The sequence below is a fragment of the Bacteroides sp. 4_1_36 genome (assembly GCF_003466325.1).
Lineage (GTDB): Bacteria > Bacteroidota > Bacteroidia > Bacteroidales > Bacteroidaceae > Bacteroides > Bacteroides uniformis.
Genome location: NZ_QSOX01000013.1, coordinates 58,402 through 116,072, shown reverse-complemented (window position 1 = coordinate 116,072; position 57,671 = coordinate 58,402). Strand labels below are relative to the sequence as shown.

General features: G+C 48.3%; 39 protein-coding genes (2 of these 39 only partly in view). 34 read left to right on the top strand and 5 right to left on the bottom strand.

Annotated features, from left to right (window positions below; translation table 11 throughout):
* The 5 genes from DXD65_RS13445 to DXD65_RS13425 all read left to right on the top strand — a co-directional run.
* Window positions 1-1,815, top strand: partial view of an ABC transporter ATP-binding protein gene (locus DXD65_RS13445; RefSeq protein ID WP_009037389.1) — the 3' portion only. The gene continues 24 nt to the left of window position 1, outside the view; 1,815 of the gene's 1,839 nt are visible here — the last part of the coding sequence; its start codon lies beyond the left edge, outside the window; its stop codon occupies window positions 1,813-1,815.
* A 423-nt stretch (window positions 1,816-2,238) separates the two neighbouring features.
* Window positions 2,239-3,318 (top strand): Gfo/Idh/MocA family protein, encoded by a 1,080-nt coding sequence (locus DXD65_RS13440; protein WP_009037388.1) that lies wholly within the window; start codon window positions 2,239-2,241, stop codon window positions 3,316-3,318.
* Window positions 3,319-3,384: 66 nt separating this feature from the next.
* Window positions 3,385-4,872 carry a Gfo/Idh/MocA family protein gene (locus DXD65_RS13435; protein WP_005825899.1) on the top strand — a complete coding sequence of 496 codons (1,488 nt, stop codon included), beginning with the start codon at window positions 3,385-3,387 and terminating at the stop codon, window positions 4,870-4,872.
* 71 nt (window positions 4,873-4,943) lie between these two features.
* Window positions 4,944-5,819 (top strand): DUF1080 domain-containing protein, encoded by an 876-nt coding sequence (locus DXD65_RS13430; RefSeq protein WP_005825897.1) that lies wholly within the window; start codon window positions 4,944-4,946, stop codon window positions 5,817-5,819.
* 22 nt (window positions 5,820-5,841) lie between these two features.
* On the top strand, window positions 5,842-6,744 hold the full coding sequence (locus DXD65_RS13425; protein ID WP_005825894.1) for a sugar phosphate isomerase/epimerase family protein: 903 nt from the start codon (window positions 5,842-5,844) through the stop codon (window positions 6,742-6,744).
* 93 nt (window positions 6,745-6,837) lie between these two features.
* Here the strand turns inward: DXD65_RS13425 and DXD65_RS13420 are convergent, their stop codons facing one another.
* Window positions 6,838-7,473, bottom strand: a complete 636-nt coding sequence (locus tag DXD65_RS13420) for a viroplasmin family protein (protein WP_117887726.1) — start codon at window positions 7,471-7,473, stop codon at window positions 6,838-6,840.
* Window positions 7,474-7,586: 113 nt separating this feature from the next.
* On the opposite strand from DXD65_RS13420, the gene DXD65_RS13415 reads away from it, so the two are divergent.
* From DXD65_RS13415 to DXD65_RS13375, 9 genes are all read left to right on the top strand, one after another.
* Window positions 7,587-8,189: a nitroreductase family protein gene (locus tag DXD65_RS13415; protein WP_025834349.1), complete on the top strand. Its 603-nt coding sequence runs from the start codon at window positions 7,587-7,589 to the stop codon at window positions 8,187-8,189.
* Between the two features lie 62 nt (window positions 8,190-8,251).
* The gene (locus DXD65_RS13410; protein ID WP_005825881.1) at window positions 8,252-8,779 is read left to right on the top strand and encodes a shikimate kinase; all 528 of its coding nucleotides are present in this window, start codon (window positions 8,252-8,254) and stop codon (window positions 8,777-8,779) included.
* A gap of 135 nt (window positions 8,780-8,914) precedes the next feature.
* A complete protein-coding gene (speA, locus tag DXD65_RS13405) occupies window positions 8,915-10,807 on the top strand; it encodes a biosynthetic arginine decarboxylase (RefSeq protein WP_005825878.1) in 1,893 nt (630 codons plus the stop codon).
* A gap of 1 nt (window position 10,808) precedes the next feature.
* On the top strand, window positions 10,809-11,579 hold the full coding sequence (argB, locus tag DXD65_RS13400; RefSeq protein WP_005825877.1) for an acetylglutamate kinase: 771 nt from the start codon (window positions 10,809-10,811) through the stop codon (window positions 11,577-11,579).
* A 60-nt stretch (window positions 11,580-11,639) separates the two neighbouring features.
* On the top strand, window positions 11,640-12,149 hold the full coding sequence (locus tag DXD65_RS13395; protein ID WP_009037385.1) for an RNA polymerase sigma factor: 510 nt from the start codon (window positions 11,640-11,642) through the stop codon (window positions 12,147-12,149).
* On the top strand, window positions 12,139-12,621 hold the full coding sequence (locus DXD65_RS13390; RefSeq protein WP_009037384.1) for a hypothetical protein: 483 nt from the start codon (window positions 12,139-12,141) through the stop codon (window positions 12,619-12,621). The genes DXD65_RS13395 and DXD65_RS13390 overlap by 11 nt, the downstream gene beginning before the upstream one ends.
* Before the next feature lie 288 nt (window positions 12,622-12,909).
* Window positions 12,910-14,580, top strand: coding sequence for a LuxR C-terminal-related transcriptional regulator (locus tag DXD65_RS13385; RefSeq protein ID WP_009037383.1), 1,671 nt, complete (start codon window positions 12,910-12,912; stop codon window positions 14,578-14,580).
* Between the two features lie 154 nt (window positions 14,581-14,734).
* Window positions 14,735-15,139 carry a hypothetical protein gene (locus tag DXD65_RS13380; protein WP_005825870.1) on the top strand — a complete coding sequence of 135 codons (405 nt, stop codon included), beginning with the start codon at window positions 14,735-14,737 and terminating at the stop codon, window positions 15,137-15,139.
* Between the two features lie 12 nt (window positions 15,140-15,151).
* Complete coding sequence (locus DXD65_RS13375; RefSeq protein WP_009037382.1) at window positions 15,152-17,488, top strand: carboxypeptidase-like regulatory domain-containing protein; 2,337 nt, start codon at window positions 15,152-15,154, stop codon at window positions 17,486-17,488.
* Window positions 17,489-17,636: 148 nt separating this feature from the next.
* On the opposite strand, the gene DXD65_RS13370 is transcribed toward DXD65_RS13375, so the two are convergent.
* Window positions 17,637-18,497, bottom strand: coding sequence for a head GIN domain-containing protein (locus DXD65_RS13370; RefSeq protein ID WP_009037381.1), 861 nt, complete (start codon window positions 18,495-18,497; stop codon window positions 17,637-17,639).
* A 287-nt stretch (window positions 18,498-18,784) separates the two neighbouring features.
* On the opposite strand from DXD65_RS13370, the gene DXD65_RS13365 reads away from it, so the two are divergent.
* Complete coding sequence (locus DXD65_RS13365; protein WP_117887721.1) at window positions 18,785-19,495, top strand: SprT family zinc-dependent metalloprotease; 711 nt, start codon at window positions 18,785-18,787, stop codon at window positions 19,493-19,495.
* Window positions 19,496-19,809: 314 nt separating this feature from the next.
* Here DXD65_RS13365 and DXD65_RS13360 read toward each other — a convergent pair whose 3' ends face one another.
* On the bottom strand, window positions 19,810-20,208 hold the full coding sequence (locus DXD65_RS13360; protein WP_005825862.1) for a hypothetical protein: 399 nt from the start codon (window positions 20,206-20,208) through the stop codon (window positions 19,810-19,812).
* A 62-nt stretch (window positions 20,209-20,270) separates the two neighbouring features.
* On the bottom strand, window positions 20,271-24,323 hold the full coding sequence (locus DXD65_RS13355; protein ID WP_005825860.1) for a hybrid sensor histidine kinase/response regulator transcription factor: 4,053 nt from the start codon (window positions 24,321-24,323) through the stop codon (window positions 20,271-20,273).
* 259 nt (window positions 24,324-24,582) lie between these two features.
* Here DXD65_RS13355 and DXD65_RS13350 point away from each other — a divergent pair, with 259 nt between their 5' ends.
* From DXD65_RS13350 to DXD65_RS13265, 18 genes are all read left to right on the top strand, one after another.
* Window positions 24,583-26,238, top strand: coding sequence for a carboxylesterase/lipase family protein (locus tag DXD65_RS13350; RefSeq protein WP_117887720.1), 1,656 nt, complete (start codon window positions 24,583-24,585; stop codon window positions 26,236-26,238).
* A gap of 49 nt (window positions 26,239-26,287) precedes the next feature.
* Window positions 26,288-29,419, top strand: coding sequence for a SusC/RagA family TonB-linked outer membrane protein (locus DXD65_RS13345; protein ID WP_005825858.1), 3,132 nt, complete (start codon window positions 26,288-26,290; stop codon window positions 29,417-29,419).
* Window positions 29,420-29,470: 51 nt separating this feature from the next.
* The gene (locus tag DXD65_RS13340) at window positions 29,471-31,021 is read left to right on the top strand and encodes a RagB/SusD family nutrient uptake outer membrane protein (RefSeq protein ID WP_005825857.1); all 1,551 of its coding nucleotides are present in this window, start codon (window positions 29,471-29,473) and stop codon (window positions 31,019-31,021) included.
* Window positions 31,022-31,174: 153 nt separating this feature from the next.
* Window positions 31,175-33,541 carry a glycoside hydrolase family 3 C-terminal domain-containing protein gene (locus DXD65_RS13335; protein WP_005825856.1) on the top strand — a complete coding sequence of 789 codons (2,367 nt, stop codon included), beginning with the start codon at window positions 31,175-31,177 and terminating at the stop codon, window positions 33,539-33,541.
* Window positions 33,542-33,628: 87 nt separating this feature from the next.
* The gene (locus tag DXD65_RS13330) at window positions 33,629-34,513 is read left to right on the top strand and encodes an alpha/beta hydrolase (RefSeq protein WP_008661995.1); all 885 of its coding nucleotides are present in this window, start codon (window positions 33,629-33,631) and stop codon (window positions 34,511-34,513) included.
* Window positions 34,514-34,544: 31 nt separating this feature from the next.
* Entirely contained in the window at window positions 34,545-35,750 is a 1,206-nt protein-coding gene (locus DXD65_RS13325) for an esterase (RefSeq protein ID WP_008661994.1), read from the top strand.
* Between the two features lie 45 nt (window positions 35,751-35,795).
* The gene (locus tag DXD65_RS13320; protein WP_117887719.1) at window positions 35,796-36,992 is read left to right on the top strand and encodes an esterase; all 1,197 of its coding nucleotides are present in this window, start codon (window positions 35,796-35,798) and stop codon (window positions 36,990-36,992) included.
* A gap of 4 nt (window positions 36,993-36,996) precedes the next feature.
* Complete coding sequence (locus tag DXD65_RS13315) at window positions 36,997-39,321, top strand: glycoside hydrolase family 3 C-terminal domain-containing protein (RefSeq protein ID WP_008661992.1); 2,325 nt, start codon at window positions 36,997-36,999, stop codon at window positions 39,319-39,321.
* 136 nt (window positions 39,322-39,457) lie between these two features.
* Complete coding sequence (locus tag DXD65_RS13310) at window positions 39,458-41,947, top strand: glycoside hydrolase family 3 N-terminal domain-containing protein (RefSeq protein WP_008661991.1); 2,490 nt, start codon at window positions 39,458-39,460, stop codon at window positions 41,945-41,947.
* Window positions 41,948-42,417: 470 nt separating this feature from the next.
* Window positions 42,418-42,885 carry a ribosome assembly cofactor RimP gene (rimP, locus tag DXD65_RS13305; protein ID WP_005824352.1) on the top strand — a complete coding sequence of 156 codons (468 nt, stop codon included), beginning with the start codon at window positions 42,418-42,420 and terminating at the stop codon, window positions 42,883-42,885.
* 4 nt (window positions 42,886-42,889) lie between these two features.
* Window positions 42,890-44,155: a transcription termination factor NusA gene (nusA, locus tag DXD65_RS13300; RefSeq protein WP_005824354.1), complete on the top strand. Its 1,266-nt coding sequence runs from the start codon at window positions 42,890-42,892 to the stop codon at window positions 44,153-44,155.
* Window positions 44,156-44,278: 123 nt separating this feature from the next.
* Window positions 44,279-47,326, top strand: a complete 3,048-nt coding sequence (gene infB / locus DXD65_RS13295; RefSeq protein ID WP_057281899.1) for a translation initiation factor IF-2 — start codon at window positions 44,279-44,281, stop codon at window positions 47,324-47,326.
* Window positions 47,327-47,479: 153 nt separating this feature from the next.
* Window positions 47,480-47,992, top strand: coding sequence for a CvpA family protein (locus DXD65_RS13290; protein WP_055288449.1), 513 nt, complete (start codon window positions 47,480-47,482; stop codon window positions 47,990-47,992).
* Between the two features lie 48 nt (window positions 47,993-48,040).
* Window positions 48,041-49,495, top strand: coding sequence for a Fe-S cluster assembly protein SufB (gene sufB, locus DXD65_RS13285; RefSeq protein ID WP_005824359.1), 1,455 nt, complete (start codon window positions 48,041-48,043; stop codon window positions 49,493-49,495).
* Between the two features lie 44 nt (window positions 49,496-49,539).
* The gene (gene sufC, locus DXD65_RS13280) at window positions 49,540-50,295 is read left to right on the top strand and encodes a Fe-S cluster assembly ATPase SufC (protein ID WP_005824362.1); all 756 of its coding nucleotides are present in this window, start codon (window positions 49,540-49,542) and stop codon (window positions 50,293-50,295) included.
* A gap of 17 nt (window positions 50,296-50,312) precedes the next feature.
* Window positions 50,313-51,656 (top strand): Fe-S cluster assembly protein SufD, encoded by a 1,344-nt coding sequence (sufD, locus tag DXD65_RS13275; RefSeq protein WP_009037370.1) that lies wholly within the window; start codon window positions 50,313-50,315, stop codon window positions 51,654-51,656.
* A gap of 67 nt (window positions 51,657-51,723) precedes the next feature.
* A complete protein-coding gene (locus tag DXD65_RS13270) occupies window positions 51,724-52,944 on the top strand; it encodes a cysteine desulfurase (protein WP_050756854.1) in 1,221 nt (406 codons plus the stop codon).
* 70 nt (window positions 52,945-53,014) lie between these two features.
* Entirely contained in the window at window positions 53,015-53,335 is a 321-nt protein-coding gene (locus DXD65_RS13265) for a heavy metal-binding domain-containing protein (protein ID WP_005824368.1), read from the top strand.
* Between the two features lie 93 nt (window positions 53,336-53,428).
* On the opposite strand, the gene DXD65_RS13260 is transcribed toward DXD65_RS13265, so the two are convergent.
* Window positions 53,429-55,510 carry an LruC domain-containing protein gene (locus DXD65_RS13260; RefSeq protein ID WP_117887718.1) on the bottom strand — a complete coding sequence of 694 codons (2,082 nt, stop codon included), beginning with the start codon at window positions 55,508-55,510 and terminating at the stop codon, window positions 53,429-53,431.
* A gap of 66 nt (window positions 55,511-55,576) precedes the next feature.
* Between DXD65_RS13260 and DXD65_RS13255 the strand changes: the two genes are divergently transcribed.
* On the top strand, window positions 55,577-57,671 hold the 5' portion of the coding sequence (locus tag DXD65_RS13255) for a sodium-translocating pyrophosphatase (protein WP_009037367.1). It continues 110 nt past the right edge of the window; the window shows 2,095 of its 2,205 coding nt (coding positions 1-2,095); the start codon lies at window positions 55,577-55,579; its stop codon lies beyond the right edge, outside the window.

The following is a 57,671-nucleotide window of genomic DNA, read 5'->3' as shown; positions in this document are numbered from 1 at the left end:
CGGCGCTTTGTGTCGCCTTACAAGAGATATATCGGTTGGGCAATCGTGCTCAATGTGCTGTCCGCTATATTCAATGTCTTTTCATTCACACTGCTCATTCCTATTCTCAATATCCTTTTCAAGACGGGGGAGAACACCCAAGTGTATCACTTCATGGAGTGGGGAAGCGGTAGCTTGAAGGAAGTGGCGGTGAACAATTTCTATTATTACGTCACTCAGATGATTGAGACACACGGGCCACAGATGACATTGCTGTTCATGGGGCTTTTCCTTGCTTTCATGACCATGCTGAAGACTTCCTGCTATTTCGGTTCTTCCGCCATTATGATTCCCCTTCGTACGGGAGTGGTACGCGATATCCGCGTGATGGTTTATTCCAAAGTGATGCACTTGCCGCTCGGCTTTTTCTCTGAAGAAAGGAAAGGGGACATCATTGCACGTATGAGTGGTGACGTAGGCGAAATTGAAAACTCCATTACCAGCTCACTGGATATGCTGCTCAAGAATCCTATCCTGATTCTGCTTTATTTTTCCACTCTGATTGTAACCAGCTGGCAGCTGACTCTGTTTACTGTCCTGGTATTGCCGGGTATGGGCTGGCTGATGGGAAAAGTCGGCAAGAAACTGAAGCGTAAGTCGTTGGAAGCCCAAGGGAAATGGAGTGATACCATGTCGCAACTGGAAGAGACGCTTGGCGGACTGCGTATAATCAAGGCTTTTATAGCAGAAGACAAGATGGTGGACCGTTTTAAGCAATGCAGCGACGAGCTGCGTGATGCAACCAACAAGGTAGCCATCCGTCAGTCGTTGGCACATCCGATGAGTGAATTCCTCGGTACGCTGCTCATTGTATTGGTACTGTGGTTCGGTGGTCTGCTTATTCTGGGCGACGGCACTTCCATGGAAGCATCAACGTTCATCTTCTATATGGTGATTCTGTACAGTATCATCAATCCGTTGAAAGACTTTGCAAAGGCAGGATACAACATTCCAAAGGGTCTGGCATCCATGGAACGTGTGGACAAAATACTGAAAGCCGAGAACCCCATTAAGGAACCGGTAAACCCGTTGCCGCTGCACGGGATGAATGACCGGATTGAATTTAAGGACCTCTCCTTCAGTTACGACGGCAAGCGCGAAGTGTTGAAGCACGTCAATCTGATGGTGCCCAAAGGACAAACCATTGCACTTGTCGGCCAGTCCGGCTCCGGCAAATCTACATTGGTGGATTTGCTGCCGCGCTATCACGATGTGCAGTTAGGTGAGATTACAATTGACGGTGTGAATATTAAGAATTTTCGCATCCACGACCTGCGTGCGTTGATAGGAAACGTGAACCAGGAGGCCATCCTGTTCAATGACACCTTCTTCAACAACATTGCCTTCGGTGTGGAAAATGCAACTATGGAGCAGGTGATCGAAGCGGCAAAGATTGCCAATGCCCACGACTTCATCATGGAGACCGAACTCGGTTATCAGACCAACATTGGCGACCGTGGCGGCAAGCTTTCCGGCGGACAGCGCCAGCGTATCAGTATTGCCCGTGCCATCTTGAAGAATCCGCCTATCCTGATACTCGATGAGGCCACTTCAGCACTCGATACCGAAAGCGAACGACTGGTGCAGGAGGCTCTGGAACGGCTAATGAAGACCCGTACCACGATTGCCATCGCCCACCGCCTTTCCACCATCAAGAATGCGGATGAGATTTGTGTACTCTATGAAGGTGAAATCGTGGAACGTGGTAAGCACGAGGAACTTCTCGAGAAGAACGGCTATTATAAGAGACTGAATGATATGCAGTCTCTCTCATAGAAATAAAATTCTGCGTACTTTGCTTCCACCCGCTTGTGCTAGGCTGTTATGACTAAATAGGAAGTTAATTTCCTGCAAACAGCCTATTAATTCTTCTTTCTCTTCTATATTTCTTACGCAGAATCTATGATGCAGGTGGGTGTTGACGGCTGCCGGCAGAGTGTTTCACGGCTGTTAGGCGATGATGAATAAAGGGCGTTCTTTTGTCTTTTACGCTTTTTTAATATCTGCTTGCTTCCATTCTATCACTAATTATCCTATTTTTGCAAAGAACACATACATAAACATTGCAAATATCATGAAAAAATTATATCCAACGTCTACGACGACAGCTACTATGACTATCAGTCCAAGTACTCTTAATCATGTAATTCAATCGACCCCGATAATACTATAACTGTAAATATTTAATATTCGCCTACCATGAAAATAAAAGTTGGTTTGATAGGGTTCGGCAGAATGGGGCAAATGTATTGGGAGGAAATGCAGAAAAGCGGTCGATGGGACATCGCATATATCTGCGATACCGATCCGGCCTCCCGAGAATTGGCAAGAAACCTTTCCCCTTCATCCAGAATCATATCCGATGAACAAGAAATCTTTGATGACCAGAGTGTAGAAGCTGTTGGTCTTTTTGCATTGGCAAATTCCAGAAAAGAACAAATAGAGAAAGCTGTCCGGAGCAATAAGCATATCCTGACGGAGAAACCCATTGCCGATACCATTGATAAGGAATGGGAAATTGTGGACCTGATTGAAAAGTATGATCGCATTGCCGCTGTCAACCTTTATCTGCGGAACTCCTGGTATCACCAGGCTATGAAGCAGTTTATCGATGAAGGCGAGATTGGTGAACTGGCTATCTTGCGCATCTGCCACATGACTCCGGGATTGGCGCCGGGCGAGGGACACGAATATGAGGGTCCCGCCTACCACGACTGCGGCATGCACTACATAGACATCGCCCGCTGGTATGCCGACAGTGAATACAAGACCTGGCATGCCCAAGGCATGCGGATGTGGGACTACAAGGACCCTTGGTGGGTACAGTGCCACGGTACGTTCGAGAACGGCATCGCCTTCGATGTCACACAAGGCTTCGTCTACGGACAACTCTCCAGAAACCAGACTCATAATGCATATACGGACATTATCGGTACAAAAGGTATCGTGCGCATGACGCATGATTTCCGGACTGCCGTAGTGGAACTTCACGGCGTGAACCGTACGCTTCGCCTGGAGAAACCGTTTGGCGGAAAGAACCTGGACAAGCTCTGCAACATTATGGCAGACTCCATCGAGAGCGGGAAACGCGATCCGAGATTGCCGCAGATGCGAGACTCGGCCATTGCTTCCCAATACGGATGGACCTTCCTGGAGGATGCGCGCCGCCACGACCTGCCCGGCATAGGCGACTTGCAGACGCTGGAGGAAATCAAGGAGCGCCGGAGGCATATGAAAGAAGGTTACGGACTGCTCCGTCCGAAGAAAACGGTAGTCTGATGCCTACTGTAATTAAGGATTGTTTTAAAACTCATTATATTAACCGATTTTAAAATCTAAAGAACCATGTCGAAATTTACAAGAAGAGAATTTCTTAAGACCGGAGGTTTAGCTTTGGCGGGTCTTACCATTGCTCCAAGCAGCATTTTGGGTAAGAGCCACGGACACGTGCCTCCCAGTGACCGTTTGAACATTGCTGCCGTAGGTATCGGCGGTATGGGACACACCAACATCAACCATGTGAAGGCTACGGAAAATATCGTGGCGCTTTGTGACGTAGACTGGCGCTACGCGAAAGGTGTGTTCGATGAGCTTCCCAATGCGAAGAAGTATTGGGACTATCGTAAGATGTACGATGAGATGGGTAAGGACATCGATGCCGTTATCATCGCTACTGCCGACCATACACATGCCATCATTACTGCTGATGCCATGACGATGGGCAAACATGTATATTGCCAGAAACCGTTGACGCACTCCGTATATGAGTCCCGTCTGCTTACCCGCCTGGCCGCTTCTACGGGAGTAGTTACCCAGATGGGTAACCAGGGTTCTTCGGACGAGGGTACCGACTTGGTATGCGAGTGGATATGGAACGGCGAAATCGGTGACGTGACGAAGGTGGAATGTGCTACCGACCGTCCCATCTGGCCGCAAGGATTGAATGTTCCCGAAAAGGAAGACCGCATTCCCAAAACCCTGAACTGGGATTTGTTTACCGGTCCTGCCAAGATGAATCCATATAACGAAATCTATCATCCCTGGAACTGGCGCGGATGGTGGGATTATGGTACGGGTGCTTTGGGCGATATGGCTTGCCACATCCTGCACCAGCCGTTCAGAGCTTTGAAGTTGCTGTATCCTACCAAGGTAGAAGGTTCATCTACATTGTTGCTCAATGCCTGCGCTCCGCAAGCACAGCATGTGAAGCTGACTTTCCCCGCACGTGAGAATATGCCGAAGGTGGCTATGCCCGAAGTGGAAGTTCACTGGTATGATGGTGGCATGATGCCCGACCGTCCGAAAGGCTTCCCCGAAGGAAAGCAACTGATGCAGAGCGGTGGCGGTCTGACTATCTTCCACGGAACGAAGGATACGCTGATTTGCGGTTGCTACGGACAGAACCCGTGGTTACTTTCTGGCCGCGTGCCCAATGCACCGAAGGTTTGCCGCCGTGTGCCGAAGGCTATGAATGGCGGTCATGAGATGGATTGGGTACGTGCTTGTAAGGAAAGTCCTTCCAGCCGCGTGATGCCTAAGTCTGATTTCTCCGAAGCGGGACCGATGAACGAAATGGTGGCAATGGGTGTATTGGCCATCCGTCTGCAGGGCCTGAACAAGACACTGGAATGGGACGGAGCCAACATGCGCTTCACCAATATCGGCGACGACGAGACATTGCGTACAGTCATCAAGGACGGCTTCAAGATACACAACGGCCATCCGAGCTTCGACAAGACATGGACAGATCCGGTAAATGCCAAGGCTTTTGCAGAAGAGCTCATCAAGCATAACTACCGTGAAGGCTGGAAGTTGCCCGATATGCCCAGATAAACATTAAAAAGAGTATCGGAACCAGGTTCCGATGCTCATAAACGAATACTAATCATTTAATTTTTCAGATTATGAAGAAAATATATTATTCTTTGGCTTGTTGCCTTATCGGAGGTATGCTCGCCTCTTGCGGTGGCGGTGCAAAGAAATCGAACGCTACGGAGGAAGCTGCAGCTCCTACTACTACTGCGGTGTCTTATTCCAAGTCTCTGAAAGCGCCTGAAACGGACAGCTTGAACCTGCCGATTGATGCGGACGGTTATATCACTATCTTTGATGGAAAGAGCCTGGACGGATGGCGTGGATACGGTAAGGACAAAGTGCCTTCCAGATGGATTATTGAGGATGGTTGCCTCAAATTCTGTGGAACCGGTACCGGCGAAGGACAGACCGGTGAGGGCGGTGACTTGATTTTCGCCCATAAGTTCAAGAACTTTGAGCTGGAACTGGAATGGAAGATTTCCAAAGGTGGTAACTCCGGTATCTTCTATCTGGCTCAGGAAGTTACTTCAAAGGACAAGGACGGCAACGAAGTGTTGGAACCCATCTATATCTCTGCTCCCGAGTTCCAGGTGCTGGATAACGCCAATCATCCGGATGCCAAACTGGGTAAGGACAACAACCGTCAGGCTGCTTCCTTGTACGACATGATACCGGCTGTTCCGCAGAACGCCAAACCTTTCGGCGAATGGAACAAGGCAAAGATTATGGTATACAAAGGTACTGTAGTTCACGGACAGAACGATGAAAACGTACTGGAATATCACTTGTGGACTAAGCAATGGACTGAAATGTTGCAGGCAAGCAAGTTCAGCGAAGAGAAGTGGCCCTTGGCTTTCGAACTGTTGAACAACTGTGGCGGCGAAAACCACGAAGGCTTTATCGGTGTGCAGGATCATGGCGACGATGTTTGGTACCGCAACATCCGTGTAAAGGTTCTCGACTAATTCCTTCTAAAAAGATAGTACTATGAGAATCAAACATATGATGATTTTGTCAGCACTGTGCTTATCCATGATGGCCACAAGCTGCAGCAGCCACAGCACGGAAACGGCGCCGGAAACGACGAAAAAGGAAGTAGCCATCCAGCTCTACTCTGTAAGAGACTTGGTGAAGGACGGCAGTAACCTCGACCAGATTCTGAAGGATTTGGCTGATATGGGCTATACCAGTGTGGAGGCCGCCAACTACAATGACGGTAAGTTCTACGGCAAGACTCCCCAGGAGTTCAAACAGATGGTGGAAAAGAGCGGTATGACCGTGCTTTCTTCGCACACTACCCACGGGTTGTCGGACGAGGAACTGGCTTCGGGCGACTTTACGGAAGCCTTGAAATGGTGGGATCAGTGCATTGCTGCCCATAAGGAGGCCGGTATGGAGTATATCGTGACTCCGTATCTCTCCGTTCCCAAGACATTGAAAGACTTGCAGACCTACTGCGACTATTACAATGAAGTGGGCAAGCGCTGCCAGGCTGCCGGTTTGAAATACGGTTACCACAATCATGCCCATGAATTCCAGAAAGTGGAAGACAAGGAGCTGATGCTGGACTACATGCTGCAACACACCAATCCCGAATATGTATTCTTCCAGATGGACGTTTACTGGGTAGTGCGCGGCCAGAACAGCCCGGTGGATTACTTCAACAAGTATCCCGGACGCTTCACCATGCTCCATATCAAGGATCACCGCGAGATTGGGCAGAGTGGTATGGTAGGTTATGATGCTATCTTCAAGAATACGGATACTGCTGGCGTGCGCCACATCGTAGCTGAGATTGAGAAATACAGCTGCCCCGTAGAAGAGAGTGTGAAGCAGAGTCTTGACTACTTGCTTGATGCTCCTTTCGTGAAGGCATCGTATAGCAAATAAAACATGATGGCGGCTATTCATTCATAAGCTCGGCCGCATCATTTTCTTGACGCGGGCACAACCGGATGAAGAATCCGGGGTGCCCGCGTTTTTTTACTTCCTTCCGAAGTCGGCCGGAATCTCTCCCCATTGTTTTGTCTCCCATTTCAGGATGCGGGTGGTGTAGGTGTTTTCGCGCAACCACTTTTCCGCACGTTCTATCAGGCGGAAAAGCTCTTCGGTCTTGGCGTCACGCGGCAGTTTGGTCTTGCATTTTTTCTGTTTTATCCAGTTGATGGCGTTCACGCTGTCACTGTAGATGGGCATGTCGAAACCTTTCTGTTTCAACAAGGCAAGTCCGTGGACAATGGCAAGGAACTCGCCGATATTGTTGGTTCCGTACATCGGCCCGAAGTGGAAGATTTCCTGACGGCTGGCGACGTGTACTCCCCGGTACTCCATGGCACCGGGGTTTCCGCTGCAAGCCGCGTCTACGGCAAGGCTGTTTTCCGCGACGGCGGTGGGGAGGGGAGCGTCGGTGCCGGGAGTAGTCTTGGCAGGAGAGGGAGCCGACCGTTTGATGTACGCGTACGGCGAAGAGGCAAAGGCTTTTTCCGCTTCCTCGCGTGATTCGAACGACTTGTATTTCGCTCCTTCGTAACCTTTGGTCTGTAGTTGGCAGTCCGTCCAGGAAGTGTAGATACCCGGATTGACTCCTGCCCATACGACGTAGTATTTTTCTTTCTTCATAACTGCGGACAAAGGTAAAAAAGAAAATCCGAACAACTTAACTCTTTCATATGTTTCTTTGTATGGTAACATGGCTTTTTTATAAGCATAACTAAAAAAAGAAAGGACAAAAAATGAAGAGGACATTTGCAGAAGCCATGGCGCATCGCCGTAGCTATTATTCTATCGGCAGCGATTCGCCGGTACTGGATGAAGAGATAGTGCACGTTATTCGTGAAGCTGTAAAGAATGTGCCGTCAGCTTTCAATTCACAGTCTACGAGAATTGTATTGCTGCTGGGCGACGAACATAAGAAATTGTGGAACATCGTGAAGGAAACCCTGAAAGCGCGCATCTCCGCCGAGGCTTTTGCCAAGACGGAAGCCAAGATTGACGGCTGCTTTGCCAGCGGACACGGTACTGTGCTCTACTTTGAGGACACTTCTGTAGTCAAAAAGCTGCAGGAAGCATTCCCTTCCTATAAGGATAATTTCCCCACTTGGTCGCAGCATACCTCCGCCATGCACCAGTTTGCCATCTGGACTATGCTGGAAGATATGGGGTTGGGAGCCTCCCTGCAACATTATAACCCCTTGATTGACGACGAGGTACGTCGCACCTGGAACCTGCCCGACGACTGGATGATGATTGCACAGATGCCCTTCGGTACACCCACCGGTGAACCGGGAGAAAAGGAATTCGAAGATTTAAGCAAGCGTATCAAAATTTTTCTCTGATACAGAGGCGTTTTCAGCTTGGAATTGCTACCTTTGCAGGAAACCTGTAACTCGTAGCAGATATGATACGTATTTTCTTGACCGGCTACATGGGAGCCGGTAAAACTACTTTAGGAAAGGCTTTTGCCCGCGAAATGAATGTGCCGTTCATTGATTTGGACTGGTACATCGAAGAACGTTTTCACAAATCAATCCGTGAATTGTTCACCGAGCGGGGAGAAGCCTCTTTTCGTGAATTGGAGCGAAACATGCTGCATGAAGTAGGGGAATTTGAGGATGTCGTGGTCTCTACCGGTGGCGGTACTCCTTGTTTTTTTGACAATATGGAGTATATGAACGGTTGCGGGCAGACGGTGTTTCTGGATGTACACCCCGATATTCTGTTCCGCCGGCTCCGGGTGGCGAAGCAGCAACGCCCCATCCTGCAAGGCAAGACGGACGAAGATTTGCGCACCTTCATTGTGGAGGCGCTGGATAAGCGTGAGCCTTTCTACTCGCAGGCCCGTTATCGCTTTGATGCCGGTTATCTGGAAAGCCGCAGCCAGATTAGCGAATCCGTGCAACGGTTACGCCAACTTTTAGGACTTTAATCCCTTGTAAATGTGTATTTTTCAGTCCGAGGAGCTGGATATATTAGATTTATGTGTATTTTTGTCGCCCCCTTTATAAGACACACTATAGTGGGAAAATAGTAAATTGTAAATAGTCTAATAGTAAATGTACTGATGAGAAAATGGCGTATTGAAGATTCAGAAGAGCTGTACAACGTAACTGGTTGGGGCACTTCGTACTTTGGTATCAATGACAAAGGTCATGTTGTGGTGACACCGCGTAAGGATGGGGTTGCCGTCGATTTAAAAGAGTTGGTGGACGAGTTGCAGTTGCGCGATGTAGCGGCTCCGGTATTGGTGCGTTTTCCCGATATTCTGGACAACCGCATCGAGAAGGTGTCCTGCTGCTTCAGACAGGCAGCCGACGAGTACGGGTATAAAGGAGAGAACTTTATTATCTATCCCATTAAAGTGAATCAGATGCGTCCCGTGGTAGAAGAGATGATTAACCATGGGAAGAAGTTCAATCTGGGGCTGGAAGCGGGTTCAAAGCCGGAGTTGCATGCTGTGATAGGGGTCAATACAGACCCGGGTTCCCTCGTGGTTTGTAACGGATATAAGGACGAGAGCTTCATTGAACTGGCACTGTTGGCACAGAAAATGGGCAAACGCATTTTTCTTGTTGTAGAGAAACTTAATGAGTTGAATCTTATTGCCAAGATGGCGAAGCAATTGAAGGTGAAACCTAATATCGGCATTCGCATTAAATTGGCTTCCAGTGGAAGTGGCAAATGGGAAGAAAGTGGAGGAGATGCCAGCAAGTTCGGACTGACATCCAGTGAACTGCTCGAAGCGCTGGACTTCTTGGAGAAAAAAGATATGAAGGACTGTCTGAAGCTGATACATTTCCATATCGGCAGTCAGATAACCAAGATACGCCGCATCAAGAATGCTTTGCGTGAAGCTTCGCAATTCTTTGTGCAGCTGAACAAGATGGGCTTCAACATCGAATTCGTGGATACTGGTGGCGGTATGGGAGTTGATTATGACGGTACACGCTCTTCAAGTAGCGAAAGCTCCGTCAACTATTCCATCCAGGAATATGTCAACGATGTGGTGTCGACTTTCGTTGATGTTGCCGACAAACACGGGTTCCCTCATCCCAATATCATTACCGAGACGGGACGCAGCCTGACTGCCCATCACTCCGTGCTTATCTTCGAAGTGCTGGAAACGGCTTCCCTGCCCGAAATGGACGACGACTGGGAACCGGGAGAGGATGCTCACGAACTGGTGAAGGAACTGTATGACATCTGGGATAATCTGAGCCAGCGCAGTATGCTGGAACCTTGGCACGATGCGCAGCAGATACGCGAAGAGGCACTCGACCTTTTCAGCCATGGCATCGTCGACCTGAATACGCGTGCACAAATAGAGAAACTCTACTGGAGTATCTGCCGCGAAATCAACTCCATTGCCAGCGGCATGAAGCACTGCCCCGAGGAATTCCGCAAGTTGAGCAAGCTGCTTGCCGACAAGTATTTCTGTAACTTCTCGCTGTTCCAGTCATTGCCCGATTCCTGGGCTATCGACCAGATGTTCCCCATCATGCCCATACAACGGCTGGATGAAAGACCCGACCGCGAGGCTACCTTGCAGGATATGACTTGCGACTCGGACGGCAAAATTGCCAATTTCGTCAGCTCGCGTGCCGATACGACCACCCTGCCGCTGCACTCGTTGCGCGACAAGGAACACTACTATCTGGCGGTTTTTCTGGTCGGAGCTTATCAAGAGATTCTGGGAGATATGCACAATCTGTTTGGTGATACGAATGCCGTGCATGTGTCTGTCAATTCCAAAGGCTACACCATCGACCAACTGATTGACGGCGAGACGGTGGCTGAGGTGTTGGACTACGTGCAATATAATCCTAAAAAACTGGTACGTACGCTGGAAACTTGGGTGACGCAGTCCGTCAAGGAAGGGCGTATCTCTGTGGAAGAAGGGAAGGAATTCTTGTCTAATTACCGTTCCGGACTGTACGGATATACTTATTTGGAATAAAATGGAGAAACTGACTGTAATAAAGGTGGGTGGCAAGATTGTAGAAGAGGAAGCCACCCTCTATAAGTTATTGGATGACTTTGCAGCCATCGAAGGCTACAAGGTCTTGGTACACGGAGGCGGACGCTCGGCCACGAAGCTCGCTGCCCAACTGGGTATTGAAAGTAAAATGGTGAATGGCCGCCGCATCACTGATACCGAAACGCTGAAGGTGGTGACCATGGTGTATGGCGGACTGGTGAATAAGAATATCGTTGCCGGCTTGCAGGCGCGTGGTGTCAATGCACTGGGCTTGACGGGAGCCGATATGGATGTAATCCGTTCGGTAAAGCGTCCCGTGAAGGAGGTGGATTATGGGTTTGTGGGCGATGTGAAGCAGGTGAATGATGCTTTCTTGGCAGACCTCATTCATAAGGGTGTGGTTCCCGTGATGGCTCCGTTGACACACGATGGAGACGGGCACATGCTGAATACGAATGCCGACACCATTGCCGGAGAGACCGCCAAGGCTTTGGCGGGCTTGTTCGATGTTACTTTGGTATTCTGCTTTGAGAAGAAAGGGGTGCTGCGTGACGAGAACGACGATGATAGCGTGATTCCACAGATAACGCCGGAGGAATTCAAGCAATATGTGGCAGATGGTGTGATTCAAGGTGGCATGATTCCAAAATTGGAGAACTCTTTCGAGGCGTTGAATGCGGGTGTGTCCGAAGTCGTAATCACTTTAGCATCAGCCATCAACGGGAACAGTGGAACCCGTATCCGAAAATAATTCAAAAAAAACGGCAATAGGCTGTAACTTTCTGAATACTTAACCGTCAATTTATTAGAGATGCAAGAACTCAGCTTTCGCAATGACATTCTCCCGCTGAAGGATAAGCTTTTTCGGTTAGCCTTGAGAATTACGTTTGATAGGGCAGAGGCAGAGGATGTCGTGCAGGAAACGCTGATAAGGGTTTGGAACAAGCGTGACGAGTGGTCGCAGTTTGGTTCTATTGAGGCCTATTGCCTGACAGTGGCAAGAAATCTGGCGATAGACCGTAGCGAGCGAAAAGACTCCCGTACCGTGGAGCTGACCCCCGAAATGGAGCAGGCCTCCGATGCATCGGGCCCTTACGAGAAGCTGGTGAACAAGGAACGGATGGCGTTGATACACCGGCTGATGAACAGACTTCCCGAAAAGCAGCGGCTGATTATGCAGCTTAGGGATGTGGAAGGTAAAAGCTATAAAGAAATAGCAGCAGTCCTGAACTTGACCGAGGAGCAGGTAAAAGTGAACCTCTTCAGGGCGCGGCAAAAAGTGAAACAAACGTTTATTGATATAGAAGGTTATGGACTCTAAATATATAGAACAACTCCTGGAGCGCTACTGGCAGTGCGAAACTTCTTTGGAAGATGAGGCTGAATTGCGTGCTTTCTTTAGCGGAAGCGATGTGCCCAAGCACTTGCTTCGCTACAAGGATTTGTTCGTATATCAGCAGCTTCAGCAGGAAGTGCATCTGGGTGAGGATTTTGATGCCCGGGTGCTTGCCGAAGTGGAAGTTCCGGTGGTCAAGGCAAAGCGCCTGACACTGGCCGCACGCTTCATGCCGCTGTTCAAAGCCGCCGCAGTAGTGGCAGTGGTTCTTTCGCTGGGAAATGTGATGCAGCATTCATTCTTTTCGGATGTAGAGGAAGTAGCCGCAACCGATACTATCGGTAAACAGATTTCCGCACCGTCGGTAGCTCTTTCGGGAGATGTGCCCGTGTCTCATGAGAAGCAGGTGATGGACAGCCTGCGCCGGGTGAACAAGGAGCTGGAAATCAAGGAATAGATATTTTCATTTGCTTTTAAAATAACATTTTCATTTGCTTTAAACATAATAATAGTTAGTGTGCTTTATTAAAACAACTTGAGGCTGTGAAGTTTCAATTCTCTCAAAATCTTATAAAAACTAACTAAAATAGAAGGGACGCCGCGTGATGCAGCGTCCCTTTGTTGTTCTTGCCTGTGGGTTACAAGGCTTTTTATTTAAGGGAGTTATTATTTACAGTATATATAGTTTGGAGTCTGCCGTTTTTTTTCTCAACTTTACTCACTGCAAATATATACAATGGAGAAGATGAGAAACATACTATACATCTGTATTATGCTTTTAGGCATTATGTGCTTTGTAGGCTGTAATGACTGTCATGGCAACAAAAAACTTTTGGCGCAGACCGACTCTTTGTTGCAGAGCCGTCCGGACAGTGCGCTGAAGTTGCTTAATTCCATAGAAAAGGATGTCGGGTTTTCAGAAGCGGAGTGGATGCAGTTCGTTTGGAACTGTGCGCAGGCCCGCTACCGTATGGGTATGTCATTGGCGGAAGATTCGCTGCTTCCTGAAGCGATACACTACTATCGTGAGCGGAAAGACTCTTCCCGTATGCTTGATGGCTACCTGCTTGAAGCCTCCTATTATAAATGGATGAAGCAGGAGGAACGCATGGATGAAGCGATTGAGAATGGCTTGGACTATGCCATAGCCCGGAAAGACACCTTCTGGCTTCTTCTTTTTTATCGGGGAAAGGCAGAGATAGCTTATCTGAGAAATGACCACTCCCAGGCGATAGAGTTGATGGAAAAGATATTGCAATATGCTGATAAGCTATCTGTCCGGGAACATTGCTCCATACTCTATGACCTGGGACTCAATATGGCGCTTGCCAACCACCCTTCTTCTTCGGATTACCTGGAACAGAGTATTGACATGGCATTGGCGGCAGCCGATACAGCTTCGGCCTGTCACTATCTGAGGAATTATGCCGCTTTTCTTGCCAACAGCCATGAATATACCAAGTCCAATGAACTGCTTCACCGGGTTAGACGGCTGATGCCTATGACCGACAACTATCCCATTCTGCAGGTAATCTTTGCTGAAAACTTCCTGAACCTTCATCAGTTGGATTCTGCCCGTTACTATTGGGAGCAGGCGTGGAACAATGAATTGAAGCAGGAAGAAAAGAGAGCCGAGGGCTTTTCTGTACGCAGTGCGCTGGCACAGTTGAAAACAATTCTGGACTATACTTCCGGGGCACCTTTGGACATTGTCACTTTCGGTAGGTTTGCTGATTCTGTCAGGAATGAGATGAGGGACCAGAATAGCGTGATAGAGCAACAGCTGGTGACCAGGAACAAGCTTCAACAGTTGAACTATGAGTTGATAATCAAACGGCAGAAGACACGGATGTATTCGATGCTGGTTGTTGTTGTGTTTGTCGGGGTACTTGTTTCCCTTACCTTTTATATCCGTAACAGACGGAAGCGCCTTGCCGAAGCCGAGGAACGTATTGATGCACTGACCCGCCTGCTGGAAGATGCCCAGAAGGTATCGGACAATCAGGAAGAGAATAGCGGTGCTTTCTTCAAGAAGCTGCTTCTTCAGCAGCTGGGTATCATACGGCTTGTTGCCAATACGCCTACCTCACAGAACCAGGCGTTGCTGAAACTTATTTCGGGCATCGGCAATAAGGAGATTCCGGTGGAAGGACTTCTTGCCTGGGCAGACCTTTATCCGGTAATTGATAAACTATACGATGGCTTTTATTCCCGCATGATGGAAAAGTTCGGACAGGTATTGTCTGATAAGGAAGTGCAGATATGCTGTCTGCTCTGTGCCGGTTTCTCCACGAAAGAAATCGGTGTGGTCACCCAACAGACAAGTGCAACCATCTACGTGCGTAAGACTTCCATCCGAAAGAAGATAAATGCAGGCGAAAAACAGGATATTGTGGAGTGCATAAGAGGCATTTAGACCGGAAGAGGCCGGATTAAGACTTTTATAATATGTCATTGTTGATAATCAGTGCTTTATGTGCTAAGTATTAAGACTTTTAATAGTGCGATTTAGTAGGAGTTAAGAGACTTCTTGCCTTAACTTTGCATCAAATCAAAAAACAGAAAGTCTTATGAAAAGTACATTCAGAACAATGGCAATCGCAGCGTGTTTCGCACTTGTATCTCTTACTTCATGTTACTTCCCCGGAAGCGACCAGTATAAAATAAAGTCGGCAACTAAGGAATATGTTAAGTCGCAGTTAGGCGAAGGTGAGAAATTCCGTTACGGATACCTGGAGCGTAAATGTGGTCGTAACGTAGACGGCAAATTTTGCAAGTATGCCGAAGTGCACTATGAGGTAATAAGCGCGTCGGGCGAAACTTCAGAGAAAATGCTCTTTCTGCTGATGTCGGAACATTGCGATTCCGTATTGGATATCTCGGAGGAGAGAGACAAGGAGTGGACCAATAAAGAAACTCTTTCGTCAGAAGAGATAAAGGCAATCATCGAGTCAGCTTTAAAAGACAAACTCTAAACACCGGCATTTATGAAAAAGATTCTTGTTATAGCTATCGTATGCCTGTTGGGTAGCTTTGCCGCAGCGGCACAAACAGTGAAAGTAAACGGTACAATTGTAGATGAACAGAACCGTCCGGTGGAATTTGTCAATGTAGCCCTGATTTCCTTGCCCGACTCTTCATTCGTTACGGAAAGCACCACTGATGGCAAAGGTAAATTTGCTTTGAGAGCCACTGCCGGTTCGGATTTCCTGTTAAGACTCTCTTATATCGGTTACGTCGGCGAACAGATTGTCATCAGGACTCCCCAAGGCACTGTGCAGATGGGAGACATTATCTTGAAAGAACAGTCGGTAGCACTGGACGAGGTGGTAATATCGGGCAGCAATATCACGCAGAAGGTAGACCGCATGGTTGTAGTACCCACCGCTACTGCCATGAAGAATTCCTATAATCCCTACGACCTGATGCTGAACCTTGCCATTCCGCACTTGAAGGTGGATGCTCTTGGTAAAGGCCTGGAAGCCAATGGCGGCAGCGTACAGACACGTATCAACGGTATTGTGGCTACCTCCACCGAAGTGGCAGCCCTCCTGCCCAAGGAGATTGTAAGAATAGAATTCATCGAAAATCCGGGAGAGCGCTATGGCGACAGCAGCCTGGGCGCTGTGGTGGACATCATTGTCCGCCGCCGCGAAACGGGTGGACTGGTCAATATACAAGCCACTAATGCTCCCCACATGTTGTTTAGCGAGGACAATGTGGTGGCAAAGTTCAATCATAACAAGTCACAATGGGGATTGTTCTATAACTTGTCTGCCCGTAACTTCAAAAAAACATATACGGATATAGACGAGACATATGTGTTGGAAAATAAGACGATACATCGTGTGCAGGAGGGGCTTCACGACCAAAACAAGCACTTTACCCACAATATCGACCTCTCTTACAATCTGACGGAGCAGGATAAGTACGTATTCAACGTCGTGTTCCGCAACAGTGTCTATGATGCCCCTTGCCTGAACCAGTCGAACAAGTTGTATGATGCTGCGGATGCCGATAACTATATCTTCTCCAGACTGAAGAACAAGCAGTCCAGCTACACTCCTTCGCTCGACCTTTATTACCAGCGTACATTACCGAAGAATCAGATGCTTACGATGAGCGTGACCGGTACGCTGATGCACACCGACAATAATAGGCTCTACCACGAATATACGCCTCAAGCCGAAGACCTGGCGATGATTGAAACAGATGTGACGGGGAATAAGCGTTCCATTATCGGTGAAGCCATCTACGACAAGCGTTTCAAGTTCCTCGTATTCAGCGCCGGATTGCGCCACTACCAGATGTATGCCAGGAACGAGTATGCAGGCTCTTCACCCGTCGTATCGGAAATGAACCAGGCAAAGACAGCGGCGTTTGCCGAGGTGCAGGGTAATATCAGGAAAGTGAGCTATGGTGTGAGTGCCGGACTGACCCGCTCTTATTTCAAGGAAGGAGGGGAGGAACATACCTACTATACCTTTACTCCCACTGTCCGTCTGAACTTCTCTCCGCACAAGAACGGCAACATCAACTATCGGTTCAATGTCGAACCCAAGATTCCTTCGCTCAGTGCATTGACCAATGTGGAGCAGGCGATAGATACCATCCAGATAGTACGCGGTAACCCGGCATTGGAGACTTACAGCGTTTTCAACAATACGTTGAACTATTCCTATATGAAGAAGAAGTTCGTCTTCATGCTGAATGTGACACATGGCTATCACAAGAATATCATCATGGAGAGTGTGTTTGCCGAGGGAGACAAGTTGGTTTCGATGAACGAGAACCAGCGTTCTGCACAGTTTCTGCGCTTTGGCCCTTCTTTCACATTCCGCGGACTGAACATTGGTAGTCTGAAGAATTTCCTGACGCTGAGTATAGATGGTGGATTTACACGTTACTGGTCTAACGGCAATACCTATACCCATACGTATAATGATTTCTATTACAACCTGGGTGCCGTGTTCAATTATAAGCAGTTCTCTCTGTTGGGACAATTCAGTAAAAGGGCGAACGAGCTGATGGGCGAAACGATTTATAAGGGTGAAAACCAGGCTGCTGTTTTAGCCACTTATACCCACAAGCGGCTGCAATTAGGAGCAGGGATGATGTTCCCGTTCACCAACAACTACAAGACGGGCAAGGAACGGGTGAGCAAAGTGGCGCCCTATACCTCGTGGAGTCATGCGAAAGAAATAGGACAGATGGCGGTTATCAAGCTGAGTTATAACTTCGAGTTTGGTAAGCGTTACAAATCATCCGGCAGACGCATCAATAACAGCGACAATGAATCGGGCATTCTGAATATAGATAAATGACAACTGTTCCCGTGCTTCGGAGGTGTGGGGTGATAAAAGAACGAAGGGCTTCCTCGCGGGAGTCCTTCGTTCTTTTTGCAGGTAATTATTTGAGAGAGAATTTAGTTTAGGTTTATAGTCATCAATCTGAGAATCTATGTTTTCTATGTTAGAGTTTATACAGTCCTTTCTTGGGATAGTCCAGTTCCGGATTACCCTTGTAGCCTACACTGCCGCTTCCGCTGGTGCGTACTTTCAGGAAATCTGTGGCATGGCACTTGATGTCGCCTGAACCGGCAACACTGGCAGATGCTTTCTTGGCAACGAAATCGGAAGCAAGCAAATCACCCGAACCTGCCACGCTGTATTCAGCTTCTTGGGTACTGCCGCTCAGGATGGCGGTACCCGAACCGGCAACGGATGCTCTGGTGAAGTTGGCGGTTACGTTATTCAGCTTCATGTCACCTGAACCTGCAACGGATACTTGGAGGTCATTGCAAGTGATGTTGCTGCTATTGATGTCTCCCGAGCCTGCGATGGAAATATCGAGGTCTGTGCAGGAGATGTTGTTTCCACTGATGTCACCCGAACCAGCCACAGAGATTTTGATGTCATCCGTCTTCAGTCCGTTTTTCAGTTCCACGTCTCCCGAACCTGCCACGGCAATGCCGTTCAGCTTTTCTGCGGACACACGTACTTCCAGTTTATTATAGGATACGCTGACGTTCTTCTTGAAGCCGATGTAGAGGGTATTGTCCTTGACACGGATATCCAGTAAGTCTACAATGTTGTCCGAGGTGTATACTTCCACTGTCGGTTTGCCGGACTTCTGCGTGTAGGTCACGTCGGGGCTGCCGGCTACACTCAGCTTGGTGAAGTTGTCCACTTTTATGTCTTTGGTTACATAATTCTTGCTTGCCTTGACCGTCTTGCTGCCGAAGCCTCCGGAACGGTATGTGTGTTGTTGTGAACAAGCGGTTGTACTGAATGCCAATAAGGCGATTGCGATAAATGTTGTTAGAGCTTTCATATTCTTTTGTTTTTTGTGATTCAGTATTTATTAGTTAGACGTGATCTGCCTTGAAAAAGTTGCATATAAAAATGCTTTTTTCAAAGGACGCTCGGTCATCATACTTTAATCAATTATTGTGCCATAAGTGTAAAATGTTGATTATTAAAGGATAGTCGCTTTTGTGTAGTGTTCATTATCGGACACTCCGTCCGCTTTTGTCAGGTATTTGCTTGCGTTTTTGGACGATTCTTTGTTCATTTGCAAAGCCTCTTCCCGCCCCTTTCCTATGGGAGAGGCTTTGATTTATGACAGTAAACCGCATTATAGAAGATAAAGAGCTTGGTCCTTTGTTTGTCCGGGTCAATGCCCGGGCACGGCGCCTCACTTTCCGTACAAAGGAGGACGGAATTTACGTGACTGTGCCTCCCCGGACTTCCCTTGCCGAGATAGAGAATGCCATCGAGCAGCTTCGTCCGCGTCTGAAGGCTGCCATACAGAAGCAGGTCAGAAAGCTGATTGATTTGGATTACCGCATTGATACGGAGTTCTTTAAACTGACATTGGTCAGCGGACAACGGGAACGGTTCTTGTCCCGTTCGGAATTGGGGGAAATGCAGATAATCTGTCCTCCTGATGCCGATTTCTCGGATGAGAAGCTGCAGGCTTGGCTGCGCAATGTAATTGAGGAAGCTTTACGGCGAAATGCGAAAATTGTTCTTCCGCCCCGTCTGTATATGCTTTCCATGCAGCACAACCTTCCTTACAAGAGTGTGAAGATAAATTCCAGCAGCGGGCGTTGGGGAAGCTGTTCGGCACAAGGCAATATCAACCTTTCCTATTATCTGGTACTTCTTCCCAAGCATCTGATAGACTACGTGCTACTGCACGAACTGGCACATACCCGCGAGATGAATCACGGGGAGTGTTTCTGGGATTTGCTCGACCGGATGACTGATGGAAAGGCACAAGCATTGAGAGCGGAGCTTCGGAAATATCAAACGAAAATAAATGGTTAGAGATTAGTATGGACGGTAAGTAGTTCCTTGTTTTACAGACAGTGATACTGCAAAACTACTGCATACCTCTTGCACTGTCACTGCACTCCTTTTGCAGTGCTGCTGCAATACCTTTGCAGTGACACTGCAACTGTTTTGCAGTAACGCTGCAAAAGGTATGCAGTATCGCTGCAGTGTCACTGCAGGAGTTGTGTAATGTCTTTGCAGTAGCACTGCAAAAGTTATGTGATGTCTTTGTAGTGGCTGTTGGTAAGCCAGGAAAAAGCTTGTTGACTCCGAAATATGAGAGCAAAATGCTTCACAACTTTTTATCCCTAATTTTTTGCCAGCTGCTTCACCTCTTCCCCTTCCTTCTCGAACCGGTATTCGCCCCCTTTTTCGCTTAGCTCAAATAAGGAAAGCTTTTCAGTTGCATTGTTTACAATCATGAGTGCGTTTTGCTCGGCAAAGCGTTTCACTTCGATGGTGAAAGGTTCTTCTGCAATGGTGCGGTTCACCAGCAGGCTGTCGTTGATGAATATGGAAGTGGAATCTCCGGCAAATCCTTTCGTCAGTGTGATGGTGTATGTCTCGATGAAGTTGCGTTCTCCTTCTTTCCGTTGTTGCAGCCTCATGCTCATGTAGACAAAGATGACAACTACAAAAATCACGGCGAAAGCAAGGATGCCGTTGCCTATCATAAACTGCTTGTTGGTATTCAGTCGGTGTGCCATGGATAAAAAGTTTTTTTAAGAATGGTACAAATGTAATGAATAAATTTGAACCGACTGGTTTTTTACTTGCTGTATTCGCTCGGCGTCGCCCCGAATTGTTTCTTGAAGCTGGTCGAGAAATGGGACAGTGTACTGAATCCCGTCATGTCCGCTATCTCTGAGATGGTATATTTCCCTTCCTTTATCAATTTGGCGGCACGGTTCAGCTTGTAGGTCTTGAAGAATACGCTGGGGTTCTCACCCGTCAGCCCCTTTACCTTGTAATAGAATTTGGTGCGGGAGATTTTCAGCAGCTCGGTCATGCGCGCCACGTCCAGTTCCGGATTGGAGAGTTCGTTTTCCATCAGGTGGTAAAGTTCGGTCATGAAGGTGTTGTCTTGCGGGGAGAGCACGTTCTCCTCAATCTCATCCGTTTGGGTGGAACGGCTCAGGAGACTGCGCACTTTCTCACGGTTCTTCAGCTGGGATTTGATAAGCGCCAGCAGGTAGTTGGGCTCGAAAGGTTTCGTTACGTAGGCATCTGCACCGGTATTCAGACCTTCCACCTGGTTCTCTACAGTAGCTTTGGCTGTTACCAGTATCACGGGGATGTGGCATAGTTGCAAGTCTTCCTTTATCTGTCGGCAGAGGTCGTAACCGTTTCTTCCGGGCATCACTACATCGCTCAGTACGAGGTCGGGAGCTTCTTCGCTCATGGCTTTGAAGGCGCTGTCGGCATCGAAGCGGCAGACAACGTTGTAGACGGGAGAAAGCAGGGCCTTCAGGTAGTGGGCCACTTCCGTATCATCGTCTACCACCAGCAGGGTTTGCTTTTGTTGCCGGATGCTCTCTGTGTTTTCCAGTTGATACTGTTCTTCCGTTTGTATCGGAAACGCCTTGTTCTGTTCTTCTTCGGGGAGGGTACATTCTTCGGGGGTATAGGAGAGGTCATTCACCGGCAGCAGCAGGGTGAAGACGGCTCCGCTTCCTTCGGTACGGTTACCGGCTTTCAGGTAGCCGTGATGCAGCAGCGCCAGGCTGCGGGCGTAGTACAAGCCGATGCCGGTTCCCCAGTTATAGGTGCCTTTGGATTGATTGTCCAGTTGGTAGTAGCGTTCGAATACCTTCTCCAACTGTTCCTCGGGGATTCCGTTCCCGCTGTCGGCCACGGCAACTTTGACGTATTGCGTGTCGATGTCTTTGTCGGTCAGCGTAAAGAGACGCGCAGCCTCTTCGCGGGTAATGACGTCGAAGCACAGTTCCACTTTCCCACCGTTCGGAGTGAACTTCAAGGCGTTTGAAAGCAGGTTTCCTACAATCTTGTCCAGCTTGTCCACGTCCAGCCACATGAGGAAAGTATCCTCCAGGCCATAAGTGTTCAGTGCGATGCCTTTCTCGTTGGCGTTGATGCGGAAAATATCTACAAAGCGTTGCAGTTGCGAGATGATGTCAGTCCGTTTCACTCGCAGCTTCAGGGTGTCATTCTCCAGTTTGTTGAAGTCCATCAGCTGGTTCACCAGACGGAGCATGCGCCCCACACTGCGTTGTACGATGTAAAGCAGTTGTTTGTTTTCTCCCTCTATCTTGGGACTTTCGCAAAGTTGTGTCACCGGGCCCGAAATCATGGTGAGCGGGGTGCGGAACTCGTGCGAGATGTTGGCAAAGAAACTCATGTTCATGCGGTTCACCCGTTGTTCCTGCTCCTTCTCAAGTTTGGCACGCCGGGTGGTTTCTTTTTCCTGCTTGATACGTAGCCAGGCACGGATGAAGATACCGATGATGGCGGCGGCAATAAGCAGATAGATACACCATGCCCACCACGTTTGCCAAGGGGCGGGCTTTACGATGACGCGTATGGAATTCTCCCTTTCTACAATGCTCTTGTCGTTATTGGTTATTTTAACTTTGAAGGTGTAGGTACCGGCAGGCAGATTGGCATAGTAGGCCTCGCGGTTGTTGCGGGCATCAATCCAATATTTGTCGAAACCGTCCATCTTGTAATAATAATGTACGCGTTCATATTCGCAGTAGTCCAGTGCGGCAAAGGAGATGCTGAAACCATTCTGATTGTGGTCCAGGCAGATGTCCGGTCGGTAGGAGAGGTGCTTGTCTATACTTTCGCTGTCTTGTGGGCGTGCCAACCGGTTGTGTATCTTCAAATCCTCGAAGAGCAGTGGAATTTCCCGTTTGGTACTTACGTCCATAGGGTTGAAGAAAGTCAGCCCGTGCGTACCGCCAAAAACAAGTGTCCCGTCGGGCAGGCGGCATGAAGAACGGTCGTAAAACTGATTGCCGCCTATGCCGTCGGCGGCATAGTAGTTGGTAAATTTCCCTACGGTGCGGTCATATTTGCCCAGCCCGTATTGTGTGCCTGCCCATATATTGCCTTGTGCATCTTCCTCAATGCAAGAGATGTCCCGGCAGGGTGTACCCTCTATGGTCTCGATTTTTCCGGTGGCGGCAGAATAGTGCAGCAGTCCGTTGCTGACGGTCCCAATCCATACATCTCCACGACTGTCTTCGAAGATGTCGGTAGGGATGAATACTGAACGTTGGATACAAGCTTGCCAGTCGGTGTTCTCGAATGGTACTTCAGCGCTTTCCCAATTGTCGGGATTGATTTGCATGACTGGGTTCATGAAGGCAGTGGTCCACATCTTTCCGTTGTTGCGTGGAAGGAGTCCGGGTATGAAGGTTCCCGTCCAGGAAAATACTTTTGTTTGGACAAATTCTTTTTCTTTACGCTTTTTGGCATAAAGTTTAGGGCTGTATGTACCCACCCAAATTGTTCCACAACGATCTTGTGCAAACGACAGTGGTAGGAAGATGTCATGAATAGACTCTGTCTTCAGTATGCCGTTTTTATAGCTGCATTTCATCACCTTGCTCGCATAGAGGGCCGCCAGCCAGATGTAGCCCTCATCATCTACGAATACGCGTGTGATGTCCGGTTTGTCGGTAGCGCTTTTTCCCGGAAGTCCAGCCGAGTCCACTTCTTTCACTTCGTGGCTGTCCATGTTGTAAACGTACAGCCCGTCTATCATGGTGGCCATCCAGAGATTTCGCTCCTTGTCCACTGCCACGGACAGCACTGACTTTCGGTTCAGGTATGAGCTGAGATGATTATTGGTGTTGAAACGTTCTTTATAGTTGTAACGCACGACATAGCCTTGGTCTACAGAGCCTATCCACAGGTTTTTCTGTGAGTCGGTAAACATGGTGCTTATCTTGAAGTGAGGCACTTCGAAGGGAAAACCGTTTTCGCTCTGATGTATCACGTATCCTTCCACGTAGTTGTAGAGAAACATTCCTTGTTGGTCGGTATTCAGCAGCAGGCTGTTGCTGCCGTAAGGGTGGATGTAGTTGACGTTGGCATGCAGCAGCAACGGATGGCTCCGAAGGGCTTGGGGTGTTTCCTTGAATTTGTGCGTATGTGTGTCGAACAATGTTATCTGGCGGTTTCCCGCCAGCCATAGGATTCCGTTGGTGTGCATGAAGAAGTGGGTGGGAAAAATGCCTTGCATTGGAATGGAGTCTTCCAGCGCTAGTGTGGAGGAGTTGTAGCGGCGCAGAGACAGTGGGGTCACTGCCCACAGTTTGTTGCTCTGGTCTATGAAGCAGCGGTTGTTGAAGGTATAGTTTGGGTCAAATATCTTGATGGGTACGTCAAATTTGTGTGTTTGTGGATTATATACGGCAAGGTTGTGCATCATGTTCAGAAAAATCTTTCCGTCTTTGTTCTCGAGTATTTGGATGCCGTTTTTATTGGGGAAGTCCAGTGGGATATTTTGGAAATTATCTTTGTCTGTGTATAGGCTGGTTCCATTTACGGTGACTACCCACAACCGGCCTTGTGAATCACGGAAGAGGTCGTTGATTTGATTATCGGGTATATCCAGCGAGTCATCCGTACAGTAATACTGATGATATTCGTGTACATTATATTTGTTTACCCCTCGTGAAGTTCCTATCCAAATGTGTCCTTGTGCATCTTCGGCAAAGGCGGTGACCTTCTGATTGGAGAGGTCATTGGTGATGACGGGGCTTTCGATGCTGCCTTCCGGTGTGGGCTTTGTGTCCGACGGATTGCACGCGGTGATTAAACACAATAGAAGTAAGTATTTAATGTATTTCATAATATATAGTGTAGACTAAAAGCATTGGCATGTCATCCATTTGTTTTGTTCAACGAATCTCTGCATTACGATGCGAAAATACTCATAAAAATTGAGAGAGAGACTGCCGGAGAGCATGTTTTGAACAAATCTGCAAACATTTGAACATTGGAGAAAGCTGTTTTGAACATCGGGGAAAGCCGTTTGGATAACGTAGAAAATCCTTCTGGGGAGAATGTGCTAATATTGCAATCATAAAAACATAAAACTAATACATAATATGAAAAAGCAATTCTTGTCAGTGTTAGCATTCACCGCCATCCTACTTTCCTCGTGCGGAGGGACAGCTAAAATAGAGAAAGCATCTGCTTGTGGGCAGGAGGGGGAGATTACGGCTTCTTCGGCAACCGCCATTGCCGAGACCGAATCAGGAAAAGTAGCCGGATATGTGGAAAATGGTATCTATATATATAAAGGTATCCCATATGCCAAAGCCGAACGTTTTATGCCGCCCGTGGCCGCTGATAAATGGGAAGGCGTCCGCAGCAGCCGTGCCTATGGCCCTACTTGTCCGCAAGGCAAGCGCATGGGATGGTACAGCGACGAGCAGGCGTTTGCCTTCAACTGGGATGACGGTTATCCTGACGAGAATTGTCTGCGGGTGAATATCTGGACACCGGGACTGAAAGACGGGAAGAAACGCCCCGTCATGGTGTGGCTGCATGGTGGAGGTTATTCCGCCGGCAGTGGTCAGGAGCTTCCCTCGTATGACGGAACAAATCTGGCAAAGAAAGGGGATGCAGTGGTTGTGACGCTGAATCATCGTCTCAACGTCCTGGGTTTTCTCGACCTTTCCGCCTATGGCGATAAATATGCAAAATCGGGCAATGCCGGACTGCTTGATCTGGTGGCGGCACTGCAATGGGTGAATAAGAATATAGAATCCTTCGGTGGAGATGCTCGGAATGTTACCATTTTCGGTCAATCCGGTGGAGGAGGCAAGGTCTCTACGCTACTTGCCACGCCATCGGCGAGAGGCTTGTTCCATAAAGCCATTGTACAAAGCGGATCTATGCTTCGCACGATGGAGCAAAAGTATTCTCGTCGCATTGGCAGTGCCGTGATGGAAGAACTTGGTCTGAAGGCTTCGCAGATAGACGAACTCTGCAAGATGCCGTATGACAAGGTGCTTGCCGCCGGTGACAAGGCGATAGCCAAAGTGCGTGCAGAGGCAGAGAAGGAGGGGGTGTCTTCCTTCATTTTTGGCTGGGCGCCTACGGTGGACGGCGATGTACTGCCCGTACAGCCTTTCGACCCTCAAGCTCCAGCACAAAGCAAGGGCATTCCGGTAATGATTGGCACTACTCTGCACGAATTTACCATGAGTACTTATGTCCCCGCTTTTCGTACCATTACCAAAGAAAAAGCGGTGGAATTCCTGCAAAAGAAATACGGCGAACGTACGGACGAGTTCCTTACCGCTTTCGAGAAAGCCTACCCCGGCTATCAGCCTAAAGATTTGGTGGATGTGGACTTCGTGTTCCGTCCCGGTGCTGTGGAGCAGGCTAAACTGAAAGCTGCGCAGCAGGGTGCTCCGGTCTATATGTACATGTTCGCGTGGGAATCGCCCGTACTTGACGGCATGTTTCGCAGCACGCACTGCATGGACATTCCCTTTGCCTTCAACAATGTAGTGCGCCACGCTTCCATGACCGGGGGTGGCGCTGAAGCACAAGCTTTGGGCGAAAAGATGAGCAGCGCGTGGTTGAACTTTGCCCGTACGGGCAATCCCAATGCCGAAGGGTTACCCGAGTGGGAACCTTATACCGCAGAAAAGGGAGCAACGATGATTTTCAATAACGATTGCCAAGTGAAGTATAACCATGACAAGGAACTGCTGGAGGTAGTGATGGCATTTCCTACACGTGGGTTCTGACACTTTCTTAAGAAACCTTTTATTATTAACATAAATCTAATTTAATCAAATGAAACAAAATCTGAAGCAAACAGCTCGGAAGAGACTTGCAGCTATGGCACTCTTCCTATTGATCTGTCTTCCTTTCAGTCTGGCACAAGCCCAGACTATAAAGGTGAACGGTAGGGTTACTGACGACCTGAATGAACCGATGATTGGCGTGAGTATCTTTGAGAAAGGCACTACCAACGGTGTCATTACGGATATGGACGGCAACTACTCTTTGTCTGTGAAAGAAGGAGCGACGATTGTCTATTCCTACATCGGCTACCTGACACAAGAAAAGAAAGCAGTGGCAGGAGTAATGAATGTGATATTGAAAGAAGACACTAAAACGCTGGATGAAGTGGTGGTGGTAGGTTATGGCGTGCAGAAGAAAAGTTCACTGACCGGTGCCGTATCTTCGGTAAAATCAGAAGATATGGAAGCACGTACCATTACCCGTGCTGAGCAGGCATTGCAGGGTAAAACTGCTGGTGTGCAAGTGCTCAGTGCATCTGCTAAACCGGGTGCTTCTCCACAGGTGCGTATCCGTGGAATAAGTTCTAACGGCTCTTGCGATCCGCTGTATGTAGTGGATGGACGTATTGCCAGCGATATTGGTGGTATTGACCCTAATGACATTGAGTCTATGGAAGTTTTGAAGGATGGTGCTTCTGCAGCTATCTATGGCGCTGCTGCCGGTAACGGTGTAGTATTGATTACTACAAAGAAAGGAAAAGGAAACGGTAAAATCACATACGATTTTCAATATACTTCACAGAGTTTGGGTAAAGTACCCGAAGTAATGAATGCTGCGCAGTATAAGGAATTCTTCTTGGAAAACAAGAAGCTTACCCAGAGTGCTTTTGATACCTATTGGGATGGAAAAACCGATACGGATTGGGTCGATGAGGCTTTTGAAAACAGTTCGATGGTACGTCATAATGTGACTTTCCAAGGTGGTAGCGACAGAGGTTCTTTCTATCTGTCATTGTCCCACCTTGATAACGACGGTATGATTGTCGGCAATGCCGATACTTATGAACGACTCACGGGAATGGTAAATGCCAGCTGGAAAATCAAACCTTGGCTGGAGGTAGGTACCAATAATCAGATTGAGCACTACAAAACTCAGTCCGTAGCCGAGGGCAATGAGTATGGTAGCATGATGCTTTCTGTATTACAATTAGACCCTCTGACCAAGCCTCTTTATCCTATTGATGACTTGCCGTTGAATATGGCTACCATCTATAAGGATCATAAGAATATGTTGGGCGATGGAAACGGCAACCTTTATGGTGTATCAGCTTTCACTGGCAATGCCGAAGCTATCAATCCTTTTGCCATGCGTGACAACTCTTATACCAAGAACAGAGGCTTTAATATCAATGGTTCTACTTATTTGAATTTTATGCCTATCAAGGGGCTTACCGTTACTTCTCGTCTTTCTTATCGTTTGGCTTCAACTTCCTCTTATGGCGTGGGGCAATCTTATTACTATACTGACAAGGCTAAACGTGATTGGGTGGAGGTTTCGGCTTCGGATTATAGCCCAACCTATTATCAGTGGGAGAACTTTTTGAACTACACCCGTTCTTTTGGCAAACACAACGCAACATTGATGTTGGGAACTTCTTATAGTCAGAGCCGTTCTTATGGCGTTAGCGGAAGTAAGAAGGGATATAATGAAGATACTACAGATATGTGGGGAAATGTGATTAACAGAGTTTCGCATTTGGGTTTCTTGCAGAATGATCCTAATTTCTTCTACTTTGCCTATGCTACATCTGATGCTGTAAAGGATGTAAGTGGTGGTGAGCCTACCTATACTCGTAAATTATCTTACTTCGGACGTTTGAATTATGACTATGCCGGAAAGTACATGGCTCAGTTCTCACTGCGTGCCGATGCTGCTGACCTCTCTGTGTTGCCAAAGAACAAACGTTGGGGCTATTTCCCGGCAGTTTCTTTGGGTTGGGTTCTTTCGGAGGAAAATTTTATGAAAGGAACTGAAGACTGGCTGTCACAATTAAAGCTCCGTGCCAGTTGGGGACAGAATGGTTCTACTGCATCATTGGGCGGTTATAAATGGAATGTATCAATTGGTGCTACCGGGCATTTGGCTGTAGGTGATAATAATAATTTCTCTTACATCAATGGTTATGCTCCCTCTGCTACCGGTAATGACGGACTTAAATGGGAAACTTCTGAACAAACCAATATAGGTATTGATGCCCGTTTCTTGAATAGCCGTTTGACTGTTACAGCCGATTATTTCCATAAAAAGACAAAAGACCTGATTGTTTCGGGCATTAAGGCTTCAACTGTAGTAGGTAACAGTTTCTCGCCAGTTAATGCCGGTAATATTACGAACAAGGGGTTTGAATTGGAACTGGGATGGCAAGATCGTATTGGTGACTTTGCTTATGGTGTCCGTGCCAACGTTGCTACATTGAAGAATAAAGTGACCAAGATGCATGAGTCTTTATCAAGTATTGATGGGGCTACTTATGTGACTTATGGAGCCATTACTCGTTTTGAGGTAGGTAAGCCCGCGTGGTATTTTTATGGTTATGATTTCATGGGTGTGGATTCAAAAACCGGTGAGCCAATCTTTAGAGATATTGATGGTGTAGAAGGTATTACGGATAATGATAAGACAGAAATTGGTAAGGGAATTGCCGACTATACTTATGGTATTACCTTGAATGCAGCTTGGAAGGGATTTGATTTTATCTTGTTTGGTACGGGTTCTCAAGGTAACGATGTGTTCTGTGGCTTGAACCGTGTGGATTACAATTTGAATCAGCTGACTTATTTTACAAAAAACCGCTGGACAGAAAGCAATCGCAATGGGAAGACTCCTGCATCAGGCGCTACAGATTATACCAAGTATCTGACTTCTTCCGGTTGTGTATTTGACGGTTCTTATTTTAAAATTAAACAGATTCAGTTAGGTTATTCTTTCCCGAAGCAACTGATTAAGAAGGTAGCAATTGAAAATCTACGTATATATGGCTCACTTGAGGACTTCTTTACTTTTACAGACTATCCTGGTTTTGACCCTGAAGTTACCGGTGTCGGAAATTCATTAGGTGTGGATAAAGGTAGTTATCCTAATTCAAAGAAGGTTGTTCTTGGTTTGAGTGTGACATTCTGATTTTTATGAACTTATTAAAATGAAAAACATATGAAATTAAGATATTCTTTAATGCTCGGAGCGCTCCTTATATTGGCTGGCACTTCGTGTGAAGACAAATTGGATATACCTCAAAAAGGTGTATTGGACTTTTCCACTTATTATAAAACTGACGAACAAGCTCAAGCAGCGGCTGATGCGCTTTATATACAACTCAAGGGTACATACTATAACTATACGATGATGAAGAATGCCCTTTCGGACGATGTTTGGGCAGGTGGTGGTGGTCGTAATGACAATGCAGAGCTGGAAGGCTGTAATGAATATTCATTTGGCTCAGACCAAAGTTTTATCGGAGGCGTATGGGAAAGCTACTATCAGCTTATTTATAAGGCGAATGTGATTCTGGGACGTGTTGAGCCTGATACTGATTTGAAGAAGAAGGCTTGTGCTGAAGCCAAGTTCTTCCGTGCTTTTGCTTATTTTGATTTAGTTTCTATGTGGGGTGATGTACCATTGGTAGACCATGAACTTGATAAATCCGAATATCAGTTGGCTCGTTCGCCTAAGGCTGATATTTGGGCGTTGATAGAGCGGGACCTGACTGAAGCTATCAATTCAGGACTCTTGGAGGAAAAGAAGAGTGTAGATGATAAAACGACATGGCGTGTTACCAAGCAGTTGGCACAAGCTATATTGGGTAAAGCTTATTTATGGCAAGAAAAATTCCATGAAGCTGCTGTTGTCTTGAATGAGGTTAGAGCTAGCGGTAAGTATAAACTTTATGATGGAAATTATGAGGATATCTTGACCTACAAGGCTGAGTATAATTGTGAAAGTATGCTCGAAAGTAACCGTATTTTTGATGCAAGTAATTCCATGGATGAGTTCAGTTTCTTTGAGGTGATGAATCATTGGCGCACTGATAAGTTGGATATGTCTGGCTCTAACAATCAGTTTAATGGTACCGGATGGGGATTTATGGTTCCTCAGAAAAAGTTGTATGATGCATTTGTTCAGGAAGAGGGTGTAGATGGTTATCGGTTGAATCAGACAATGAAAACCTATGACCAAATTACTCAATTGGGTGTCAAGGTTGCCAAAGGGCAGAGTTTGATTAATGAAGGTTATTTCATGTGGAAACGTCGCTTCTCGAATGTAGAATCTCCTGCTGGGTTCTGGTGTTCATATAATAACTATCGTTGGATGCGTTATGCTGAAGTCTTGTTACTGGCAGCTGAAGCAAACCTGAAGGATGGCAATCAATCCGAAGCTGATGCTTGCTTGAATGAGGTGCGTCAGCGTGCAAGATTGGATGCTAAGACAGCTACCCTGGATGCCATTAAATTGGAAAAGAGACTGGAACTCTGTTCTGAATATACCCGTTATCAGGATATTATCCGTTGGAAAGATGCGGAGGCTTTGCTTAAGGATCAGGGTGAAAGAACACCTATCTTGTCAAATAAGGCAGGAAAAGATGAGCCGGATAATGTAGCGGTAGAATACATTCAGTATAACAAGGATAAAACGCGTTATGGTTTCAAGGAAAGACATTATTTGTTGCCTATTCCGGCAAAGGAGATCCGCTTGAATCCGAATATGGAACAAAATGCAGGTTGGTAAAGCGTATAAAGAATCAAAATCTAACTTCGTCGTCTGATGCAGATAAACAAAATTAGATTTTTCTAACTGATTAATTGTTTGTAGAAGAAGTCCCCCGTGGGAATCAGCTAATTGTACGGGGGCTTCTTTTGTGGCTTTTTAAATATAATATATATGAGAAGATTGTCAATTACTTTATTTTCACTCTGTCTGGCATCTGCCTTGACTGCACAGACGACCGGTTCGAATCAGTCAGTCAGACTGCGTGCCGACAATATCGACGAAGTGGTCAGTGCTATGACCCTCGAAGAGAAGGTACACCTCGTCATCGGTTGTGGGATGTCGATGGGAAGTGATACCAAGTTTCCCGGAACAGCGGGACGTACTTACGACATTCCCCGACTGGGTATCCCTTCCGCCTATCTTGCCGACGGACCGCACCGGTTGGCGATGGCTGCCAAGCGGGAATTCGACAGCCGTACTTATCATGCTACGGAATTCCCTTCCAGCACCACGGTGGCAGCTACTTTCAATCCGGATGCAGCCCATAAGGTGGGACGTACTTTGGGTATGGAAGTGAAGGATTATGGTTTGGATGTGTTGCTGGCACCGGGTGTCAACCTGATGCGAAATGTGCTTTGCGGACGTAACCATGAATATTATTCGGAAGATCCGGTGTTGGCTGGTAAAATGGCTGCTGCCTATATCAATGGAGTCCAGAGCCGGGGGACAGGTACCTGCCTGAAACACTTTGCCGTGAACAACCAGGAGACCAACCGCAATAACAACGACTCTCGCCTGACACAGCGCCCCTTGCGCGAGCTGTATTTGAAGTGCTTCGAGATTGCTGTCAAAGAGTCTCAGCCCTGGAGCGTGATGACCGCCTACAATAAGGTGAACGGCAAATATACCTGCGAGGACCGCGAACTGACAGAAGACATCCTCCGCGACGAATGGGGATTCAAGGGACTGGTGATGTCCGACTGGAATGCCGGAAAAGATGCCGTGACCTCCATCGTAGCAGGAAACGACATGCTTCAACCGGGGCAAGACCGCCAGTATAAAGCTATTTTGGAAGCCGTAGAGAACGGTACACTGGATTTGGCACTCCTCGACCGCAGCGTGAAGCGTGTGCTGGAGTTTGTGGTCAAGAGCCATACCTTTGCCGGCTACGAGTATCCCAATAAAACCGATTTGGAGGCTCATGCGCAAGTAGACCGTGAGATAGGTGCGGAAGGTATCGTGCTGCTGGATAACAAGCAGGCGCTACCCATGGCTGCCGGCATCAAAAAAGTGGCCCTTTATGGAACTACTTCCTATGACATGGTTCCTGCCGGCATGGGCTTTGGCAGTACGGGCATCGGCTATTACACGGTTTCTATGGTAGAAGGTTTGCGCAATGCGGGCTACATCGTGGACAAAGAATTGCTGAACTGCTACAAGAAGCATATGGCCGACGAGCAGAAACGGCTCTTTCCTCACGGAAAACCGCCTTTCGCCTTTACTCCGCTGCCCCGTGCCGAGGAGTTCCTGCCCACTGCCGAGGAACTGGCTGCACAAGTGAAGGCCAACGACATTGCCGTGCTTACGCTGGGGCGTGTCAGTGGCGAGGGCTGTGACCGCCGTGTGGAAGATTTCCTCCTGAAGGAGAACGAATTGGCTCTGATTAAGCAAGTGTCTGCCGCTTATCGTGCTGCAGGCAAGAAACTGGTGGTGGTTCTCAACATCTGCAGCCCGGTGGAGACTGCTTCTTGGAAGGGACTGGCAGATGCAGTGGTTTGTGCCTTCCAGCCGGGACAAGAGGTGGGTAATTGTATCACGGACATCCTGACCGGAAAGGTGAATCCTTCGGGCAAGTTACCCATGACGTTTGCCGTGAAATATGGCGATGCGCCGTCGGATGCTAACTTCCCTTTTGATTACGAGTTCAAGATGCCGTCGTTTGCTATGGGTACCGGCATGAACTTCAAGTCCGAAAAGAAAGAGGAGAAACCGAAGGAACCGGAGAAAAATGTGGATTTCACCAACTATGAAGAGGGAATCTATGTGGGTTATCGCTATTTCGACACTTTCGGTAAAGAGGTTTCCTATCCGTTCGGTCATGGTTTGAGCTATACTGCTTTTGACTATGCGGTAGAGAACGCCAAAATGGATGCCGACCGCTGTGAGTTGAAAGTGAGCGTGAAGAACATCGGCAAGGTGGCAGGGCGTGAAGCTGTACAACTCTATGTGAAAGCTCCGAATGGGGGACTTGACAAGCCTGCCAAGGAGTTGAAGGCCTTCGGCAAAACTGCCTTGCTCCAGCCGGGCGAGAGCCAGACACTGATTCTGACTTGGAACGTGATGGACATGGCTTCCTTTAATGAGAAAAACAGCTCTTGGGAGTTGGCTAAGGGTGAATATCAGTGGATGGTTGCCGCATCTTCGGCCGATGTGCGTTGCACAGCGGTACAGAGGGTGACAAAGGCACGCAAGCAGAAAGTGCATGATGCCATGCGGGCGCAAGTGCCTGTGGCTGTGTATCCGATGGTGAAGAGATGAGGGGGATATGCGTGAAAAAACTGATATATATCAATTAGTTTTAGAGTGGAAAACGCTTATTTTGTAGTACATTTTTAAATCGATACCATGAAAAGATTGATACTCTCTCTTTTAGCCGTCTGCTTGCTGTGGATGGCAAATGCACAAAATCCTGCATGGGGACCGCAAAGCAAGGTAGTGACCGACAGCATCTACAGCCAGGTATTGAAAGCACACCGTGCCTACACCATCTATCTGCCGCAAAGCTATAGCAATGAAACGGATAGGAAATATCCTATCCTCTATTTGCTGCACGGCATGTCGGGGGTGAATACCAGTTGGTTTACAGACCAACGTGTGAAGGACGTGATGGACCAGTTGGTGGCATCGGGCGAGGCTTGCGAGATGATTATCGTCAGCCCTAATGCCGGAGGCAATCCGGCTACTTGCTGGAACGGCTACTTCAACATGCCGGGCTGGGCTTACGAAGATTTCTTCTATAAGGAGTTCCTTCCTTATATAGAGAAGACTTACCGGGTGAAAGGTGATAAGCGGCATCGTGCCATTGCCGGACTTTCTATGGGCGGAGGTGGAACGGCAAGCTATGCACAGCGCTATCCGGATATGTATTGTGCTGCTTATGCTATGAGTGCTTTGATGAACATCCCCGTTAGTGGTGAGGAGGTGGGAAGAGACCCCGACCCCACAAACAAGATGGCTGTACTGACGCGTTCTGTGCAGGAGCATAGTTGCATCAGGTATGTGGCTGAGGCAGATGTTGCGCGTAAGGCACAGCTTCGTACTGTACAGTGGTTTGTGGATTGCGGAGACGATGACTTTCTGCTGGACCGTAATATAGAGTTTTTCCAGGCGATGCGTAATGCCGGTATCCCTTGCCAGTTCCGTGTGCGGGATGGCGGACATACCAGCGAATATTGGCATTCGGCACTTTATATGTGCCTGCCTTTTGTAAGTCGCTGCTTTGCTAAATAACAAGAAGCTAATTCATTTAATATAAGAAATTATGAAAAGATTATTAAGTTTGGCAGCGATGCTGCTGGTCTGCTGTGTCACCCTTTTTGCACAGCAAGCTCTTTGGGGAGGTGCGGCAGTTGTCTCTCCTGATATTCATGACGACAACACGGTTACTTTTCGCTTGAAAGCTCCTAAGGCTGTAAGGGTGCAGATTACCGGTGATTTTCTGCCTCCACAAACTATTAAGACTCCTCGTGGCGATTATGATGCACCGGGCATTGCCGATTTGACAGAGGGGAAGGATGGCGTTTGGGAATTTACTACTCCCGAACCATTGAAGCCGGAACTTTATGGATACTCCTTTATTGTGGACGGATTGAGAATGATGGACCCGAGCAATGTTTACATGATTCGGGATGTGGCTACCGTGACCAATGTATTTATCATCGGTGGTGACCGTGCCGATTTGTATAAAGTGAATAAGGTACCCCATGGAACGGTAAGTCGCATGTGGTACAATAGTCCTTCGCTGGGAATGGACCGCCGTCTGACGATTTACACTCCGGCTGGTTATGAAACCAGCGGCAAGCGTTATCCGGTATTTTATCTGCTTCATGGTGCAGGTGGTGATGAGGAAGCTTGGATTGCTCTTGGCCGTACTTCGCAGATATTGGATAATCTCATTGCACAAGGCAAGGCTAAACCTATGATTGTGGTGATGACTAACGGCAATGCTTGGCAAGATGCTGCTGCAGGTGAATCTCCCAAGGGTTTTGTTGCCCCCTCCATGCGTCCCGACGAAAGAGCGAAGGTGGCGGAAGGTGCTTTTGAACTCTCGTTCCCCGAAATCGTGAAGTTCGTGGAGAAGAATTTCCGCACTCTTGCCAATAAGAAGAACCGTGCCATTGCCGGGCTTTCTATGGGTAGTTTCCACTCTTGCAATATTTCCAAGTATTACCCGGACATGTTCGACTATGTAGGTCTTTTCTCCGGTGCAAGTACCGGAAACGATAAATCGACTTGTCCGGTCTATACCGACTTCGAAGGTAAGCTGAAGACTCAGTTTGCCAAGAAACCGGCTCTTTACTTCATCGCATGCGGCAAGACGGACTTTGTTTATAAAGGTGTGGCCGATTTTCGCAAGTTGCTTGACGACAATGGTTATAAGTACGAGTATCTTGAAACGGGCGAGGGACATATCTGGAGGAACTGGCGAATCTATCTGACGGAGTTCGCGCCGAAGTTGTTCAAATAAGAGGATTTGGTATAACTAATTTAATAACAAAATAACATACGTATCATGAAAAGAATTTCTATTTTGTCAGCTCTGTTGCTGATGTGTGCGATGACTTTCGCGCAACAAGCTCTCTGGGGAGGCGCTCCCGTGGTCTCACCTGAGATACACGACAACAATACAGTAACTTTCCGCTTGAAGGCGCCGAAAGCCGTAAAGGTGCAAGTAACTGGCGACTTCCTGCCTACGCAGAAAATCAAGACTCCTTTTGGTGAGTTTGATGGTCCGGGTGTGGCAGATTTGAAAGAGAACAAGGACGGTGTGTGGGAATTCACTACTCCCGAACCGCTGAAACCAGAACTCTACAGCTACACTTTCCTGGTAGACGGACTGAAGATTAACGACCCTGCCAACGTCTATATGATTCGAGACGTGGCAAGCGTGACGAATGTATTCATCATCGGTGGTGACGAGCGCATCGATCTCTACAAAGTGAATAAGGTTCCTCATGGAACGGTATCTAAGGTATGGTACAACAGCCCTACGCTGGGTATGGACCGCCGCCTGACTGTCTATACGCCTGCCGGATATGAGACAAGCGGCAAGCGCTACCCCGTCTTCTACCTGCTACACGGCATGGGTGGCGACGAGAACGCATGGAGCGAACTGGGACGTACGGCACAGATTCTGGATAACCTCATCGCCCAAGGCAAGGCCAAGCCGATGATTGTAGTAATGACCAACGGTAACGCTGCGTTGGAGGCTGCTCCGGGTGAATCGTCACTGGGTTTTGCCGCTCCCAGCATGAATCTGCCCAAGACGATGGAAGGCTCTTTCGAGACTGCTTTCCCCGACGTGGTGAAGTTCATTGATAAGACTTACCGTACGCAGGCCAACAAGCAGGGTCGTGCCATTGCCGGATTGTCTATGGGCGGTTACCACTCCATGCACATCTCCAAGCAATATCCGGATATGTTCGACTATGTAGGTCTGTTCTCGGCAGCCATCATGCCCAACAAAGATGTGAAGTCTCCGATTTATGACAACCTTGAAGTCAAACTGAAAACCCAGTTTGCCAAGAAACCGGCACTCTATTACATCGCTATCGGTAATAAAGACTTCTTGTTCCAGGCCAATAACGACTACCGCAAGATGTTGGACGAGAAGGGTTACAAATATGAATATTATGAAACCGGAGAAGGTCATATCTGGAAGAACTGGCGTATTTACCTGACAGAATTCGCACCGAAGATATTTAAATAAGATTATGAAGAAGAATATCATATCCATGGCAGCAGCAATGGCTGTTTTGTCAGCTTGCGGACCGGGTGTGCCGCAGCTTGGAAAGTCCTCTCTGGATGAGGTGATTGGCGCCATGACCTTGGAGGAAAAGGCGCATCTGGTAGTGGGTACCGGTATGGCAGGTTTCTCGGGTGACAGTGCCGTAATCGGTGCAACGAGAAAGCTGGTGCCGGGTGCGGCAGGAACCACATACCCGATTGAACGCCTCGGCATTCCCGCTGTGGTGCTGGCTGATGGTCCCGCCGGACTGCGTATCGACCCCAAGCGTGAGGGGGATTCGGCTACGTACTATTGTACTCATTTCCCTATCGGAACTTTGCTCGCCTCTACCTGGGACCAGGAACTGGTGGAAAGTGTAGGTCAGTCCATCGGTAACGAAGTGCTGGAATACGGTGCGGACGTGCTGTTGGCTCCGGCGCTGAACATTCACCGTAACCCGCTTTGCGGACGTAACTTCGAGTATTATTCCGAAGACCCGTTGGTGTCGGGTAAGATTGCCGCCGCCTACGTACGTGGTGTGCAGAGCAACGGTGTGGGTACCAGTATCAAGCACTTTGCTGTGAACAACCAGGAAACCAACCGTATGGCTACGGATGCGCATGTATCTCCACGCGCCTTGCGCGAAATCTACTTGAAAGGGTTCGAGATTGCCGTGAAGGAATCCGCTCCTTGGACCGTGATGTCCTCATACAACTACCTGAACGGTGTCTATACTTCGGAAAACAAGGAGTTGCAGACAACGATGCTGCGTGACGAATGGGGCTTCAAGGGTATGGTGATGACCGACTGGTTCGGTGGTAAAGATGCTGTGGCACAGATGGTGGCGGGCAACGACATGTTGCAGCCCGGTCTGCCCAAGCAGTACGAAGCCATCGTGAAGGGTGTGCAGGACGGAGCGTTAGATGAAGCCATCCTCAATCAGAATGTGAAGCGTATTCTGGAGATGATTCTCCAGACTCCCCACTTCAAGGGATATAAATACTCCAACAAGCCTGATTTGAAGGCGCATGCTGCCGTTACTCGCCAGTCGGCAACGGAAGGTATGGTATTGCTGAAGAACGATAACGGTGCTCTGCCGCTGGCTGCCGACGTGAAGAACGTGGCACTCTTCGGTTGCACTTCCTACGATTTCATTGCAGGCGGTACAGGTTCGGGCAACGTGAACCGCGCTTATACCGTTTCGCTATTGGACGGCTTGAAGAATGCCGGCTATGTGGTGGATGAAGCGCTGAAGAATAGCTATGAAGCTTACCTGAAAACCGAGAAAGAACGTCTGTCCAAAGATAAGAAAGAGTGGTTCATGCCCGATACCCGTCCGGCTGAGATGGCTGTTTCCGCACAAGTCATCCGCGAGCAGGCTGCCAAGGCCGATGTGGCACTGGTGACGCTGGGACGTACCTCCGGTGAGTTCCTTGACCGTATGGTAGCCGACTTCAACCTCACCAAAGAGGAACAGAACATGTTGAAAGCTGTGTCCGATGCTTTCCACGCTGCCGGAAAGAAGGTAGTGGTAGTGCTCAATATCGGTGGTGTGATTGAAACTGCTTCTTGGAAATCTGCTCCCGATGCCATTCTTTGTGCATGGCAGGCAGGCCAGGAGGGAGGAAACAGTGTGGCTGACGTGCTGAGTGGCAAGGCTTCTCCTTCGGGCAAGCTGACAATGACTTTCCCGGTGAAGTTTGAAGATGCCGCTTCTTCCGACAACTTCCCGATAGACATGCGTGTGAGCACCGACCTCATGAACAAAGGCGGGAAGAAGAACGACGTGAAGAACGTGGACTATACCAATTACGAAGAGGACATTTACGTGGGTTACCGTTACTTCGACACCTTTGGCAAGCAGGTTTCCTATCCTTTCGGTTACGGTCTTTCCTATACCACTTTTGCTTACGACAAGGCTGCTGTCAAGGCAGACAACGGTGTCTATACCGTGTCTGTAGAAGTGAAGAACACCGGTAAGGTAGCAGGCAAGGAAGTGGTTCAGCTTTATGTATCCGCTCCCGATGTTGCTGCCAACAAGCCCGAAAAGGAACTGAAGGCTTTTGCCAAGACCAAGGAGCTGAAACCGGGCGAAGCGGTTGTGGTGACGCTGAAAGTGAATGCTGATGACCTGGCTTCCTACGATGAGGCTGCATCGGCATGGGTGGTAACTCCCGGAAACTACAAGTTCCTCGTCGGGGCTTCCTCACGCGACATCAAGGCTACGCTGGAGGCTGAAGTAGCTGCCGCAACGCAGAAGACGAACAACATCCTGAAACTTCAGGAACCGATGAGCCTCTTGAAGAGATGAGAGTTGGATTGTCTGAAAAAATAACAAATCATACCCTAAAAAACATCCTGTTGTACCCTTTGGTATGGCAGGATGTTCTTATCTTTGTGCCTCGTATAAACAGATAGTGCAACTATTATAAACCAATATCACAACCATGAGTAAAAAGTTAATCTTATCTTTAGCCCTATCAGGGTTAGTACTTACTTCTACGGCGCAGACCACTGTTGCGCCTGCCATTCCAAGAGACGAGAAAATAGAACAGCAGATTGAGACTTTGCTGAAGAAGATGACGCTTGACGAGAAAGTCGGTCAGATGTGCGAACTCACCATAGACCTCCTGCAGAAACGCGCCAATCCTTTTGCCGGTCTCAATCCGAAAGATATAACTGTAGATGATTTGAAGAAAATCGTCAAGAGGTATAAGTTAGAGAAAGAGTTCAAGCTGGGTAAGGAGATGCCTTCGCAAGAAGTGATGATGCAGCTCTATATGCGTATCCAGGGTATTGAGAATGCCAAGGGCTTCCAGTTGGACGAGGCGATGCTCGACTCTGTCATCGGAAAATACAAAGTAGGCTCCATCTTGAACGTGCCTAACGGTGTGGCACAAAGCGTGGAGAAGTGGCAGGAAATCATCAAACGCATTCAGGAGAAATCCATGGAGGTGATGGGTATTCCTTGTGTGTACGGTGTAGACCAGATACACGGAACTACCTATACGCTGGGTGGTACTTTCTTCCCGCAAGGCGTCAATATGGGAGCTACCTTCAACCGTGAACTGACACGTGAAGGTGCACGCATCTCCGCTTATGAAACAAAGGCGGGAAGCATTCCCTGGACGTATGCCCCGGTGACCGACCTCGGACGTGACCCGCGCTGGCCTCGTATGTGGGAAAATTATGGTGAAGACGCCTACGTCAATGCCGAAATGGGACGTGAAGCAGTTATCGGTTTCCAGGGCGAGAACCCCAACCTGATTGGCGAGAACAACGTTGCCGCTTGTATGAAGCACTATATGGGTTATGGTGTTCCCGTTTCCGGTAAGGACCGTACGCCGTCTTCCATCACCGAGCAGGATATGCGTGAGAAGCATTTCGCTCCTTATCTGGAAATGGTGAAAGCAGGTGCCCTCTCCGTGATGGTGAACTCCGCCATGAACAACGGTCTGCCTTTCCATGCCAACTATGAGCTGCTGACCAAGTGGCTGAAAGAAGACCTCAACTGGGACGGTATGATTGTGACTGACTGGGCGGACATCAACAACCTTTATAGCCGCGACCACATAGCCAAGGATAAGAAGGAAGCCATCAAGCTCGCCATCAATGCCGGCATCGACATGTCGATGGACCCGTACGACTGGAAGTTCTGCACACTCCTGAAGGAGCTGGTGGAAGAAGGCGAAGTCCCCATGAGCCGCATTGACGATGCGGTGCGCCGCGTATTGCGCCTGAAGTACCGCCTCAATCTGTTTGAGAAACCCTATTATGATTTGAAAGACTTCCCGCTGTTCGGCAGTGCGGAACATGCCGCCGCCGCACTCCAGGCTGCCGAAGAGTCTTTGGTACTCCTGAAGAACACAGACGGCATACTGCCGCTGGCAAAAGGCAAGAAACTGCTGGTTACCGGTCCGAATGCCAACTCCATGCGTTGCCTCAACGGCGGCTGGTCCTACTCTTGGCAGGGTGACAAGGCAGACGAGCATGCAGGCCAATATAATACCATCCTCGAGGCTTTCACCAATAAATTCGGTGCGGACAACATCATCTACGAAGCCGGTGTCACTTATAAGCAAGGTGGCAACTGGTGGGAAGAGAATGCTCCTGAGATAGAGAAAGCCGTAGCTGCCGCTGCCGGTGCCGACTACATCGTTGCCTGCATCGGTGAGAACTCTTACTGCGAGACTCCGGGTAACCTGACGAACCTCTTCCTCTCACAGAACCAGCTCGACCTGGTGAAGGCTCTTGCCAAGACCGGCAAGCCCGTCATTCTGGTGCTGAACGAGGGCCGTCCACGCCTGATAGCCGACATCGAGCCTTTGGCAAAGGCTGTGGTCAACACCATGCTTCCGGGCAACTACGGCGGCGATGCGTTGGCAAACCTCATTGCCGGCGACGCCAACTTCAGCGGAAAGATGCCTTTCACTTATCCGAAGGAAATCAACTCGCTGATTACGTACGACTACAAACCGTGCGAACACATCGGCAAGCAGATGGAAGGCGCTTATAACTACGACGCGCAGGTGTCCGTACAGTGGGCGTTCGGCTACGGTTTGAGCTATACCACCTTTGCGTACAGCAACCTCAAGGTGGATAAGTCGGACTTTACCGCTGATGATGTGCTTACTTTCACCGTTGATGTGAAGAATACCGGTGACCGTGTCGGCAAGGAGAGCGTGTTGCTCTTCAGCAGTGACCTCGTTGCCTCCCTTACTCCCGATACCCGCCGTCTTCGCGCTTTCGAGAAAGTGGAACTGAAACCGGGCGAGACAAAGACCGTGACTCTGAAACTGAAAGGCTCCGACCTTGCTTTCGTAGGCTATGATGGCAAGTGGATTCTGGAGAAAGGTGACTTCCGCATCCAGACGGGTGACCAGACTGTGAACGTGGTTTGTACGGATACCAAGAAGTGGGAGACTCCGAATAAGTGATACGATAAGGTCTTTTAGACCTTTAGAACCATAGTAAAAGGGCCGATAGCATGAAACAAGCTATCGGCCTTTTATTTTTCCGCGTTGTCTTTCAACAGTATCTTTTTTCCGCTTGTACCTCCTTACTTCTTTTCCTGAAACAATAGAGATTGTACGCATGAGATGTATATCTCATGTTGTTCGAGATGTGCATCTCGTTGTGCTTGACATGTGCATCTCATGCAGTATGGAACGTGATAATTCATTTCATAAAGTATAAGCTTCTGTCTCATAAGATTATATGTTTTACACTTTATCTTGAAGTGTTGAAAGGGCGTGTCTGTAATATAATTCTCGTTTGAACCGTTAAATCAATCTTTTTTTCTCTAATATTTTGTAGTCGAACAGATTATTTATATCTTTGCAAGCGAAAACGGATGAAAGGTGGAGGGGCGATTAAGCTCCTCTTTTTTGTTCCTAATGGTTAATCTATGATAGAAAAGAAAACTGTTTGTCAGATTGTTGACGAGTGGCTGGCAGGAAAGGACTACTTCCTTGTGGAGGTGACAATCAGCCCGGATGACAAGATTTTGGTGGAAATAGACCACAAAGAAGGTGTTTGGATTGAGGACTGTGTAGAGCTGAGCCGCTACATCGAGTCCAAGTTGAACCGTGAGGATGAGGATTATGAGTTGGAAGTCGGTTCGGCCGGCATCGGACAGCCCTTCAAGGTACTGCAGCAGTACATTAACCACATCGGCAAGGAAGTGGAAGTGCTGGCAAAGGACGGCCGCAAGCTCAGCGGCGTGTTGAAGGAAGCCGACGAACAGCATTTCGTCGTGACCATTCAGAAGAAAGTGAAAGAGGAAGGTGCCAAGCGTCCCAAGCTGGTGGATGAGGACTTGACCTTTACGTATGAAGAGATAAAATACACTAAATACTTAATCAGTTTTAAATAAGACTATGGCCAAAAAAGTAGAAACTGTCAGCTTGATAGATACATTTTCGGAATTTAAGGAACTGAAGAATATCGACAGAACCACGATGGTAAGCGTACTCGAGGAGTCGTTCCGTAGTGTGATTGCGAAAATGTTCGGTACCGATGAGAATTACGACGTAATTGTAAACCCGGACAAGGGTGACTTCGAAATATGGCGTAACCGTGAGGTAGTGGCAGACGAGGATTTGGAAAACCCGAACCTGCAGATCGCATTGTCCGAAGCACAAAAGATTGATGCTTCTTATGAAGTGGGCGAGGAAGTGACGGATGAAGTTATCTTCGCGAACTTCGGTCGCCGTGCCATCTTGAACTTGCGCCAGACGCTGGCCTCCAAGATATTGGAACTGGAGAAAGATAGTATTTACAACAAATACATTGATAAAGTGGGTACCATCATCAATGCGGAAGTCTACCAGATTTGGAAGAAAGAGATGCTGCTGCTCGATGATGAAGGCAACGAATTGTTGCTGCCCAAGACCGAACAGATACCGAGTGACTTCTACCGCAAGGGCGAGACCGCCCGCGCCGTAGTTGCACGTGTGGACAACAAGAATAATAATCCGAAGATTATCCTGAGCCGTACGTCGCCCGTCTTCCTGCAACGTCTGTTCGAAATGGAAGTACCCGAAATCAATGACGGACTGATTACCATCAAGAAGATTGCCCGCATCCCCGGCGAGCGTGCCAAGATTGCCGTTGAGAGCTACGATGACCGTATCGACCCGGTAGGTGCCTGCGTGGGTGTGAAGGGTAGCCGTATTCATGGTATTGTCCGCGAGCTTCGCAACGAGAATATCGACGTTATCAACTATACGTCCAATATCCAGTTGTTTATACAGCGTGCCTTGAGCCCTGCCAAAATTTCTTCCATCCGCTTGAACGAGGAAGAACGCAAGGCTGAAGTGTTCTTGAAACCCGAAGAGGTGTCGCTGGCTATCGGTAAAGGCGGTTTGAATATCAAGCTTGCCAGTATGTTGACTGAGTACACCATCGACGTGTTCCGTGAGTTGGATGAGGCCATAGAGGATGAAGACATCTACTTGGACGAATTCCGTGATGAAATAGACGGTTGGGTTATCGATGCCATCAAGGCTATCGGTATCGATACGGCTAAGGCTGTGTTGAACGCTCCCCGTGAGATGTTGATTGAGAAGACGGACCTCGAAGAAGAGACGGTGGACGAGGTATTGCGCATTTTGAAACAGGAGTTTGAAGAGGAGGAGCAGTAATGTGGTAATGTGGGTAATATGCTAATGTGCCAATGCAGATAGCATATCGGATGAAGTGCACACTCCTTTTTTCTCAGCCAATTAGCACATTAGCATATTGGCACATTAATTCATTAAATTAGTATGACGATAAGGTTAAACAAAGTAACAAGAGATTTAAATGTAGGGATTACGACGGCTGTCGAGTTCCTGCAAAAGAAGGGATTTACCGTTGAGGCAAATCCGAACACAAAAATTACGGATGAACAGTTCGAACTGCTCAAAAAGGAGTTTAGTACAGATAAGGACCTTAAGATAAAGTCGGAGCGTTTCAGCCAGGAACGTCAGAGCAAGGACCGCAACAAGGCGTCCGTGTCTATTGACGGCTATAGGGAAACGCAGGAGAAAGCGAAGCCCGAGGAGATTAAGACGGTTGTTCCGGAAGACGCACGTCCGAAGTTCAAGCCGGTAGGCAAGATTGATTTGGACAAACTGAACCGTAGACCTGCTCCTGCTCAGGAAAAAGAGAAAGAAGCGGAAAAAGCGGTAGAGGAGAAGAAGGTGGAGGAACCGGCAGTTGTAGAAACGCCGAAACCGGAACCTGCTCCTGCTCCCCAACCGGAACCACAGTCGCAACCGGAGGTACAGCCGGCATCTGAGCCCGAGCCGCAGCCCGTTTCGGAACCGCAGCCACAACCCGTTGTCAAGGAAGAGCCTGCTCCGGTTGTAGAGGCTCAACAAGAATCTAAAAAGGAAGAAATGATAGAAGCGCCTGCTCCCGCACCGGCAGCTGAAGAAGCACCGGTTGAAAAAGAGGGGAAAGAAGAAGGAGAAGAAATCTTCAAGATACATCAGCCTGAGTTTGTTTCGAAGATTAATGTCATCGGACAGATAGACTTGGCGGCCCTGAACCAATCCACACGCCCAAAGAAGAAATCGAAAGAGGAGAAACGCAAGGAGCGTGAAGAGAAGGAAAAGATTCGCCAGGATCAGAAGAAGCAGATGAAGGAAGCTATCATCAAGGAAATCCGCCGTGATGACAGCAAGTTGAAGGATACCGCTGCCGGCGATGCCAACGGCAAGAAGAAACGTGTCCGTATCAATAAGGAGAAAGTGGACATCAACAATGCTTCCAACTTCCAGCGTGGTGGCAACGACCGTGGACACGCTGGTGCCCAGCAAGGTCAGGGTGCCCGCCCGCAAGGTGGAAACCAGCCTGGTGGAAACAATGCCAATAATAACCGCAACCGCAATAAGGACCGCTTCAAGAAGCCGGTCATCAAGCAGGAGGTTAGCGAGGAAGATGTAGCAAAGCAGGTAAAGGAAACTTTGGCACGCCTCACTTCCAAAGGAAAGAACAAAGGTGCCAAGTATCGTAAGGAAAAACGTGACATGGCTTCCAGCCGTATGCAGGAATTGGAAGACATGGAAATGGCAGAAAGCAAGGTACTGAAGATTACGGAATTCGTGACGGCCAACGAGTTGGCAAGCATGATGGATGTTTCTGTTACTCAGGTCATCGCCACTTGTATGAGCATTGGTATGATGGTATCCATCAACCAGCGTCTGGATGCCGAGACCATCAACTTGGTGGCTGAGGAATTCGGCTTCAAGACAGAATATGTAAGCGCAGAAGTGGCGCAGGCCATCGTAGAGGAAGAGGATGATGAGGAAGATTTGGAACCTCGCGCTCCGATTGTAACGGTGATGGGTCACGTAGACCACGGTAAGACTTCATTGCTCGACTATATCCGTAAGGCGAATGTGATTGCCGGTGAAGCGGGTGGTATCACACAGCACATCGGTGCCTACCACGTGTCGCTGGACGACGGACGTAAGATTACATTCCTCGATACTCCGGGCCACGAGGCGTTTACCGCCATGCGTGCCCGTGGTGCCAAAGCTACGGATATTGCCATCATCATTGTGGCTGCTGACGACAACGTGATGCCGCAGACAAAGGAAGCCATCAACCATGCCATGGCTGCGGGTGTTCCTATTGTATTTGCAATCAATAAGATTGATAAACCGACTGCCAACCCCGACAAGATTAAGGAAGAGCTGGCTGCCATGAACTTCTTGGTGGAAGAGTGGGGCGGTAAGTATCAGTCGCAAGATATCTCTGCCAAAAAGGGTATCGGTGTACCCGAGTTGATGGAGAAAGTGCTGCTCGAAGCAGAAATGCTGGAGCTGAAAGCAAACCCGAACCGCCGTGCTACCGGTTCCATTATCGAGTCCTCATTGGATAAGGGTCGTGGCTATGTGGCTACGGTACTCGTTTCCAACGGTACCTTGAAAATGGGCGACATCGTGCTGGCGGGTACCAGCTACGGTAAGGTGAAGGCTATGTTCAATGAGCGTAACCAACGCATGCAGGAGGCTGGTCCTTCTACACCTGCCCTGATATTGGGCTTGAACGGTGCACCTGCTGCTGGCGACACGTTCCACGTAATTGAAACGGAGCAGGAAGCACGCGAGATTGCCAACAAACGCGAACAGTTGCAGCGTGAACAAGGTTTGCGTACGCAGAAGATGCTGACGCTCGACGAAGTGGGCCGCCGTTTGGCGCTGGGTGACTTCCATGAGCTGAACGTGATTGTGAAGGGTGACGTGGACGGTTCTGTGGAAGCGTTGAGCGACTCTTTAATCAAGCTGTCTACGGAGCAGGTGCAGGTAAACGTAATCCACAAGGGTGTCGGTCAGATTTCCGAATCGGATGTCTCGCTGGCTGCCGCTTCGGATGCGATTATCGTCGGTTTCCAGGTACGTCCTTCGGGTGCTGCCGCCAAGATGGCAGAGCAGGAGGGTGTGGATATCCGCAAGTACTCCGTCATCTACGATGCCATCGAAGAGGTGAAGGCTGCCATGGAAGGTATGCTGGCACCGACATTGAAGGAGCAGATAACGGCAACCATCGAGGTGCGCGAAGTGTTCAACATCACGAAGGTGGGACTGGTGGCAGGTGCCATGGTCAAGACCGGAAAGGTGAAACGCAGCGACAAGGCCCGTTTGATACGCGACGGTATCGTAATCTTTACGGGTGCCATCAATGCCCTGAAGCGCTTCAAGGACGACGTGAAGGAGGTAGGTACCAATTTCGAGTGCGGTATCAGCCTGACAAACTGCAACGACATCAAGGTGGGCGATATTATCGAATCTTACGAAGAAATAGAAGTGAAGCAAACATTATAATTGAATAATGTGCAAATATGCTAATGTGCCAATTGGCTGCGCGTACAGAAAATGCCGCAGGGCAATTGGCACATTTTGCATATTAGTTATTTGCTCATTGACCCATTAGCATATTGGCACATTAGCATATTGTCACATTGGTACATTAATTTTATGGCAATTATAGATATCATCATATTGGCTGCTTTCGGCTTGGGCGCAATCATCGGCTTCATGAAAGGTTTCGTGAAGCAATTGGCCTCTCTGCTGGGGCTGATTGTCGGTCTGCTGGCGGCAAGGGCTTTGTATGCCTCGTTGGCAGTGAAGCTGTGCCCCACGTTGACAGACTCTATGACAGTGGCGCAAGTACTGGCATTTGTCCTCATCTGGCTGGCTGTTCCTTTGCTCTTCTCCCTGGTGGCTTCTCTGCTGACCCGGGCAATGGAGGCCGTCTCGCTGGGCTGGCTCAATCATTGGTTGGGGGCTGGTCTAGGGGCTTTGAAGTACCTCCTGCTGACGAGCCTGCTGATTGGTGTCATCGAATTTATAGACGGAGACAATACGCTGATTAGCAAAACAAAAAAGAAAGAATCAGTGTTATATTATCCTATGGAAGAGTTTGCCGGGATATTCTTTCCCGCGGCAAAGGCGGTTACGGAGCAGATTGTAAACGGAGACTTTGACTGATACCGTGAACCGTGATTTTGTAATTCATAATTTGTAATTATAGAAGTGATGCAACAAGAAGAACCCAATAAATATGTAAAGGAACTCACTCAGGAGAAGTATAAGTACGGTTTCACGACCGACGTGCATACAGACATCATTGAGCGCGGGCTGAATGAAGATGTAGTGCGGCTTATCTCTGAGAAGAAGGGAGAACCGGAATGGTTGCTGGAGTTCCGCCTGAAGGCATATCGCCACTGGCTGACATTGGAGATGCCTACATGGGCACATCTCCGCATTCCCGAAATAGATTATCAGGCCATATCCTACTATGCCGACCCTACGAAGAAGAAGGAAGGACCGAAAAGCATGGATGAGGTAGACCCTGAGTTGATAAAGACTTTCAATAAGCTGGGCATTCCGCTGGAAGAACAGATGGCGTTAAGCGGTATGGCTGTGGATGCCGTTATGGACTCGGTGTCTGTAAAGACTACCTTCAAGGAGACACTGATGGAGAAAGGAATCATCTTCTGCTCATTCAGCGAGGCTGTACGCGAGCATCCCGACTTGGTACAGAAATATCTCGGTTCGGTGGTGCCTTATCGTGACAACTTCTTTGCGGCACTGAACTCGGCGGTGTTCTCCGACGGTTCTTTTGTCTATATCCCGAAGGGGGTACGCTGTCCGATGGAGTTGTCCACCTATTTCCGCATCAATGCCCGCAATACGGGGCAGTTCGAAAGAACCTTGATTGTGGCGGATGATGATTCGTACGTTTCTTATCTGGAAGGGTGTACGGCTCCGATGCGTGACGAGAACCAGTTGCACGCGGCCATTGTGGAAATTGTGGTGCACGACCGTGCAGAAGTGAAATACAGCACCGTGCAGAACTGGTATCCCGGTGATGCCGAGGGCCGGGGTGGTGTCTATAACTTTGTGACGAAGCGTGGCCATTGTAAAGGGGTGGACAGTAAACTGTCTTGGACACAAGTGGAAACAGGTTCGGCCATTACCTGGAAGTATCCGTCTTGCATCCTTTCCGGCGACAATTCGACAGCGGAGTTCTATAGTGTGGCAGTAACCAATAACCATCAGCAGGCAGACACGGGAACAAAGATGATTCATCTGGGCAAGAATACCCGGAGCACCATTGTGAGCAAAGGCATTTCTGCCGGAAAGAGCGAAAACTCTTACCGCGGCTTGGTGCGCGTGGCACAGAAAGCGGACAATGCTCGTAATTACAGCCAGTGCGACTCCTTGCTACTTGGTGACAAATGCGGCGCGCATACTTTCCCCTACATGGATATTCACAATGAAACGGCCATCGTGGAGCATGAGGCCACTACCAGCAAAATCAGTGAGGACCAGATATTCTACTGCAATCAGCGCGGTATTTCTACGGAAGATGCCGTGGGGCTGATTGTGAACGGTTATGCCAAAGAAGTTTTGAATAAACTTCCGATGGAGTTTGCCGTAGAAGCGCAGAAATTGCTTGCCATTTCGCTGGAAGGAAGCGTGGGGTGATTTATAAATAGTAAATTGTAAATAGTCAAATAGTAAATATAAAGATGTTAGAGATAAAAGACCTGCATGCCAGCATCAATGGCAAAGAAATATTGAAAGGCATCAACTTGACCATACGTGATGGAGAAGTACATGCACTGATGGGACAGAACGGTGCTGGTAAAAGTACGTTGAGTAATGTGTTGGTTGGCCATCCTGCTTACGAAGTGACGCGCGGCTCAATTACCTTTAATGGCAAGGACTTGCTTGCCATGAGTCCTGAGGACCGTGCACATGAAGGAATCTTTCTTTCTTTCCAGGCTCCGGTAGAGATTCCGGGCGTGTCGATGGTGAACTTCATGCGTGCGGCTGTGAATGAGCAACGCAAGTACCGCCATCTGCCTGCTTTGTCGGCCAGTGAGTTCCTGAAGCTGATGCGCGAGAAGCGTGCCATTGTGGAGTTGGACAACAAGCTGGCCAACCGTAGCGTGAACGAAGGTTTCAGCGGCGGTGAAAAGAAGCGTAACGAGATATTCCAGATGGCGATGTTGGAACCGACTTTTGCTATTTTGGACGAGACGGATTCCGGATTGGATGTGGATGCTTTGCGTATTGTGGCCGACGGTTTCAACAAACTCAAGACTGCGGAAACCAGTGCTATGGTCATTACCCACTACCAGCGGTTGTTGGACTATATCAAACCCGATACGGTACATGTACTGCTGGGTGGACGTATCGTAAAGACCGGTGGACCGGAATTGGCGAAGGAGATTGAAACACGTGGCTTCGATTGGATAAGGAAAGAAGCAGGTGAATTATAAACTCATAATCTGAAAACATGAGTGTAGAGCAACAATACATAGACCTTTTCTCCCAAACGGAGGCGATGATATGCCGGCATAGTGCCGAGGTGCTGAATGCGCCGCGTGCCGTTGCTTTTGCTGACTTTGAGCGCTTGGGCTTTCCCACCCGTAAGGAGGAGAAATACAAATATACGGATATCAGCAAGTTCTTTGAGCCGGATTATGGCTTGAACTTGAACCGGTTGGAAATTCCGGTGAACCCTTATGAAGTGTTCAAGTGCGATGTTCCCAATATGAGCACTGCTCTTTATTTTGTGGTGAACGATGCTTTTTATGGCAGGGCTTTGCCCAAGTCCCATCTGCCTGAAGGGGTTATCTTCGGCAGCCTGAAGGAGGTGGCCGGGAAACATCCCGATTTGGTGAAGAAATATTATGGCAAGTTGGCTGATACGGCAGAGGATGGGGTGACGGCGTTCAACACCGCTTTTGCACAAGACGGCGTTCTGTTTTATGTTCCTAAGAACGTGGTGGTAGAGAAACCTATTCAGCTGGTGAATATCCTGCGTGGTGACGTCAATTTTATGGTGAACCGCCGTGTGCTGATTATTCTGGAGGAGGGTGCACAAGCCCGCTTGTTGGTGTGTGATCATGCGATGGACGGCGTGAACTTCCTGGCAACGCAGGTGATAGAAATCTTTGCCGGTGAGAATGCCATTTTCGATTTTTATGAACTCGAAGAGACACACACCAGTACGGTACGTATCAGCAATATGTATGTAAAGCAGGAAGCCAATAGTAATGTATTGCTGAATGGTATGACCTTGCACAACGGAACTACACGGAATACAACCCGTGTGACGCTTGTCGGTGAACATGCGGAGCTGAATCTGTGCGGTATGGCCATTGCAGACAAGAATCAGCATGTGGACAATCATACGACAATCGACCATGCCGTGCCCAACTGTACCAGCAATGAGCTTTATAAGTATGTCCTTGACGAGCAGGCTGTAGGTGCCTTTGCCGGTCTGGTTTTAGTGCGCCCTGACGCACAGCACACCAGTTCGCAACAGACCAACCGCAATCTTTGTGCCACCCGAGATGCACATATGTACACCCAGCCTCAGCTGGAGATTTATGCAGATGACGTGAAGTGCAGTCACGGCGCTACGGTGGGGCAGCTCGATGAAAGCGCTCTCTTCTATATGCGGCAGCGTGGTATCCCGGTGCGCGAGGCGCGCCTGTTGCTGATGTTCGCTTTTGTCAACGAAGTTATCGACACCATCCGTTTGGATGCTTTGAAAGACCGTCTGCATCTGCTGGTAGAGAAGCGTTTCCGGGGGGAACTGAACAAATGCCAGGGGTGCGCCATCTGCAAGTGATAGCTTATAATTTCGATTCATTATGAACAACGATATAAATAAGAGTAGTATCTTGGCTCCCCTCCCTATGGGAGAGGGGCTGGGGGAGAGGCTTCGAGCTGATTTCCCTATCCTTTCCCGTGAGGTATATGGCAAGCCGTTGGTCTATCTGGACAACGGCGCGACTACGCAGAAACCTCGCCAGGTAGTAAATGCCATTACGGACGAATATTATTCGGTGAATGCCAATGTGCATCGCGGAGTGCACTTCCTGTCGCAGCAGGCTACAGAGCTGCACGAGGCCTCGCGTGAGACGGTGAGACGTTTCATCAATGCTCGCAGCACGAATGAGATTGTCTTCACCCGTGGTACGACGGAGAGTATCAACCTGCTTGTCTCCAGCTTTGGTGAGGAATTTATGCAGGAGGGGGATGAGGTGATTCTTTCTGTGATGGAACACCATAGCAACATTGTTCCCTGGCAGCTGCTTGCCGCCAAGCGTGGAATTACCATCAAGGTGATTCCGATGAATGACAAGGGCGAACTCTTATTGGACGAATATAGGCAGTTGTTCTCCGAACGTACCAGGATTGTCAGTGTGGCGCATGTTTCCAATGTGCTGGGTACGGTCAATCCCGTCAAGGAGATGATTGCTTTTGCCCATGAGCAGGGTGTTCCGGTGCTTGTGGACGGTGCCCAGTCCATTCCCCACATGCCGGTAGATGTGCAGGATCTGGATGCCGATTTCTTCGTTTTCTCTGCGCACAAGGTGTATGGTCCTACGGGGGTAGGGGTGCTTTATGGTAAAGAGGAGTGGCTGGATAGAATACCTCCCTATCAGGGCGGTGGAGAGATGATTCAGCATGTATCTTTTGAAAAGACTACCTTCAATGAATTGCCCTTCAAGTTTGAAGCCGGTACGCCGGATTATATCGGTACTACCGGACTTGCCAAAGCTTTGGACTACGTTTCGCTGGTTGGGATGGACAAGATTGCCGCCTATGAACACGAATTGACCCAGTATGCCATGCAACGGCTGAAAGAGATTCCCGGTATGCGTATCTTCGGCGAGGCAGAAGACAAGGGTAGTGTCATATCGTTTCTGGTAGGTGATATCCATCATTTTGATATGGGTACATTGCTCGACCGTCTTGGCATTGCCGTACGCACGGGACATCACTGTGCCCAACCATTGATGCAGCGTCTTGGCATCGAAGGAACAGTGCGTGCATCTTTCGGGCTTTACAATACCCGGGAGGAGATAGATGTGCTGGTGGCAGGTATAGTTCGTGTCAGCCGGATGTTCTGACCAAAGCAAAGCTTTGCAACCTTTCTTTCATTCCTTGCGTCTAATATGTCAACAACTAAAAAAATGAATTATGTTAGTAACAACAACCCCGACTATTGAGGGTGGACGTATCACCCGCTATTATGGCATCGTTTCCGGTGAAACGATTATCGGTGCCAATGTATTCCGCGATTTCTTTGCCAGCATCCGCGACGTGGTGGGTGGGCGAAGTGGCTCTTATGAAGAAGTGCTGCGCGAAGCTAAAGATATAGCCTTGCGCGAGATGCAAGAACATGCCCGTGCTATGGGTGCCAATGCCGTGATTGGTGTAGACTTGGACTATGAAACGGTAGGAGGCAGTGGCAGCATGTTGATGGTTACGGCATGCGGTACGGCTGTAACGGTGGAATAAGTTCGCTCTACTATATTACAACATAGGAAGATATAAGAAATGGCAACCCTGTGAATGGTTGCCATTTTCTTTATAAGGAGTATCTTTTATCGGTTATTTGTACCAATCCTTATAATCTGTTCCATTGGAATTGACCCAATCCATAAAATGTTCAAAGCTCTTGTCTATCGGGTGGGTTTCAGGAGTATTGAAGTTTGTGGCTCCACTTAGATGAATGGCAAAAGGATAGTTGCCATTGGCTACATAATAGCTTGTCGGTACAGAGGACAAATCCTCTTCGGTATGGAATAGAGCCATGTCTGCCTTTTCAGTAGGAGGATAGTTGACCAAATGCACTTCGATGCGTGATTCTTTCAATTCGTCATGTACCATGATGAATGGATTATAAGGGGGAATTCCAAGCGTTTCGTGTGATAGTGGAGTCTTGAAGGTGTTCTTTATCTTATATGTAGCGGTTTTTGTATTTCTCTCTGTTACATCGAGCGCACTTAGAAATACATTGACGGTAGCTTTGGAAAGGTCTGTATCCAGTCCTTGTCCGTTGAAAGTTGTGGGGGCTTCCAATATTTCAGTTGACATATTGCTGCGTTCTGTATTCAGTTGGTAAGCGAAACCATTTTTGAAAGTGGCACCGGACCAAAGCAACTCATAGGTGTCTTCTGTAGAAAGGACCTGATTGGCATCATTGAAGTTCAATACGGACTGGTATTTTACAATAACATCATTCAAGTCATAGTCACCCTTTCTGGGCCAATTATCTTCGAAAGCGATGATTCCTTTGTATTCCAGACTGTATTTCTTATCCTCGTTGCCACCGTCAGGTTTGATATCAGGAATATCTGGATTGATGATGGCTTCGATGGGGTTGGACCATACGTTGAATTGTATATCATTATAGTCTTGGTCTGTCCAATCTTCAAAGGACAATACGACAAAATCATCGATGCGGAATGCAGCTGTATGTGTACGGCCGTCCCCATTCAGCTTTGTAGTAGAGTAGAAAGGCTTATTGTTTCCGCCATAGAAGCTGTCATTCAATAGGAACCATCCGATTTTTACTCCATTGGGAAATACGGTGCCTTGGTCCACTCCGTCGGGGTCTATGTAATGAAGCTTTACACTTTCACCGCCTTGTAGTCCGGAAGCCTTTTTATTATAATAATTATCCATCAGAGTGTTTGGAAAAACAATGCATTTGGGGGCTTTTTTAATTTCACTTAAAGATGCGTCTGCCCTATAGCAATAATAGCCAAAGGCGCTCGCTGCACCGCTGGTTCCTCCAATTATCCGGATGGATACTTCCGCATTGCGCCCTTCCGGATCATTGATTTCAAAATCTATGGCTTGTCGGTATTGCTTAGGGCATGTGCCTCCTTCCTTCAAGGTCGTATTGATGATTGTCAATACATCACCGGGAATTGTGATTTTGTTGTCTGTGTCTAAATAATGAGGATATCCTTTGGAGCTCCATGTTCCTAATACATGGTATCCTTTGGGTGCCTGCCATCCCTCCGCCCGTGTTTGCGGATTATCATCGGTGGAATCCCATTTGATGTCGGCAGTAATGGCATCTCCTGCAATAACTGTTTTGAAGAGGGTGGGGACCCCTATATAAGAAGTATAGATATATGCTTCGTCCCCATGGTCCGAATTGATGATTTCCTTGCCGCTATATGCACCGTTACCGTCTGTCATGCGTCTGATGACCGGTTCCAGGTCTGTGCGTTTTATAATCTGGCCATCTTTGTCAATCGTGAACGGGTCTTCAAGATAGATTTCAAAAAGTACTTTATAGCCTTCGGGGACATCATACTTTACGTTTACTTGGATGGAAGATGTCGTAGAAAAATCAAAAGAGTTGGGAGTCTTCTCATCGTCTTTTCCATTATCGGGATTGTAGACGTCATGTTCGCATCCTATGGATAGGAATGCCAGCATAATGCTGCATAATGTCAAAGCCAGCATCTTGCATGTCAGGTTAGAATAGATTGGTTTCATAATGCCTTTGTTTTTAGCTTGTTTACTTGTTGCAAAGGTATTATAAAAGTTGTAATATATATCTATATGTGCTCTATTCTTCTCATTAAATACAAAAAATAGGTAAAAAAGGGTACTGCTTGTTGTTTTATTCGCCAGTATAAATACATGCTTGCTTGGATTTCTTTTCTTTTTCATTTGCTTATTTCGTTTCAAATCAATATTTTTAGGCTTTCGTTCAACCTTTTAATACGAATAAATGCTATGGACCAAATCCTATTCTGGCTGGTTCCAGCCGCTTCTATTATGGCACTTTGTTTTGCCTGGTATTTCCATCGTCAGATGATGAAAGAGAGTGAGGGTACGCCTCAGATGATTAAGATTGCCGCTGCTGTGCGCAAAGGTGCTATGTCTTACCTTCGCCAACAATACAAGATTGTGGGCTGGGTATTTCTGGGGCTGGTTATCCTTTTCTCCATTATGGCATACGGTTTCGGAGTGCAGAACTCCTGGGTGCCGATTGCTTTCCTTACCGGAGGATTCTTTTCCGGACTTTCCGGCTTTTTGGGTATGAAGACGGCCACCTACGCATCGGCTCGCACTGCCAATGCGGCACGCACATCGCTGAATGCCGGACTACGCGTGGCTTTCCGTAGCGGTGCGGTGATGGGACTGGTAGTGGTTGGCCTTGGCTTGCTTGATATATCTTTCTGGTATCTGTTGCTGAATGCTGTAATTCCGGAAGATGTAATGACTCCCACCCATAAACTCTGCATCATTACCACTACCATGCTGACTTTCGGTATGGGCGCTTCCACGCAGGCATTGTTTGCACGCGTAGGTGGCGGTATCTATACAAAAGCTGCCGATGTAGGTGCCGACCTTGTGGGAAAGGTGGAAGCCGGTATTCCCGAAGACGACCCGCGTAATCCTGCCACGATTGCGGATAATGTAGGCGACAATGTAGGCGACGTGGCAGGTATGGGGGCTGATTTGTACGAAAGTTATTGCGGTTCTATCCTTGCTACGGCTGCCCTCGGTGCTGCGGCTTTTATCCACTCGGGTGATACGCTGATGCAGTTCAAGGCCGTAATCGCCCCGATGCTGATTGCAGCCGTCGGAATATTGCTTTCCATTATCGGTATCTTCTCCGTGCGTACCAAAGAGAATGCGAAGATGAAGGACTTGCTGAACTCACTGGCTTTCGGTACTAATCTCAGCTCTATTTTGATAGTTGTCGCCACTTTCTTTATCCTGTGGCTGCTGAAGTTGGACAACTGGCTGTGGATTTCCTGCTCCGTGATAGTGGGTTTGATAGTAGGTATCATCATCGGGCGGTCTACGGAGTACTATACTTCCCAATCCTACCGTCCTACCCAAAAGCTGAGTGAAAGCGGAAAGACCGGTCCGGCGACAGTCATAATTTCCGGTATAGGCTTGGGAATGCTTTCTACGGCTATTCCGGTGATTGCCGTGGTGATAGGTATCATTGCTTCTTATCTCTTTGCTTCGGGCTTCGACTTCTCTAATGTGGGTCTGGGGCTCTATGGTATTGGCATTGCCGCAGTAGGTATGCTTTCTACATTGGGCATCACGCTTGCTACAGATGCTTACGGACCGATAGCTGACAACGCGGGTGGCAATGCGGAAATGTCCGGTCTGGGTGAAGAGGTGCGTAAGCGTACCGATGCGCTTGACTCCTTGGGCAATACTACAGCCGCTACGGGCAAAGGCTTTGCCATCGGTTCCGCCGCTTTGACGGGATTGGCTTTGCTGGCCTCTTATGTCGAGGAAATCCGTATCGGGCTGACCCGCCTCGGGACTACCGAACTGTCGCTTCCTCATGGCGATGCCGTGGCTCTTCAAGATGCCACTTTCTTCGACTTTATGCATCACTACGATGTGACGCTGATGAATCCGAAAGTTCTTTCCGGTATGTTTCTGGGCTCGATGATGGCATTTCTTTTCTGTGGATTGACGATGAATGCGGTAGGGCGTGCAGCGGCCCATATGGTAGACGAAGTGCGCCGCCAGTTCCGCGAAATCAAGGGAATCCTTACGGGAGAAACGGAGCCTGATTATGAGCGTTGTGTGGCAATCTCGACGAAAGGGGCGCAACGCGAGATGGTGATTCCGTCACTGATAGCTATCATTGCTCCGATTGCGACGGGACTTATTTTCGGTGTTCCCGGTGTGCTCGGCCTGCTGATTGGCGGATTGAGCAGTGGTTTCGTGCTTGCCATCTTCATGGCAAATGCCGGTGGTGCATGGGATAATGCCAAAAAGTATGTGGAAGAAGGCAACTTTGGCGGCAAAGGCAGTGAAGTCCACAAGGCTACAGTCGTGGGTGACACCGTAG

Coding starts and splice junctions, on each gene's coding strand:
- DXD65_RS13440 (WP_009037388.1), top strand. CDS start 2,239: ATGAAAATAAAAGTTGGTTTGATAGGGTTCGGCAGAATGGGGCAAATG.
- DXD65_RS13435 (WP_005825899.1), top strand. CDS start 3,385: ATGTCGAAATTTACAAGAAGAGAATTTCTTAAGACCGGAGGTTTAGCT.
- DXD65_RS13430 (WP_005825897.1), top strand. CDS start 4,944: ATGAAGAAAATATATTATTCTTTGGCTTGTTGCCTTATCGGAGGTATG.
- DXD65_RS13425 (WP_005825894.1), top strand. CDS start 5,842: ATGAGAATCAAACATATGATGATTTTGTCAGCACTGTGCTTATCCATG.
- DXD65_RS13420 (WP_117887726.1), bottom strand. CDS start 7,473: ATGAAGAAAGAAAAATACTACGTCGTATGGGCAGGAGTCAATCCGGGT.
- DXD65_RS13415 (WP_025834349.1), top strand. CDS start 7,587: ATGAAGAGGACATTTGCAGAAGCCATGGCGCATCGCCGTAGCTATTAT.
- DXD65_RS13410 (WP_005825881.1), top strand. CDS start 8,252: ATGATACGTATTTTCTTGACCGGCTACATGGGAGCCGGTAAAACTACT.
- speA (WP_005825878.1), top strand. CDS start 8,915: ATGAGAAAATGGCGTATTGAAGATTCAGAAGAGCTGTACAACGTAACT.
- argB (WP_005825877.1), top strand. CDS start 10,809: ATGGAGAAACTGACTGTAATAAAGGTGGGTGGCAAGATTGTAGAAGAG.
- DXD65_RS13395 (WP_009037385.1), top strand. CDS start 11,640: ATGCAAGAACTCAGCTTTCGCAATGACATTCTCCCGCTGAAGGATAAG.
- DXD65_RS13390 (WP_009037384.1), top strand. CDS start 12,139: ATGGACTCTAAATATATAGAACAACTCCTGGAGCGCTACTGGCAGTGC.
- DXD65_RS13385 (WP_009037383.1), top strand. CDS start 12,910: ATGAGAAACATACTATACATCTGTATTATGCTTTTAGGCATTATGTGC.
- DXD65_RS13380 (WP_005825870.1), top strand. CDS start 14,735: ATGAAAAGTACATTCAGAACAATGGCAATCGCAGCGTGTTTCGCACTT.
- DXD65_RS13375 (WP_009037382.1), top strand. CDS start 15,152: ATGAAAAAGATTCTTGTTATAGCTATCGTATGCCTGTTGGGTAGCTTT.
- DXD65_RS13370 (WP_009037381.1), bottom strand. CDS start 18,497: ATGAAAGCTCTAACAACATTTATCGCAATCGCCTTATTGGCATTCAGT.
- DXD65_RS13365 (WP_117887721.1), top strand. CDS start 18,785: ATGACAGTAAACCGCATTATAGAAGATAAAGAGCTTGGTCCTTTGTTT.
- DXD65_RS13360 (WP_005825862.1), bottom strand. CDS start 20,208: ATGGCACACCGACTGAATACCAACAAGCAGTTTATGATAGGCAACGGC.
- DXD65_RS13355 (WP_005825860.1), bottom strand. CDS start 24,323: ATGAAATACATTAAATACTTACTTCTATTGTGTTTAATCACCGCGTGC.
- DXD65_RS13350 (WP_117887720.1), top strand. CDS start 24,583: ATGAAAAAGCAATTCTTGTCAGTGTTAGCATTCACCGCCATCCTACTT.
- DXD65_RS13345 (WP_005825858.1), top strand. CDS start 26,288: ATGAAACAAAATCTGAAGCAAACAGCTCGGAAGAGACTTGCAGCTATG.
- DXD65_RS13340 (WP_005825857.1), top strand. CDS start 29,471: ATGCTCGGAGCGCTCCTTATATTGGCTGGCACTTCGTGTGAAGACAAA.
- DXD65_RS13335 (WP_005825856.1), top strand. CDS start 31,175: ATGAGAAGATTGTCAATTACTTTATTTTCACTCTGTCTGGCATCTGCC.
- DXD65_RS13330 (WP_008661995.1), top strand. CDS start 33,629: ATGAAAAGATTGATACTCTCTCTTTTAGCCGTCTGCTTGCTGTGGATG.
- DXD65_RS13325 (WP_008661994.1), top strand. CDS start 34,545: ATGAAAAGATTATTAAGTTTGGCAGCGATGCTGCTGGTCTGCTGTGTC.
- DXD65_RS13320 (WP_117887719.1), top strand. CDS start 35,796: ATGAAAAGAATTTCTATTTTGTCAGCTCTGTTGCTGATGTGTGCGATG.
- DXD65_RS13315 (WP_008661992.1), top strand. CDS start 36,997: ATGAAGAAGAATATCATATCCATGGCAGCAGCAATGGCTGTTTTGTCA.
- DXD65_RS13310 (WP_008661991.1), top strand. CDS start 39,458: ATGAGTAAAAAGTTAATCTTATCTTTAGCCCTATCAGGGTTAGTACTT.
- rimP (WP_005824352.1), top strand. CDS start 42,418: ATGATAGAAAAGAAAACTGTTTGTCAGATTGTTGACGAGTGGCTGGCA.
- nusA (WP_005824354.1), top strand. CDS start 42,890: ATGGCCAAAAAAGTAGAAACTGTCAGCTTGATAGATACATTTTCGGAA.
- infB (WP_057281899.1), top strand. CDS start 44,279: ATGACGATAAGGTTAAACAAAGTAACAAGAGATTTAAATGTAGGGATT.
- DXD65_RS13290 (WP_055288449.1), top strand. CDS start 47,480: ATGGCAATTATAGATATCATCATATTGGCTGCTTTCGGCTTGGGCGCA.
- sufB (WP_005824359.1), top strand. CDS start 48,041: ATGCAACAAGAAGAACCCAATAAATATGTAAAGGAACTCACTCAGGAG.
- sufC (WP_005824362.1), top strand. CDS start 49,540: ATGTTAGAGATAAAAGACCTGCATGCCAGCATCAATGGCAAAGAAATA.
- sufD (WP_009037370.1), top strand. CDS start 50,313: ATGAGTGTAGAGCAACAATACATAGACCTTTTCTCCCAAACGGAGGCG.
- DXD65_RS13270 (WP_050756854.1), top strand. CDS start 51,724: ATGGGAGAGGGGCTGGGGGAGAGGCTTCGAGCTGATTTCCCTATCCTT.
- DXD65_RS13265 (WP_005824368.1), top strand. CDS start 53,015: ATGTTAGTAACAACAACCCCGACTATTGAGGGTGGACGTATCACCCGC.
- DXD65_RS13260 (WP_117887718.1), bottom strand. CDS start 55,510: ATGAAAAAGAAAAGAAATCCAAGCAAGCATGTATTTATACTGGCGAAT.